The organism is Lederbergia panacisoli, from assembly GCF_024626525.1.
Classification (GTDB): Bacteria; Bacillota; Bacilli; order Bacillales; family Bacillaceae_C; genus Lederbergia; species Lederbergia panacisoli.
In genome coordinates, this window is the sequence record NZ_JANJGU010000008.1 from 115,343 (window position 1) to 158,724 (window position 43,382).

At 37.8% G+C, this 43,382-nt stretch carries 37 protein-coding genes, 1 other RNA gene and 1 pseudogene (1 of these 39 cut by a window edge); 34 read left to right on the forward strand and 5 right to left on the reverse strand.

The annotated features are described in order from the left end of the window. The 18 genes from NQ185_RS12495 to ssrA form a co-directional block, all read left to right on the forward strand. Positions 1-655: the 3' portion of a sugar-binding transcriptional regulator gene (locus NQ185_RS12495; protein ID WP_257582186.1), read on the forward strand. The gene continues 377 nt to the left of window position 1, outside the view; only the last 655 of its 1,032 coding nucleotides appear in the window; its start codon lies beyond the left edge, outside the window; its stop codon occupies positions 653-655. 91 nt (positions 656-746) lie between these two features. Next, positions 747-1,754: a type I glyceraldehyde-3-phosphate dehydrogenase gene (gap, locus tag NQ185_RS12500; protein WP_257582187.1), complete on the forward strand. Its 1,008-nt coding sequence runs from the start codon at positions 747-749 to the stop codon at positions 1,752-1,754. A gap of 319 nt (positions 1,755-2,073) precedes the next feature. Then, positions 2,074-3,258: a phosphoglycerate kinase gene (locus NQ185_RS12505; protein ID WP_257582188.1), complete on the forward strand. Its 1,185-nt coding sequence runs from the start codon at positions 2,074-2,076 to the stop codon at positions 3,256-3,258. Positions 3,259-3,284: 26 nt separating this feature from the next. Next, on the forward strand, positions 3,285-4,040 hold the full coding sequence (tpiA, locus tag NQ185_RS12510; protein ID WP_257582190.1) for a triose-phosphate isomerase: 756 nt from the start codon (positions 3,285-3,287) through the stop codon (positions 4,038-4,040). After that, a complete protein-coding gene (gene gpmI, locus NQ185_RS12515) occupies positions 4,040-5,578 on the forward strand; it encodes a 2,3-bisphosphoglycerate-independent phosphoglycerate mutase (RefSeq protein WP_257582192.1) in 1,539 nt (512 codons plus the stop codon). Before tpiA ends, gpmI begins: the two co-directional genes overlap by 1 nt. Positions 5,579-5,618: 40 nt before the next feature. Beyond that, entirely contained in the window at positions 5,619-6,908 is a 1,290-nt protein-coding gene (eno, locus tag NQ185_RS12520) for a phosphopyruvate hydratase (RefSeq protein ID WP_257582193.1), read from the forward strand. A 119-nt stretch (positions 6,909-7,027) separates the two neighbouring features. After that, a complete protein-coding gene (gene secG, locus NQ185_RS12525; RefSeq protein ID WP_257582194.1) occupies positions 7,028-7,264 on the forward strand; it encodes a preprotein translocase subunit SecG in 237 nt (78 codons plus the stop codon). A gap of 61 nt (positions 7,265-7,325) precedes the next feature. Then, on the forward strand, positions 7,326-7,556 hold the full coding sequence (locus NQ185_RS12530; protein WP_257582195.1) for a hypothetical protein: 231 nt from the start codon (positions 7,326-7,328) through the stop codon (positions 7,554-7,556). Between the two features lie 81 nt (positions 7,557-7,637). Then, entirely contained in the window at positions 7,638-8,384 is a 747-nt protein-coding gene (locus tag NQ185_RS12535; RefSeq protein WP_257582238.1) for an alpha/beta hydrolase, read from the forward strand. 21 nt (positions 8,385-8,405) lie between these two features. Beyond that, positions 8,406-10,742, forward strand: a complete 2,337-nt coding sequence (rnr, locus tag NQ185_RS12540) for a ribonuclease R (protein WP_257582196.1) — start codon at positions 8,406-8,408, stop codon at positions 10,740-10,742. 87 nt (positions 10,743-10,829) lie between these two features. Then, entirely contained in the window at positions 10,830-11,297 is a 468-nt protein-coding gene (gene smpB, locus NQ185_RS12545; protein ID WP_257582197.1) for an SsrA-binding protein SmpB, read from the forward strand. 496 nt (positions 11,298-11,793) lie between these two features. Further along, the gene (locus NQ185_RS12550; protein WP_257582239.1) at positions 11,794-12,714 is read left to right on the forward strand and encodes an ABC transporter permease; all 921 of its coding nucleotides are present in this window, start codon (positions 11,794-11,796) and stop codon (positions 12,712-12,714) included. 128 nt (positions 12,715-12,842) lie between these two features. After that, the gene (locus NQ185_RS12555; RefSeq protein ID WP_257582198.1) at positions 12,843-13,739 is read left to right on the forward strand and encodes a carbohydrate ABC transporter permease; all 897 of its coding nucleotides are present in this window, start codon (positions 12,843-12,845) and stop codon (positions 13,737-13,739) included. 62 nt (positions 13,740-13,801) lie between these two features. Then, positions 13,802-15,469 (forward strand): extracellular solute-binding protein, encoded by a 1,668-nt coding sequence (locus NQ185_RS12560; RefSeq protein WP_257582200.1) that lies wholly within the window; start codon positions 13,802-13,804, stop codon positions 15,467-15,469. 385 nt (positions 15,470-15,854) lie between these two features. Further along, on the forward strand, positions 15,855-17,519 hold the full coding sequence (locus tag NQ185_RS12565) for an extracellular solute-binding protein (RefSeq protein WP_257582201.1): 1,665 nt from the start codon (positions 15,855-15,857) through the stop codon (positions 17,517-17,519). A 382-nt stretch (positions 17,520-17,901) separates the two neighbouring features. After that, positions 17,902-19,557, forward strand: a complete 1,656-nt coding sequence (locus NQ185_RS12570) for an extracellular solute-binding protein (RefSeq protein WP_257582202.1) — start codon at positions 17,902-17,904, stop codon at positions 19,555-19,557. Between the two features lie 123 nt (positions 19,558-19,680). After that, a complete protein-coding gene (locus tag NQ185_RS12575) occupies positions 19,681-20,403 on the forward strand; it encodes a YesL family protein (protein WP_257582203.1) in 723 nt (240 codons plus the stop codon). Positions 20,404-20,526: 123 nt separating this feature from the next. Beyond that, positions 20,527-20,892, forward strand: a transfer-messenger RNA (tmRNA) gene (gene ssrA, locus NQ185_RS12580). A gap of 211 nt (positions 20,893-21,103) precedes the next feature. Here the strand turns inward: ssrA and NQ185_RS12585 are convergent. After that, on the reverse strand, positions 21,104-22,075 hold the full coding sequence (locus NQ185_RS12585) for a S8 family peptidase (protein ID WP_257582204.1): 972 nt from the start codon (positions 22,073-22,075) through the stop codon (positions 21,104-21,106). An 892-nt stretch (positions 22,076-22,967) separates the two neighbouring features. Between NQ185_RS12585 and NQ185_RS20355 the strand changes: the two are divergent. From NQ185_RS20355 to NQ185_RS12600, 4 genes and pseudogenes are all read left to right on the forward strand, one after another. Further along, positions 22,968-23,444: pseudogene (locus tag NQ185_RS20355) on the forward strand (helix-turn-helix domain-containing protein); the annotation flags it as partial. Between the two features lie 911 nt (positions 23,445-24,355). Beyond that, positions 24,356-25,696 carry an ABC transporter substrate-binding protein gene (locus NQ185_RS12590; protein WP_257582240.1) on the forward strand — a complete coding sequence of 447 codons (1,341 nt, stop codon included), beginning with the start codon at positions 24,356-24,358 and terminating at the stop codon, positions 25,694-25,696. A gap of 127 nt (positions 25,697-25,823) precedes the next feature. Beyond that, the gene (locus NQ185_RS12595) at positions 25,824-26,774 is read left to right on the forward strand and encodes a carbohydrate ABC transporter permease (protein ID WP_257582206.1); all 951 of its coding nucleotides are present in this window, start codon (positions 25,824-25,826) and stop codon (positions 26,772-26,774) included. Between the two features lie 16 nt (positions 26,775-26,790). Beyond that, positions 26,791-27,651: a carbohydrate ABC transporter permease gene (locus tag NQ185_RS12600; protein WP_257582207.1), complete on the forward strand. Its 861-nt coding sequence runs from the start codon at positions 26,791-26,793 to the stop codon at positions 27,649-27,651. 66 nt (positions 27,652-27,717) lie between these two features. Here the strand turns inward: NQ185_RS12600 and NQ185_RS12605 are convergent, their stop codons facing one another. Continuing rightward, positions 27,718-28,692, reverse strand: a complete 975-nt coding sequence (locus NQ185_RS12605; protein WP_257582209.1) for an MFS transporter — start codon at positions 28,690-28,692, stop codon at positions 27,718-27,720. Further along, complete coding sequence (locus NQ185_RS12610; protein ID WP_257582210.1) at positions 28,622-28,924, reverse strand: MFS transporter; 303 nt, start codon at positions 28,922-28,924, stop codon at positions 28,622-28,624. The genes NQ185_RS12605 and NQ185_RS12610 overlap by 71 nt, the downstream gene beginning before the upstream one ends. Before the next feature lie 174 nt (positions 28,925-29,098). Here NQ185_RS12610 and NQ185_RS12615 point away from each other — a divergent pair, with 174 nt between their 5' ends. The 4 genes from NQ185_RS12615 to NQ185_RS12630 all read left to right on the forward strand — a co-directional run bounded on the left by NQ185_RS12615 (position 29,099) and on the right by NQ185_RS12630 (position 34,020). Next, complete coding sequence (locus NQ185_RS12615) at positions 29,099-30,202, forward strand: Gfo/Idh/MocA family protein (protein WP_257582211.1); 1,104 nt, start codon at positions 29,099-29,101, stop codon at positions 30,200-30,202. Positions 30,203-30,342: 140 nt separating this feature from the next. After that, positions 30,343-31,512: an MFS transporter gene (locus NQ185_RS12620; protein WP_257582212.1), complete on the forward strand. Its 1,170-nt coding sequence runs from the start codon at positions 30,343-30,345 to the stop codon at positions 31,510-31,512. 55 nt (positions 31,513-31,567) lie between these two features. Beyond that, positions 31,568-32,911, forward strand: a complete 1,344-nt coding sequence (locus tag NQ185_RS12625; protein ID WP_257582214.1) for an MATE family efflux transporter — start codon at positions 31,568-31,570, stop codon at positions 32,909-32,911. 92 nt (positions 32,912-33,003) lie between these two features. Continuing rightward, the gene (locus tag NQ185_RS12630; protein ID WP_257582215.1) at positions 33,004-34,020 is read left to right on the forward strand and encodes a Gfo/Idh/MocA family protein; all 1,017 of its coding nucleotides are present in this window, start codon (positions 33,004-33,006) and stop codon (positions 34,018-34,020) included. A gap of 344 nt (positions 34,021-34,364) precedes the next feature. Here NQ185_RS12630 and NQ185_RS12635 read toward each other — a convergent pair whose 3' ends face one another. Continuing rightward, complete coding sequence (locus NQ185_RS12635; RefSeq protein ID WP_257582216.1) at positions 34,365-35,258, reverse strand: AraC family transcriptional regulator; 894 nt, start codon at positions 35,256-35,258, stop codon at positions 34,365-34,367. A gap of 145 nt (positions 35,259-35,403) precedes the next feature. Here NQ185_RS12635 and NQ185_RS12640 point away from each other — a divergent pair, with 145 nt between their 5' ends. Continuing rightward, a complete protein-coding gene (locus NQ185_RS12640; protein ID WP_257582217.1) occupies positions 35,404-36,702 on the forward strand; it encodes an alpha-glucosidase/alpha-galactosidase in 1,299 nt (432 codons plus the stop codon). Between the two features lie 254 nt (positions 36,703-36,956). Here the strand turns inward: NQ185_RS12640 and NQ185_RS12645 are convergent, their stop codons facing one another. Beyond that, entirely contained in the window at positions 36,957-37,598 is a 642-nt protein-coding gene (locus tag NQ185_RS12645; protein ID WP_257582218.1) for a YesL family protein, read from the reverse strand. Positions 37,599-37,819: 221 nt separating this feature from the next. On the opposite strand from NQ185_RS12645, the gene NQ185_RS12650 reads away from it, so the two are divergent. From NQ185_RS12650 to NQ185_RS12680, 7 genes are all read left to right on the forward strand, one after another. Next, positions 37,820-38,809, forward strand: coding sequence for a LacI family DNA-binding transcriptional regulator (locus NQ185_RS12650; protein WP_257582223.1), 990 nt, complete (start codon positions 37,820-37,822; stop codon positions 38,807-38,809). Positions 38,810-38,835: 26 nt separating this feature from the next. Continuing rightward, on the forward strand, positions 38,836-40,134 hold the full coding sequence (locus NQ185_RS12655) for an ABC transporter substrate-binding protein (protein ID WP_257582225.1): 1,299 nt from the start codon (positions 38,836-38,838) through the stop codon (positions 40,132-40,134). Positions 40,135-40,206: 72 nt separating this feature from the next. Further along, positions 40,207-41,076 (forward strand): carbohydrate ABC transporter permease, encoded by an 870-nt coding sequence (locus NQ185_RS12660; RefSeq protein ID WP_257582226.1) that lies wholly within the window; start codon positions 40,207-40,209, stop codon positions 41,074-41,076. Beyond that, the gene (locus NQ185_RS12665) at positions 41,066-41,947 is read left to right on the forward strand and encodes a carbohydrate ABC transporter permease (protein ID WP_257582227.1); all 882 of its coding nucleotides are present in this window, start codon (positions 41,066-41,068) and stop codon (positions 41,945-41,947) included. Before NQ185_RS12660 ends, NQ185_RS12665 begins: the two co-directional genes overlap by 11 nt. A gap of 173 nt (positions 41,948-42,120) precedes the next feature. Next, complete coding sequence (locus NQ185_RS12670; protein ID WP_257582228.1) at positions 42,121-42,591, forward strand: CarD family transcriptional regulator; 471 nt, start codon at positions 42,121-42,123, stop codon at positions 42,589-42,591. 139 nt (positions 42,592-42,730) lie between these two features. Beyond that, positions 42,731-42,883 carry a hypothetical protein gene (locus NQ185_RS12675; protein WP_257582229.1) on the forward strand — a complete coding sequence of 51 codons (153 nt, stop codon included), beginning with the start codon at positions 42,731-42,733 and terminating at the stop codon, positions 42,881-42,883. A 3-nt stretch (positions 42,884-42,886) separates the two neighbouring features. Continuing rightward, on the forward strand, positions 42,887-43,382 hold a 496-nt coding region (locus NQ185_RS12680; protein ID WP_257582230.1), incomplete at its 3' end, for a nuclease-related domain-containing protein.

A 43,382-nucleotide genomic window follows, 5' to 3' on the forward strand; every position in this document is an offset into this window, starting at 1 on the left:
GATCGGTAAAGCAGCAGCGGATGCATTAAGCAAACATCTTCGGAAGGGAAACATTATTGCTGTAACAGGTGGAACTACAATGGCTTGTACCGCTGAAATGCTCTCTAGTGATATGGGAGATGGAAAGAATCTTTTTTTCGTACCCGCTCGTGGAGGGATTGGAGAAGATGTGAAAAACCAAGCCAATGTCATTTGTGCGACGATGGCGGAAAAGACAGGTGGTTCACATCGAGTTTTATATGTTCCCGATGAAGTAGGTCTTGAAGTGTATCATTCATTGCTTAAAGAACCAGCGATCATAGAAGTTTTAAACATGATTAAATCGGCAAATATTGTTCTTCACGGGATTGGCGATGCCTTGACTATGGCTGGCAGGAGAAGGACCAATAAAGCTGCCATGAAAAAAATAATAGAAGAAAATGCAGTTGGTGAAGCATTTGGCTATTATTTTAATGAAAATGGGGAAATAGTACATAAAGTACCCACTATTGGCATGCAAATTTCCGACTTGCACGATAAGCCGTTTGTGATTGCCGCAGCTGGCGGGAAATCGAAAGCAAAAGCAATTAAGGCCTATTTGAAAGGTGCACCGAAAACAACGGTTCTTATAACTGACGAAGGTGCAGCACTAGAGGTTTTAAAAGGGCATTCGTAGATTGCCGTTGGCATGAAAATTGTCAGCAGCTTTCTTGATGGACCCATTTAAATATAAAATTATTGCATGAAATTAAAGGAGGATATTTATCATGACAGTAAAAGTTGGTATTAATGGTTTCGGAAGAATTGGGAGAAACGTATTCCGCGCAGCACTCAATAATCCAGAAGTGGAAATCGTAGCGGTCAATGACTTGACAGATGCGAACATGCTTGCCCATTTATTACAGTACGACACAGTTCACGGAAAACTGGAAGAAAAAGTATCCGTTGATGGTGACACAATTGTTGTAGGCGAACAACGTATTAAAGTTTTGGCAGAGCGTGACCCTGCTCAACTTGGCTGGGGAGACCTTGGAGTTGATATCGTTGTTGAGTCAACTGGTCGTTTTACAGATCGCGATAACGCTGCAAAACATCTTGAAGCAGGAGCTAAAAAAGTTATCATTTCCGCACCTGCGAGCGGTGAAGATTTAACGATTGTTATGGGTGTTAATGAAGACAAATATGATGCTGCAAATCATCATGTACTTTCAAATGCATCATGTACAACTAACTGTCTTGCTCCATTTGCAAAAGTGTTAAATGACAAATTTGGCATTGTACGCGGTATGATGACGACTGTACATGCTTATACAAATGATCAACAAATTCTTGATCTTCCACATAAAGATTATCGTCGTGCACGTGCGGCAGCTGAAAATATCATCCCTACATCAACAGGAGCGGCTAAAGCTGTAGCACTTGTACTTCCTGAGTTAAAAGGTAAACTTAACGGTATGGCAATGCGTGTTCCTACACCAAACGTATCCGTTGTTGACCTTGTTGCAGAACTTGAAAAATCAGTAACAGCTGAAGAAGTAAACACAGCTCTTAAAGAAGCAGCTGAAGGCGAATTAAAAGGTATCTTGGCATACACTGAAGAGCCACTTGTATCTACAGATTATAATGGCGATACTCATTCTTCTACAATTGATGCATTATCAACAATGGTAATGGAAGGCAATATGGTTAAGGTTCTTTCATGGTATGACAATGAAACTGGATATTCTAACCGTGTTGTTGACCTTGCAGCTTACATTGCAAAGCAAGGACTGTAAGAATCACTCGAATAATTGGATAATTAGCGATACGAGAATTATAATGAACAATGGGGAGCGGGATCCAATCCCCTCTCTTTTTTCAAATTTATGTCTAGCTGCAGCGCCTATCGACTAGCAAACTTCTTGTCCTTTTCCCTACGATAAGGAAGCCAGACTCGTTCCTCGTCGTGTTTCCTTTATCGCAAGTCTTGGGCCGAAAGAAGACCGTCGACTAAAATCGCCACTTCCTGTGGCAACGTCGACGGACCCGCATCCTGCGGGCCTGTACGTCGATAAGCAGGCGCTTCCGCTTTTCTAATTAAGGGAGGTTAGCGCGATGGAGAAAAAATCAATTAAAGATATTGATGTAAAAGGAAAACGTGTATTTTGTCGTGTGGATTTTAACGTTCCGATGAATGAAGGAAAAGTAACGGATGATACGCGTATTAAAGCGGCGTTGCCTACTATTCAATTTTTGTCGGAGCAAGGCGCTATCGTTATTTTGGCGAGTCACCTTGGAAGGCCAAAAGGTGAAGTGAAAGAAGAATTAAGGCTTACACCTGTTGCGGAACGTTTAAGTGAATTATTGAATAAAGAAGTTGCGAAGGCTGATGAAGCTTTTGGAGAAAATGTAAAACAACAAATTTCAAACCTGCAAGAAGGGGACATCATTTTACTTGAAAATGTACGTTTCTATCCGGGTGAAGAAAAAAATGATCCGGAACTTGCAAAATCATTTGCAGAATTGGCTGATGTGTATGTTAACGATGCATTTGGTGCTGCACATCGAGCACATGCTTCAACAGAAGGAATTGCAAAGTTTCTTCCATCAGCTGCTGGATTTTTAATGGATAAGGAATTAGAAGTGCTTGGAAAAGCTCTTTCAAATCCAGAACGCCCATTTACTGCAATCATCGGTGGAGCAAAAGTAAAAGATAAAATTGGTGTTATCGAACACTTACTTGATAAAGTAGATAATCTTATTATTGGCGGTGGGCTTGCTTATACGTTTATTAAGTCGCAAGGCCATGAGGTAGGAAAGTCATTATTAGAAGAAGATAAAATAGATCTCGCACGTTCTTTTATCGAAAAGGCAAAAGAAAAAGGCGTTAACTTTTACATGCCAATGGATGTAGTTGTAGCGGATGATTTTTCAGTAAATGCGAATACGCAAATCGTTTCTGTAGAGGAAATCCCTTCAGATTGGGAAGCATTGGATATCGGACCGAAAACTCGGGAACTTTATCAAAAAGTGATCCAAGAATCTAAGCTTGTCATTTGGAATGGACCGATGGGTGTGTTTGAGTTGGAGCCATTTGCAAATGGAACGAAAGCAATCGCACAAGCACTTGCTGAGGCGAAAGATACATACTCTGTCATTGGCGGCGGTGACTCAGCAGCTGCAGTCGAGCAATTTGGTCTTGCTGATCAAATGAGCCATATTTCTACTGGCGGCGGAGCTTCTCTTGAATTTATGGAAGGTAAAATATTGCCTGGTGTCGCCGCACTGAATGATAAATAAGTCGGTTTTTGAAAGGATGAAGAAAAATGAGAAAACCAATCATTGCCGGAAATTGGAAAATGAATAAGACGCTACAGGAGTCTTTAGATTTTGCTAATGAAGTAAAAGATAAAGTACCTGCAAAGGATCAAGTGGATTCAGTTATTTGTTCACCTGCATTATTCCTTGGCCAATTAGTAGATGTTCTTAAAGGTACAGATGTTGGAGTAGGGGCGCAAAATATGCACTTTGAAAAAAATGGTGCCTTTACAGGGGAAATTAGCCCGGTCGCTCTAAAAGATCTAGGTGTTTCTTACGTGATTCTTGGCCATTCAGAGAGAAGAGAAATGTTTGCTGAAACAGACGAAACGGTTAATCAAAAAACTCATGCTGCTTTTAACAACCAGCTGATCCCGATTGTCTGTGTAGGTGAAACATTGGAGCAAAGAGAAAACAATGAAACAAAAGTGCTTGTTGAAAAGCAAGTGGAGAAGGCATTACAAGGATTGTCTGAAAATCAAGTAAAAGAAACAGTGATTGCTTATGAACCAATTTGGGCAATTGGAACAGGCAAATCATCCACCGCAGAAGATGCAAATGAAGTTTGTGCTCATATTCGCAAAGTGGTAGAGAAAAACTTTTCAAAATCTGCTGCTGATGCTGTTAGGATTCAGTATGGCGGCAGTGTAAAACCCGAGAATATTAAAGAATATATGAATCAACCAGATATCGACGGTGCTCTAGTAGGCGGTGCAAGTCTGGAGTCCAGCTCATTTCTCCAGTTACTGGAGGCGGCTATTTAATGAGTAAAAAAGCACCCGTGGCACTCATCATCCTAGACGGATTTGGTTGTCGCAAAGAAACAATGGGAAATGCGGTTGCCCAAGCAAAAAAGCCTAATTTCGATCGTTATTGGAATACGTATCCACATAACCAGCTTACAGCATGTGGTGAAGCGGTGGGACTACCTGAAGGACAAATGGGAAATTCCGAGGTTGGCCATTTGAATATAGGGGCAGGACGTATTGTTTATCAAAGTTTGACGCGTGTTAATGTCGCCATACGCAACGGCGAATTTGAAAAAAATGATACATTCCAGCATGCAATTGAACATGTTAAGAAAAACGGAAAGAAATTACATCTTTTCGGACTGCTTTCGGATGGTGGAGTTCACAGCCATATTAATCATTTATTCGCTCTGCTAAAACTTGCCGCTGACGAAGGCATAAAAGATGTTTATATCCATGCAGTTTTAGACGGTCGGGATGTTGGTCCGCAAACTGCTGAAAAATATATAAAAGAAACACAGGAAAAGATGAAAGAATACGGTGTGGGCCAGTTTGCCACCATTTCCGGTCGTTTCTATTCAATGGATAGAGATAAACGCTGGGATCGCGTTGAAAAAGCCTATCGTGCCATGTCATACGGTGATGGTCCTGTTTATTCTGATCCACTAGAAATGGTGAAAGATTCGTATGATCATGGAATTTTTGATGAATTCGTTATTCCTTCCGTGATGATCGATGAGGATGGAAAACCGATTGCAACGGTCGATGATGAAGATGAAGTTATCTTTTATAATTTTAGACCGGATCGTGCGATTCAAATTTCAAATGTATTTACGAACGATGAATTTCTGGCTTTCGATAGAGGAGAAGGTCGTCCTAAGCATCTCTACTTTGTGTGTATGACTCATTTTTCTGAAACAGTCGACGGATACGTTGCATTTAAAACGGTCAATCTTGATCAAACGATCGGACAAGTCATTTCTGAAAATGGTTTATCACAGCTTAGAATTGCTGAAACTGAAAAATATCCACATGTCACATTTTTTATGAGTGGTGGAAGAGAAGAAACATTCCCAGGTGAACAACGAATTTTAATTAATTCACCGAAAGTCGCAACGTATGACTTAAAACCAGAAATGAGTGCTTATGAAGTTACCGACGCTCTATGTGAACAAATTGAAGATGACCGGTTCGATGCTATCATTTTAAATTTTGCAAACCCTGATATGGTTGGTCATTCCGGTATGCTTGAACCGACAATCCAAGCAATTGAAGCGGTTGATGGATGTCTTGGCAGGGTCGTCGATTTGATTCTTGCTAAAGGTGGCACTGCCATCATTACAGCGGACCATGGTAATTCAGATGAAGTTGTCACTCTTGAAGGCACACCGATGACAGCTCATACGACGAATCCTGTTCCGGTTATCATCACAAAAAATGATGTAAAAGTAAGAGATGGTGGGATTCTCGCAGATCTTGCACCAACAATGCTCGATTTATTGAATTTAGAAAAACCAAAAGAAATGACAGGTTCGACACTTATTGAGGAATAATAGTAGTTGTCTAAAAATTATAAACAAGGAGAGATTATTCATGCCATTCATTACTCAAGTATATGCACGCGAAGTACTGGACTCCCGCGGTAATCCAACAATTGAGGTTGAAGTTTACACAGAATCAGGAGCATTCGGTCGTGCTTTAGTTCCAAGCGGTGCTTCAACAGGTGAATATGAAGCTGTAGAACTTCGTGACGGAGATAAAGGTCGTTACCTTGGTAAAGGTGTAGAAAAGGCCGTAAATAACGTCAATGATATTATCGCTGAAGCAATTATTGGTTTTGATGTAACGGATCAAGTAGGTATCGATAAAACAATGATCGAACTTGATGGAACAGATAATAAAGGAAAACTAGGTGCGAATGCCATTCTAGGTGTATCAATGGCAGCAGCTCGTGCAGCAGCAGATTTATTAGGTATTGAATTGTATCAATATTTAGGTGGATTCAATGCGAAGCAGCTTCCTGTACCAATGATGAACATTGTAAACGGCGGCGAACACGCGGACAATAACGTGGATATTCAAGAATTCATGATTATGCCTGTAGGAGCTCCTACTTTTAAAGAAGCATTACGTATGGGTGCGGAAATTTTCCACAGCCTTAGATCAGTATTAAAAGATAAAGGCCTTAATACAGCTGTTGGGGATGAAGGTGGATTTGCTCCAAACTTGAAATCCAATGAAGAAGCTCTTGAAACAATCATGGAAGCTATTGAAAAAGCAGGATACAAACCAGGTGAAGAAGTGAAATTAGCGATGGACGTAGCATCTTCTGAACTTTACAGCAAAGAGGATGGAAAATACCACTTAAGCGGCGAAGGAATCGTTAGAAGTTCTGAAGAAATGGTTGACTGGTATGAGGAGCTTGTTGGCAAATATCCAATCGTTTCCATTGAAGATGGACTTGATGAAAATGACTGGGCTGGCCATAAGCTATTAACTGAGCGCATTGGTAAAAAAGTTCAACTTGTCGGCGACGATCTTTTTGTAACAAATACAGAAAAACTTTCTCGCGGAATTGAAGAAGGAGTAGGAAACTCCATTCTAATTAAAGTAAACCAAATCGGTACGCTGACTGAAACATTTGATGCGATCGAAATGGCGAAGCGCGCGGGCTACACAGCTGTCATCTCCCACCGTTCTGGTGAAACAGAAGATAGCACAATTGCAGATATTGCTGTTGCTACTAATGCAGGGCAAATTAAAACAGGTGCGCCTTCACGTACAGACCGTGTTGCAAAATACAATCAGCTTCTTCGCATTGAGGATCAGCTAGAAGATCGAGCACAATATTTAGGTGCAAAAACGTTTTACAATATTAAGTAATATTTGAAGGTGGCCAGTACTTTAAGTACTGGCTCTTTTTTTGTACTTGTACAACAGTATATATTTGTGATACATTTAATGTATCTTCTTATGTTCGTATCAGGGGGTGTACTTTTAAAATGCTTCATACATTAGCTATCACATTATTAATTATTGTTTCTATTGCACTTATTGCCGTTGTCTTATTACAATCAGGAAAAAGCGCAGGACTATCCGGAGCCATTTCCGGCGGAGCGGAGCAGTTATTTGGAAAGCAAAAGGCACGAGGAATGGATCTTGTTCTCCACCGAATTACGGTTATATTGTCCGTATTGTTTTTCCTATTAACGATTGCCGTTACATTTTTTCAAGTATAAAAGAATTCGACCTGGTCTAAGCAGAGGCCAGGTTTTTCTTTTTTTCATAGGGGATTCGGGAATGAAAAGTGCCGTAGTTGATCCTTCGTTCTCGCAAAGTGCAATTACGAGAACGAAAAGTGTAGATCCTGTGCCTTCGTTCTCGCAAAGTGCAAATGTGAGAACGAAAAGTATAGATCCTGTGCCTTCGTTCTCGCAAAGTGCAATTACGAGAACGAAAAGTGTAGATTCCGGGCCTTCATCCCTTCAACAAACTAAATGCGAAAAATTGCAGGTATCATCCAACAATTAAAATCATATTTCTGGATTGTTCCCCGGTACTTTGTTAAAAATAACTTATATTGACTAACAGAATAGCAGGTGTTTTTACATGATGAAAATTAAACCTCCGCAGCCTTTTACATTTGAAGCGGGAAAAAGGGCAGTTCTTTTACTGCATGGATTTACGGGGAATAGCGCTGATGTTAGACAACTCGGCCGCTTTCTTGAAAAAAACGGATATACAAGCCATGCTCCACAATATAAAGGTCATGGAGTTCCACCCGAAGAGCTCATTTCTACTGGACCAGACGATTGGTGGAAGGACGTATTAGCTGGATATCATTTTTTAAAAGATAAAGGATATGAAGAAATCGCGGTGGCCGGTCTATCATTAGGTGGGGTTTTTTCTCTGAAACTAGGTTACACTGTACCAGTAAAGGGAATAATTCCAATGTGTGCACCAATGTATATTAAAAGTGAAGAAGTCATGTATAAGGGAATTTTAGATTATGCAAAGGAATATAAACAATTCGAAGGAAAGTCGGAAGAACAAATTTCACTAGAAATGAAGGAATTCAAAAAAAACCCGATGAAAACGTTAATAGCGCTCCAACAATTAATCGCAGGAGTTCGCGATAACGTTGACATGACATATGCCCCGCTCTTCGTTGTTCAAGCGCGCAACGATAAAATGATAAATGAAAACAGTGCGAATATTATTTATGAACAAGCCGAATCTGTACATAAGAACATAAAATGGTATGAACACTCGGGACATGTGATCACACTTGGTCCTGAAAAAGAAATGCTGCATGAAGATATTTTACATTTTCTTGATGGGCTTGACTGGTCTGAATAGGTGAACAAGGAGGACAGAAGAATGGAAGAACTGGATTTCAATAAAATTTTATCGTATATGAAAGAAGAAGCGTATAAACCCCTTACAGTACAAGAATTAGAAGAAGCTTTTGGAATTAAAGATGCGAGTGAATTTAAAAATCTCGTAAAAGCCCTTGTGCAAATGGAGGAAAAGGGACTCGTTGTAAGAACAAGAAGTAATCGATATGGTCTACCCGAGAAAATGAATCTTGTACGTGGGACACTCTCAGGGCATGCTAAAGGATTCGCGTTTCTTATACCGGACGAAGCAGGGCTTGATGATGTATTTATTCCACCACATGAAAAAAATGGTGCTATGCATGGAGATAGTGTTTTAGTAAGGGTCACCAATGAAACATCGGGGTCTAGACGTGAAGGTGTTGTCATTCGCATCCTAAAGCGCGGTTCTGAGGAAATCGTTGGTACATACATTGAAAGCCGTCATTTTGGTTTTGTTATTCCAGATGATAAGAAAATTGCCGATGATGTTTTTATCCCTAAAAATGCCAATATGGGTGCAATAGAAGGGCATAAAGTGGTTGTTAAAATTACTGCATTTCCTGAAGATCGAAAAAATGCTGAAGGCGAAATCATTCAAATTTTAGGTCATAAAAATGATCCAGGAGTCGATATATTATCCATCATTCATCAACACGGGCTTCCGCTTGCGTTTCCTGATGAAGTGTTGGAACAAGCTAATAGTATCCCTGATACGGTAGATGAAAGTGAAATACCGAAGCGGCGAGATTTACGTGGCGAAGTCATTGTAACGATTGACGGTGCCGATGCAAAAGATTTGGACGATGCTGTGACACTATCTAAATTGGAAAATGGAAACTACAAACTTGGTGTCCATATTGCAGATGTCAGCCATTATGTAAAAGAAGGCTCTCCTATTGATCAAGAAGCCTTTGAACGGGGGACAAGTGTTTATTTAGTCGATCGGGTCATTCCCATGATCCCTCATCGTTTATCTAATGGCATATGTTCACTTAATCCAAAAGTCGACCGCTTTACACTATCCTGCGAGATGGAATTGAACAAACATGGAGAAGTCGTTAATCATGAAATTTTCCAAAGCGTCATTAAAACAACGGAGCGAATGACATACTCGGACGTTAATCATATTTTGATTGATAAAGATGAGGAACTTAGGTCAAAATATGAGCCTCTCGTTCCAATGTTCGAACTTATGGAAGAATTACAAGGAGTTCTACAAAATAAAAGAATGAAACGCGGCGCGATTGACTTTGATTTTAAAGAAGCGAAAGTCATTGTGGATAACGAAGGAAAACCAACTGATGTAGTGATTAGAGAACGATCCATTGGGGAAAGAATCATCGAAGAATTTATGCTCGTTGCAAATGAAACGATTGCTGAGCATTTTCACTGGCTTGATGTTCCTTTTATTTATCGTATTCATGAAGACCCGAAAGAGGAGAAGCTGCAACGTTTTTTCGAATTTATTACGAACTTCGGATTAATTGTTAGAGGAACGGCGAATTCTGTCCATCCAAGAGCTTTGCAAGAAATTATTGAATCAGTACAAGGCAAGCCCGAAGAAATGGTCATCTCGACCGTTATGTTGCGTTCGATGCAACAAGCAAAATACAATCCTGAAAGTATAGGGCACTTTGGGTTGTCAACAAAATTCTATACTCATTTTACATCCCCAATACGTAGATATCCGGATTTAATTGTACACAGATTAATCCGAACGTATTTAATCGAGGGGAAATTAGATGAAGCTACTCGGGCAAAATGGCATGCACATCTTTCCGAGATTGCAGACCATTCTTCAAAACGTGAACGACGTGCTGTTGATGCCGAACGCGATACAGATGAAATGAAAAAAGCAGAATTTATGGAAGACAAAATCGGTGAAGAGTTCGATGGAATAATCAGCTCTGTAACTAATTTTGGCATATTCGTTGAACTTCCCAACACAATTGAGGGGCTTGTTCATGTTAGTTATATGACAGATGATTACTATCGGTATGATGAACGTCATTTGGCGATGATTGGCGAGCGGACCGGAAATGTTTTTAGAATTGGTGATGAGATTACTGTTCGTGTCATTAAAGTGAATAAAGATGAACATGATATTGATTTTGAAATTGTCGGGATGAAAAGTAACCGCCGCCGTTCTGATGAAACGCCACAAACAAAAATTGTCAATCTTAAATCCGGTAAAAAAGCTAAAACACCTTCTACTGGTCCTCAAGGTTCGGTTGAAAGTGAGGAATGGTCTACAAGACCGCCAAGAAAGAAAAAGAAAAAATCATATGACAATGCACCTGCTAAAAATCGTAAAAAGCGCAGTAGATCAAAACGGTGAAATGAAAAGGTTGGAGGTCCCGCTTCTAACCTTTTTCAATTTATTGTATAATATAAAGCAGTTCGGTTAGCCAAGGAGGAAAGATTAATGCCAAAAGGGGAAGGAAAGTTAATAGCCCAAAACAAAAGGGCTAATCACGACTATTTTATTGAAGATACGTATGAAGCGGGGATGGTCCTTCAAGGAACTGAAATCAAATCAATTCGCGCAGGCAAGGTAAATATAAGAGACTCTTTTGCAAGGATCCAAAATGGAGAGTTATTTTTACATAATGCACATATTAGTCCTTATGAACAAGGAAATCGTTACAATCATGACCCACTTCGAACAAGGAAGTTATTATTACACCGTAAAGAAATAAATAAACTTATTGGTGAATCAAAAGAGCAGGGATACTCAATCATCCCCTTAAAGATATATTTAAAAAATGGTGTTGCTAAAATATTGATAGGGCTTGGAAAAGGGAAAAAGAAGTATGATAAGCGCGAGGATTTAAAACAAAAAGAGGCGAAACGTGACATAGAGAGAGCTTTCCGAGAGCAGCAGAAAGTGTAAAATATTAAGGTCTTTAGTTTTGAAATAAACTAAAGACCTTATTTTTTTATTATAAAAACAAGGGTGTATCGAAATAAGTCTAAAGTCCTCGTTTCTTTTCGACTACAAGATATTACAAATTTTTAAAAATATATTGACTAATTGTTATACCAAGTTTAAACTGATAATAACAAATACCAGTTTTTTTCATTGTTTATAAAAATAAACAGGAGAATACTGTTGCTTACCATGGTAGAGTCTTTCATAATAAGATTGAAAGGGATTTCAAATCTAAACTATGAATCTAGTGAAATAGGAAAAAGGGCACAATCATAATGGAAGCGCTAAAATTTCCGAATTATCTAAGGAGGGATTTTCGACAAACTTTTCAACCTTTTTATTTACTAAATAAAGTAAGCGTTATTAAATTAGAGTTTTCTAAAAAAGGTAAAAACATCAAGATATAATCGGGGGAGACGATATGGAAAAGGCAGTTGTAAATAAAGATATCGTAATCATGCCAAAAAAGAAATCGCTTTTCTTAAGAATAGCACGTCAGTGGGAACTCCAATTAATGGTTATCCCTGCCATTATCTTCATTTTCATCTTTAGCTACATTCCGATGTACGGAATTATAATGGCGTTTAAGGATTACAACATTTTCAAAGGAATCGCGGAAAGTCCATGGGCTGGCTGGAAACATTTTAATATGTTTTTTACCGCTCCTGAGTTTACACAAGTCATGAGAAATACGCTTGTGATCAGTTTCCTTAAATTCTTCATTGGATTTCCAGCGCCAATCATTTTGGCTCTAATGCTGAATGAAGTAAGGAATATGTTCTTTAAACGCATTGTCCAAACAGTGAGTTATTTACCTCACTTCATATCTTGGGTTATCGTGTCAGGTTTCGTCATGTCACTATTGTCTACAGATAATGGAAGTTTGAACATCGCTTTGGAAAAGATTGGTGCGATTGATGAACCGATTAGTTACCTAAGCATTCCACAATATTTTTGGACGATTTTAGTTACGACGAATGTATGGAAAGATATCGGTTTTGGTTCAATCGTTTATTTGGCCGCCATTGCGGGTGTCGATACACAGCTTTATGAAGCAGCAGCACTGGATGGTGCAAATAGATTCAAACAAATTTACTTGATTACGATTCCTTCCATCTTGCCGGTCATTTTAATTTTCATGATTTTGGCAATCGGAAACTTATTGAATGCTGGTTTTGAGGATATTCTCCTTTTAGGCTCTAACCCTGTTGTAAGGGATGTAGCGGATGTCTTGGATACGTACGTATACCGTCGAGGTATTCAGCACTCACTATTTTCTTATGCAACCGCTGTCGGTTTATTTAAAGCCATTATCAGTGTAGGCTTGCTCACATTGGCAAACTTCTTGTCAAGAAGAGCAGGGTCGAGTCTATGGTAAAAAGAAAAGCGGAAGCGTCTGTTCATCGACGTACAAACTTCAGGTACTTTGACTTATCGTAGAGAGTAGGACAAGAAGTTTGCTAGTCGATAGACGCTGGAGCTAGCCAAAAAAGGGGAGGATACCACATGTTAAAAATGACAACGGGCGATCGCGTCATGTCGATCACCATTTACATCGTGCTTACAATCTTAGCTTTTGTCACCTTTTATCCGTTCTGGAACGCATTGGTCATCTCGTTTAACAGCGGAATCGATACGATGAAAGGTGGAATCACCTTTTGGCCAAGGGTTTTCTCCTTGGACAACTATGAGATCGTTTTCCAAGATTCGCGTATTTTGAATGGATTTTTCATCTCCATTCTCCGTACCGTGATTGGAACGGCGACAGCCGTCATGTTTACTGCAATCTTTGCGTATGGGATGTCGAGGAAAGAATTAATTGGTCGTGACTACTATATGATTTTCTGTGTCATCACAATGTTTTTCAGTGGCGGTTTGATCCCTACCTTCTTATTGATTAGAGGATTGGGACTATTCAATACATTTTGGGTCATGATCATTCCAGGCTTAGTCAGTGTATGGAATATGATTATCTTCCGGACTTTCTTCCAAGGCTTGCCTGCAGGACTGGAAGAATCCGCAAAAATTGATGGATGTGGATACTGGGGAACATTCTTCCGAATCGTCCTTCCGCTATCCGGTCCGGTTATCGCAACATTATCGTTATTTACAGCTGTGTATCACTGGAATGATTGGTTTTCTCCGAGTATCTATATCTCAGATCAAAAACTACTTCCAATCCAAACGATGCTACAGCAAATCCTTAGCTCCAACATTATGACTGAGCAAATGGCGCAAGCGGATTCAACCGCTGCAGCTCATATGCAGAAAATGAAATCAGTCTCAACAAAATCCCTATCAATGGCGACAATGATGGTCGCAACGATACCGATCATCTGTGTATACCCATTCGTTCAAAAGTATTTCGTTAAAGGGGTATTGGTTGGTTCTTTGAAAGGATAATCAACTTGGTTTAAGGCGCAAGCTTTAAATATATATTAAAAAATATTTAAGGGGGAAAAGAAATGAGAAACAAGATTAAGTTTTTATCTTTATCTCTAGTTGCTCTGCTTATGGCGTTCGCTGTATTGTCTGGCTGTTCTAAAGACAGTGCCGGCGGCGATAGCAAAAGCGGCGACAATGGCGGATCAAAAGATTCCGGCAACACTAGTGAAAGCGGCTTTGTTCTTGGTGAGGATGAGCTAGAGTACACAATGTATGGTCACTATGACTGGTACACTATGCCACCTTGGGGTGAAGATTTAGCAACTAAATGGATTAAAGAAAACAAAAAAGTTAATGTAGTACCTGTCAGTTCTGGTGGTAATGCTGCACAAAAATTCAACACAATGATTGTTGGTAACGACCTTCCAGATGTAATGTGGTTGGATCGTAATGCAGACTTAGACAGACTTCGTGAAGCAGATATGCTCGTTCCGCTTGATGAGTATATTGAGAAGTATCCAAACATCAAGGAATGGGTTGGAGAGTCTACTCTTAACATGCTTCGTGCTGAAGATGGACATGTTTACGCAATTCCTAACTGGTATACAACACAACCAAATGGTAACTCTGGTTATGTAGTAAATGAGAAAATTTACAAAGAACTTGGTTCACCTAAACTAGAAACAACAGATGATCTATATGCTTATTTGAAACAAGTAAAAGAAAAATATCCAGATGTTGTTCCATTTGAAGCAGGACAAGGTGGCGGACTAGACGTTCTATACTCTGCATTTGCAGAAGAACATCCAAACCTTTTCATGAGTAACCACTTTGTACCAAATGGTGATAAACTATCTTCTATCTTTACGGATCCTGTATTTAGAGAAGCTATGGTTTATATGAACAAGCTTTACAGTGAAAGATTAATTTCACAAGATACATTGACACAAACTGCTGAACAAGTAAAAGAAAAAGTTGTTACGGGTAAAATTGCTATATTCGCAGATAGCTCTCCTACAGAACATGGAAGCCTTGCCCATACAGAATTACAATCACAAGATCCAGACGCGGGCATGAAAATGATCTGGCCAATCCATAAAGAAGGATTGAATAAAGAAAAAATTACTCCAGGAACATGGAGTCAGCTTGGCTGGAACGTAAGTGTTATTACGAAAGCAGCTAAAAACCCAGAAGCCATCTTCGCTTTCCTTGATTGGATGGTAGGTCCAGAAGGTCAACGTACTATTTTCTGGGGACCAGAAGGCCTATATTGGGATGGAACACAAGCTGTTGAAGGTATTGCGGAAGCACCTGTATTTACTGATAAGTATTTAACAGATGTTGAAAATCTTTCTAAATTAATGAATACAACAAATAGCTTCCAATGGGTTGGTAACACAGTTTATATCGATAAATCCAAAACAGCATTTGAAATGACATTGCCAGAAGAACAACAAAACTGGGATACAAGATATCAAATGAGTATCACTTGGAAGACTCAAATGAACTCAACTGAATTCCAAAATCTATCTCCGCTTCCTGAAACAGAAGAAGGAATGGCAGAACAACGTGTGAATGAAATTTATGATGAAGCAAGAGCGAAAGCACTTCATGCGAAGAGTGAAGAGGAAGTTCTAAAAATCCTCGATCAAGCTGAAAAAGATGCTCAAGCTGTAGGATATGACAAGATGCTAGAATACAAAACTCAAAAATGGCAAGATAATAAAGCTAAAATGGCTGGTAATTAATAGCCGATTGAGTTTAGGACCACTTCAGAAATATATATACTGAAGTGGTCTTTTTAGTATTTTATAAATTCGACATCTATTATATAGATTGCTTTTATCAATTATATATTCAACAATATTCTACAATTCTATTAAAATTATATTGACTACTTGTTACATCAAGCTTAAAATGATAATAACAACATCTAAGTTTGTATACGTTTTCAAAAAATCTTTTGAAAAGGATTACAAGATTAAAAACTAAGGAAAACATATGTACAAACGCGACCAGATGTTGATTTTCTTTTTTTTGATAAGTAAGCGCTTCACTTAGGGGAGGCAGTTTCATTCGGTTTAAGGCGCAAGCTTTAAATATACATTAAAGGATAATCAAGGGGGAAAAAGAATGGGAAATAAGATGAAGTTCTTTACTTTATCTCTAGTCGCTCTACTAATGGTCTTTTCCGTATTGTCCGGCTGTTCTAAAGACAGTGCCGGCGATGGAAATAGCAATGAAAACGGCGGATCAAAAGATTCCGGCAACACTAGTGAAAGCGGCTTTGTCCTCGGTGAAGATGAGCTAGAGTACACAATGTACGGTCACTATGACTGGTACACTATGCCACCTTGGGGTGAAGACGCAGCAACAAAAGCGATTAAAGAAAATAAAAAAGTTAATGTAGTACCTGTCAGTTCTGGTGGTAATGCTGCACAAAAATTCAATACAATGATCGTTGGTAATGACCTTCCTGACGTCATTTGGTTGGATCGTAACGCCGACTTAGACAGACTTCGTGAAGCTGATATGCTCGTTCCACTTGATGAATATATTGAGAAATATCCAAACATTAAGGAATGGGTTGGAGAATCCACGCTTAACATGCTTCGTGCTCCAGATGGACATGTTTATAGTATTCCTAACTGGTATACAACACAACCAAATGGTAATACAGGTTATGTTGTAAATGAGAAAATCTATAAAGAACTTGGTTCACCAAAATTAGAAACAACAGATGATCTTTATGCATATTTGAAACAAGTAAAAGAAAAATATCCAGATGTTGTTCCATTTGAAGCAGGACAAGGTGGCGGACTAGACGTTCTATTCTCTGCATTTGGAGAAGAACATCCAAACCTATTCATGAGCAATCATTTTGTTCCAAATGGTGATAAACTAACTTCAATCTTTGTAGATCCTGTATTTAGAGAATCAATGGTTTATATGAATAAACTTTACAGTGAAAGATTGATTTCACAAGATACTTTGACTCAAACTGCTGAACAAGTAAAAGAAAAAATTGTTACAGGTAAATTTGCGGTATTTGCAGATAGCTCGCCTACTGAATCTGCAGCCTTGGCTCATACTCAATTAAGAGCAGAAGATCCGGATGCAAGTTTAAAAATGATCTGGCCAATCCATAAAGAAGGATTGAATAAAGAAAATATCACTCCGGGAACATGGAATCAGCTTGGCTGGAACGTAAGTGTTATTACGAAAGCGGCTAAAAATCCTGAAGCAATCTTTGCTTTCCTTGACTGGATGGTAGGTCCAGAAGGTCAACGTAGTATTTTCTGGGGTCCAGAAGGCCTATACTGGGATGGAACACAAGCTGTTGACGGTATTGCAGAAGCACCTGTATTTACTGATAAATATTTATCAGATGTTGAAAACCTAGCTAAATTGATGAATACAACAAACAGCTTCCAATGGGTTGGTAATACTGTTTATATCGATAAATCGAAAACAGCATTTGAAATGACGTTGCCAGAAGAACAACAAAACTGGGAAACTAGATATCAAATGACTATTACTTGGCCAACACAGGCAAATGGTACCGAGTTCTCCAACCTTTCTCCACTTCCTGAAACAGAAGAAGGTATGGCAGAACAACGTGTGAATGAAATTTATGATGAAGCAAGAGCAAAAGCACTTCATGCGAAGAGCGAAGAAGAAGTTCTAAAAATCCTCGACCAAGCTGAAAAAGATGCACAAGCTGTAGGATATGACAAAATGCTAGAATTCAAAACTCAAAAATGGCAAGATAATAAAGCTAAAATGGCTGGTAATTAATAGCCGATTGAGTTTAGGACCACTTCAGAAATATATACTGAAGTGGTCTTTTTAGTATTTTATAAATTCGACATCTATTATATATATTGCTTTTATCAATTATATATTCAACAATATTCTACAATTCTATTTAAAATTATATTGACTACTTGTTATACCAAGCTTAAAATGATAATAACAACATCTAAATTTGTACACGTTTTCAACAAATCCTTTGAAAAGGATTACATGATTAAAAACTAAGGAAAGCATATGTACAAACGCGACCAGATGTTGATTTTCTTTTTTGATAAGTAAGCGCTTCACTTAGGGGAGGCAGTTTCATTCGGTTTAAGGCGCAAGCTTTAAATATACATCAAAGGATAATCAAGGGGGAAAAAGAATGGGAAATAAGATGAAGTTCTTTACTTTATCTCTAGTCGCTCTACTAATGGTCTTTTCCGTATTGTCCGGCTGTTCTAAAGACAGTGCCGGCAATGGCAATGATAACGGCGGATCTAAAGATTCCGATAGTAAGAGCGAAGGCTTCGTTCTTGGTGAGGACGAGCTAGAATATACAATGTACGGTCATTATGACTGGTACACAATGCCAACTTGGGGCGAAGATATCGCTTCAAAATGGATTAAAGAAAACAAAAAAGTTAATGTGAAATCTGTCAGCTCTGGTGGTAATGCTGCACAAAAGTTCAATACGATGATCGTTAGTAATGAACTTCCCGATGTTATCTGGATGGATCGCGGGCCAGATGTAGATAAACTTCGTGAAGCCGGAATGCTTGTACCTCTTGACGAGTACATTGAAAAATATCCAAACCTTAAGGAATGGGCGGGCGAATCTACACTTAACATGCTTCGCGCTGAAGATGGACATATTTATCAATTTCCTAACTGGTATACATCGCAGCCAAATGGTAACTCTGGTTACGTTGTAAATGAAAAAATGTATAAAGAACTAGGTTCTCCAAAGTTAGAAACAACGGAAGATCTTTATGCTTATTTGAAACAAATCAAAGAAAAGTATCCTGATATTGTTCCGTATGAGCCAGGCCAAGGAGATGGACTTGATATCCTTTACTCTGCTTTTGGTGAAGACCATACGACAGCCTATGTAGGAATGCGTGCTGTTCCACAAGGAGACAAGCTAACTTCAATTTTTACAGATCCTGTTTATCGTGAGTCTATGCAATATGTGAGCAAGCTTTTCCGTGAAAAACTTATTTCACAAGATGCTCTAACGCAAACTGCGGATCAAGTAAAAGAAAAAGTAATGACTGGTAAATTTGCTGTTTATGCAGGAAGCAGCCCAACTGTTAACTCTAACTTGGCAGACTCTCTTTTAAGAGAGCAAGATCCAGATGCAGGTCTTAAAATGGTATGGCCATTCCATAAAGAAGGCTTAGATAAAGAAAAAATCTGGACTGGAAGCTGGTCACAACTTGGCTGGAACGTAAGTGTCATCACCAAAGCAGCAAAAAATCCTGAAGCTATCTTTGCTTTCCTTGACTGGTATACTGGACCAGAAGGTCAACGTCATATTTTCTGGGGACCTGAAGGCTTGTATTGGGAAGGAACACACGCTGTTGATGGAATCGATGAAGCACCTGTATTCACAGATAAATTTGTTACTGATGTAACTGAGCGAGATAAATTAATGCAAACAACTGATCCACTTCAATGGGCTGGAAATACAGTATACATTGATAAATCCAAATCCGCATTTGAGATGACGCTGCCAGAAGAGCAACAAAACTGGGCTACAAGATATCAATCTCAAATCACTTGGAAAACACAATATAATACAACGGAGTTTGTAAATCTTTCTCCAATGCCGGATTCTGAAGAAGGGTTAATTGAACAACGAGTTAACGATATTTATGACGAGGCTAGAGCGAAATCAATTCACGCAAAAAGCGATGAGGAAGTCATAAAAATTCTTGACGAAGCAGAAAAAGATGCTCAAGCAGTTGGATACGACAAATTGTTGGAATTCAAAACTCAAAAATGGCAAGAAAATAAAGCGAAAATGGCTGGTAATTAATAGCCGGTAAAAAAGGCCCGCTTCAAACTGTATAGAGTGTCGAATATTTGACACTCTATATACGTGCTGAGGCAGGGCCCTTATGTTATTCTAAGAAAAGAAATATTGTTCAAGGGGGACATCATGGGATACACAGGTTTTTCAAGGATACTTCTCGTTTTTTCGGAATGGATTATGAAATTTGCTGTCACGAATATTGTTTGGTTAGTATTTAATTTGCCGATTGTTTATTTTGTGCTAATTTTATTATACGCAGACACGTTTGAAAAATTTCAATTAATTGTTATTACAATTGCAGTTTTAGCACCTTTTTTCTTTTTTCCTGCAACGACGGCGATGTTTGGAGTAGTTAGAGATTGGATTTTGGGAAAAAGTGCTATGCCGCTTATAAGTTCATATTGGAAATATTATAAAGAAAACTATATAAAAAGCTTGTTGGGCGGCTTCATTATTGTTCCAATATGGTCAGCATGGCTTTATAATTATTTAACGTCGGGTGTTGAAATTGGTTCAATTTCATTTTATTTTTATGTAGCAGTTACAATTTTCCTTTTTACTTTTTCTGTTCATTTCTTTTCCGACACGGTTCATTTCCAAGCAAAATTAAAGGACTCGTTTATAAAATCAATATTGTTGGCGATTGGAAATCCTCATTACACAATTTTGATAGCATTATTAAGTGGAATGTTCATATTTCTGTTGATCAAATATATTCCTGTTTTTATTCCATTTTGCATGGGTTCAATCATTGCTTATTTATCATTTTATGGATATTATCGGATTTTTTTAAAGATGCAGTCCTTAGTGGAAAAACTGGAAGGTACAGGAGAAAATACAGAACAATAACAGATGAATGGTATGTAATACCAAAGAGAATACCTTGAAATTTTGCGAACGTATGTTATAATAATCAATGTAACACCTCAGATGTTTTGCTAGGTCTTAACCGAAAAAACATCTTCTTATCATGGGGACGTTACGGATTCGACAGGGATAGTTCGAGCTTAGGTTGCGAGTCGAGGGGATCGTCCTCGTAAAAACGTCAAAGCCAATAATAACTGGCAAAGAAAACAACAACTTCGCTTTCGCTGCTTAATAACAGTCGATAGCGGTTCCTCCCTCCATCGCCCATGTGGTAGGGTAAGGGACTCACTCTAAGTGGGATACGCCGGAAGTCCTCCGCCTGGGGACCATGGAAGAGATCAATCAGGCTAGCGTTTCGGATGCCAGTCGATAGGCGGAAGAAGACGCGAAATAACAATATATCGACTACACTCGTAGACTCTTAAGTGGCGATGTTCTTGGACGAGGGTTCGACTCCCTCCGTCTCCACCAAATACATATTTGGTGGTTTTTTATTTTGAAAAACATTTAGTAACGTCATCATTTTGTTCCATTCTAATGAAGGATTTCACCACATTGTTTTTATATGGGAACTTGTGGCTTATGCTCAGATAGCTATATATAATATTAATTTTTTAAAAAGCCGGTCAATTCCTTAGAAATAAGGAATTAACCGGCTTTTATCTTTAGGAAAATAACTTCTTTAAACACTCATCTCGTAAAAGACTTTATTCAAAAATTCTTGATCAAAGACATTAGCCAAATGCTCCAGAACTGTTAAATACACCAGCCCATTACCTTCAAGCTTTGGAGAGTTCCCCAAAGGCACGGTCCTTTTAATTAATTGGGCATAGAGCTCAGGCTCTGTTAGCTCCCGTCCAAAATAGTTGTTCGCCAGATTCTTTATGAGGGCAAGTGCTCCTGAAACATGGGGAGCTGCCATGGAAGTCCCACTTAAAGTGGCATATTTCCCGTTTAAATACGTAGATAGAATAGCTTCACCTAGAGCAACTAAATCGATTTCATTATTGGAATTGGTAAAATTGGAAGAGCGCCGCTCAAGATTCACTGCACCCACGCTAATGACTTCGTTATAGCTAGCTGGAAAGGAGAATTCATCTGTTGAATCGTCATCGTCTCCTTCATTTCCTGCTGCACAAACTACGAGAATATTATTAGTGACAGCCTTTTTGACTGCTCCATAAAGTTCAGGGATATCATTTGGTCCACCAAGCGACATGGAGATAATATCTACCTTTTGTTCAATGGCATGATTAATCCCATTGATAATCCATTCATACTTTCCTGAGCCATTTTTATTCAATACCTTTAGGATCAGTAAGTTTGCCTCAGGAGCGACACCGATTACACCATTATCATTCTGCTTAGCAGCAATTGTTCCGGCAACATGAGTTCCATGCCCATTGTAATCTTTGAAGATATCGGGATTGCCGCCATCATCATCCGTAAAATTCCGCCCGCCTATAGCCTGACCTTGTAAATTGGGATGTGTGATGTCACAACCCGTATCCAAGACAGCAACCGTAACACCTTTTCCCTTAGTATCGTTCCAAATCTTAGGTGCCTGTATCAATTCTACACCTTTAGGAACTTCGTTTACCATTTCTGCTAGTTCAATCACTTGGTACGGAATTAATCGAACATAATGCTCCATTTTTTTCCTCCTTAAGAGATTAACTTGCAGTAAATTCCTGTTGTTATCTATATTCTACTAATTCAAATACTTTTTTAATAGTTCCATTTCGAGGATAATTAAATAGACTTTCAAGAAAAAGGTAATCTTAAAGTATGTTCACCGCTTTTCCTCTTACTCCAATGTAAGAAGTAAGCGGAAATACATTATGTAGACAAAAATGTAATTCCCTATCTACAGTATCGAAGACCCAACTGAATAAATTTTATATATGACAATCATCCTATTTGGAAGAAAACCCCAGACTCATTATCAGAATAGTGATATAATTGAAAAACAATAGAATAGGTTTCTCAAGGGTGGTCAGCATACCTCTATAGAAAGGGGGAGTGCTTGTGTCGGTCTTTGAAGCGTTGATTTTTGCGTGTACCTTTGCAGGCTTACTCGTGGCAATGCTACAAACTGGACCAAAAAAATAACCCACCCTTGAGCCTCCAAGCATAAGGGGTGAGTTAATTTCCTTCTCATAGCCGATTGCCCTAGGAGGGAACCTTCTATTGGATGGACCGCGTTGTGCTTTTAGGTAAGCGTAGTGTTCCACACCAGCGGTCTTTTTAAAATATGCTTGTATATACTTTTATAATACCCAAAATTATGTAAAGTGACTATTGAAAATGGAAATACTTTATCGATTTATCCTTTTTGGCAAGCCGATTTAAAAGTTAAAATAGGATAAGAATCTGAAAATATATTGTAATATATTTATTTCTTTGGATGAATATTTTTTCTTATAGAAATAGAGTCATAGGTGATAAGCATGGATAGGGGCTTTTAAATGCTGTTGAAAAATCGATTGAATATATGAAAATCATTTGGGAGAAGAAACTACTTCCGAGGAGTCGCTGCTAAATTTGGCTACAGCACGTACCATTTTTTAAGGGCTTTTAAGGAAGCAACGGGGGTAACGCCAAGGCATTTCTTATCAGCGTTAAGAATTGAGGGGAGCAAGGAAATTTTATCGAAACCATCAAACTTGATTCTGAAATCTTTGTTAAACGTTGGATATAAAAGTATTGGCTCTTTTAGCTCAAGGTTTAACCAATTTGTAGGACAATTTCCGCAACATTTTAAAAGCAAATCTGATTTTTTATATCAATATATTACTATATACAAAGATAGGAATAGTAATCCTGTCCAATCAACATCATCTCCATCCATAACTTGTTATATAAAGGCGCCTCCTACATTTAAAGGCTTGGTTTTTGTAGGGCTGTTTCCACGCCCAATCCCGACCAAAGGCCGATTATGGGAGGCGTTTTACATAATGGAGGTATATATACTTTTTCACAAGTTCCTGAAGGGAGCAAGGAAGGAACACTTTTGCTGCTAAAGGAGCAAGGTATACAGCTTCAGCAAAAGATCTTTTGGCTTGTATAGGGTGTGCGGTTGGCTTGGGAGAAGCGTTGGTCTATCTCGAATACGGGATAGTGTGTAAACAGGAGTATAGATTTTAAGATTTGCTATTGGAGGTCTTGAAAATTGGTATTTGAAATAACACTTCAAGTTCGTGTAAGCGAAATTGAAAAAGGGCTAATATGGTAGCAAACGTTATTAAATAGAGAGCCTAATTTCATTCCTCATGAAGGATTGCGGAATGGGAAGTTATTCCTAGATGTTGGCTGCAGGTAGGTGAAAGAACTTCCAGCAGAAGGCAGCGGCCCATCTGATTAGGTGTTCCAGACATAGATAAAGAGAGAGACAGGCTAATAAATGAATTAAAGATCGTGTTAAATTCATCATAACCTTTCAAGTTGATATATATCTGTTACTTTTCGCCTATTGCTTTTGGAATGCTAAAAATGGCATAATTCCTTCAACAATTTCATATTTTTCCCTTAAAGACCATTAATGATAAATTGCTACTTCACAATAACCACTTTATTAATCACAAAACTTCTAATCTCAAAAACTATTCCACTAAAAACATTTTATACAAAGTAACTGAAGTAAAATGACAATATTCATTGATTTTTACAACATGATTTTCATAATTAAAAAAATAATCTTCCATTTCTAGAAAACATATGATAATATTTATGAAAAATAGTTTGAATCTTTAATTGATTAAAAAATGTAATCGCTTTCGTGGGTATTTTGTCATTGGGGTTTTCTGTACCCAGGAAGAAAGTAATGGTTTTGGAAATTAAGGAGGTGGTTTTGCTCAAAATCCTTCGGCATATTCAAAAAATTGTTGTAACAAAAAGGAACACATTAAAAAAGGGGGTAATTGGATTGAAGAAAGTGTCAAGTATCTACAAGGTATTCATGATGATTTTTATTTTAGTTATTTCAGCTGCATTGACTGGTTGTGGAGGTTCAGATTCCGCAGGAGGCAAAAAAGGCGGCAAAAAAGTAGAAATTACTTGGCTTGTTAGAACAGATGCCAATATGATTGAATGGGAAAAACAAACAATCAAAGATTTTGAAGCAAAGCACCCAGACATTAAAGTTAATTTGGAAACGATTCCGCAAGATGAGATTGACCAACGTTTAACGACTATGATCTCAAGTGGAAATGTACCAGATGTATGGTCCTCTAACTGGGCTAACTCAGGATTTGCAACATATCGTGGCATGGATGCATTATTAGATCTAACTACTTATGTAGAAAATGATGCACAGCAACTAAGTGGAATTCCTGAACACTTAATGGATATTTATAAGATTGATGGGAAAATATATGGAATTCCAATGTTAGGTATTGGAAGCTACTTATTCTATAACAAAGATTTGTTTGATGAAGCAGGATTAGAATACCCGCCAACTGATTGGAATGATACTTCTTGGAATTGGGATAAAGCTCTTGATTACGCTAAAAAGTTAACAAAGGATACTGGTAGTAGTGCCGATAAGGTTTACGGATTGCTAGATAATAACTCACCTGCACGTAAAGCTTGGACATTTGGCGGAGAATTCTGGAAGCCTGAAGCATATACAACAGGTGTCATGGGCGAACCAGCCATTCTTGATAATCCTAAAAATGCTGAAGCTCTACAATTTTTTACTGATTTAATCAATAAACATAAGGTTTCACCTAACCCATCTGCACTTGACGCAGTTTCACAACTTGGTGATCCATTTATGACAGGTAAAGTGGCTATGGTTGTGAACGGCGGTTGGGGATTCTGGGCGTATAAGCCGGCTGAATTTAACTGGGGAGTTGCACCAATTCCATATGCTGATGGACGTGTTGCAACTCTATACGTAGATCCATGGAATATTAGTGCGAAAAGTAAACATCCTGACGAGTCTTGGGAATTTGTAAAATTCCTAGCTGATCCAAATGGTGCGGCAAAATCATTCATGGAAGCAACATCAGCTACTCCGGCCGATGCAACTTTAATGGAAGATTGGTATCAACAAATGTCCGACATCACTGGTATGTCAGTTGAGGATATCAAAGAAGTTAATGATGGTGCATTTGTTGACGGTAAAGAAGCAGATAACCACTTGATCACTAAGTTCTCTATTATTGGAACGACAATTGATCAAACGATGACAGCTGTCTACGAAGGTAAAAAGACTGTGCAAGAAGGTTTAGAGGAAATTGATAAAAACCTCCGTTCATTAAGTTTAGATTAATAGTTTAACAACCTAGTATAAGTTGAGGGTGTCCTGTAACAGGCGGCACCCCTCTAGCACTATTCTGTGTTAGTAGGATGACGGTTACAGTTGATACCCTTTTAACAAAAAACGGAGGGAATATATAATGGAACAAAAAGCAGGTTTTTCTACTAATCAAAATGTTATCATTCCGAGAAAACGTAAACTTTCTGCGGAGGCAAAGAAAGAAGAGAGGGCTTTTTGGATATTTATTTCTCCTTGGATTATCGGATTTTTATTTTTTACAGGTGGTCCAATTATCGCCTCGCTCGTATTAAGTTTTACTTCATATAACGTAATTGATGCTCCAAAATTAATTGGATTTGAAAACTTTGCAAAACTTTTTGATGATAAGCTATTTTATAAATCATTGACTGTCACCGCCTATTATGTTGTGCTGGCAGTGCCTTTCAGTATAGTAATTGGACTTGCAATGGCGGTATTACTTAATCAAAAAGTAAAAGGTCAAGCATTTTTTAGAACAATGTTTTACGCTCCGTCGATTGTATCCGGAGTTTCTGTAGCCTTCTTATGGTCTTGGCTATTAAACCCTGATTTTGGAATTGTGAACGGTTTGCTTAATGATTTATTTGGCATTGATGGTCCTGGTTGGTTTACTAGTACTAAAATGGTTATTCCTTCGATGGTACTTATGCAACTGACTGCCGTTGGTGGAACGATGGTTATATTTCTTGCGAGCTTGCAATCATTGCCTGCTGAATTGTACGAGGCAGCGGCAATAGATGGAGCCAATAAAGTAAAACAATTTTTCAAAATTACGGTTCCGCTCATATCACCAGTTATTTTATTTAATACAATTATGGGGATTATTGGATCTTTCCAAGTATTTACACAAGCCTATATCATTACAAGGGGTGGCCCCGATTGGATGTCTTATTTTTACGTACTCTATTTATTTGATACTGCTTTTGGCCAATTCAGGATGGGATATGCATCCGCCCAGGCATGGATATTATTCCTCATCATATTCACATTCACCATGCTTTCGTTATTGGCTTCTAAAAAACTAGTACATTACGAATATGATTCAAAATAAATAGGGGGCGTTCTTGATGCAATTAGCTAGTAGAAACAAGACATTTAAGTACGGGGAAATTAGTTTAACAGGTAAAGTCTTCGTTTATTTACTATTATTATTAGGATTATGCTTATTCGGATTTCCAATTTTTTGGATGATTTCCACTTCGCTTAAAACATTAGGACAGGTTCATCAACAAACATTATTACCTAAATCGCTAGAATGGGTAAACTTTAAAGAAGTATTTACTACACATCCAATGGGAATGTATTTATGGAATACATCATGGTATACATTTTTAAGTATGTTTGGAGCGGCATTCTCTTCATCATTAGTAGCGTATGCATTTGCGAGATTACGTGCACGGGGCAGCACTGTTTTATTTGCACTTATTTTAAGTACAATGATGATACCGTCTCAAGTAACGATGATTCCACAATACTTAATCTTTAGTAAGATTGGTTGGGTAGATTCTTATTTACCGTTAATCGTTCCATCTTTTGGAGCAAGTGCATTTTTAATTTTCCTATTGAGACAGTTTTACTTGGGAATTTCTAAAGAAATGGATGAAGCGGTCAAAATAGATGGAGGTGGATACTTCACTATTTATTTCCGTATAATTTTACCACTGTCCATTCCAGCTATTGCAACAGCGGGCATTATGGAATTTATGTATCGTTGGAATGACTTAATGGGTCCACTAATTTATTTAAGCAGCCAATTGAAATATCCACTGTCACTAGGTCTAGCGAGTTTTCGAGGAGCCTATGCAACAACCCCGTGGAATTTATTGATGGCGGCTTCCTTTGTTGCAGTCATTCCACCGCTAACATTGTTTTTCTTTGCACAGAAATACTTTATCCAAGGTATTGTTATTTCTGGTACAAAAGGATAATTTAAAGGTATTAAAAGAAAAGAAGCGGAAGATCGATCGCCTCCGCTTCTTTTCTTTTGTGTCAAATTATGCTTTTAAAAGTTTATTTTTTCGTGAAAAAGGTTTCACTAAATATAAGAGGATTCCGATGTTAATTAGTAATGAGAATACCATGATAAGGAATGGAAGTCTCGGATCCATTTTGTATGCCAATCCCGCTATGATACCTGCCGGAGAGATGAATAATAAAAGAAACACTTGCAAAATGGAGTACATATTTGCTCGATTTGCATCTTCGATAGAATTAGCAACTGCTGATTCCAAATAGGGATTAGCAATTAAGACACCTGCAGCAGATAGAATTAGACTAATGATGATTGGCGTCAAGCTGCTTCCTTTTGTTATGACTAAAATTGCGTTGGCAATAATTGATAATGAAAATCCTGTCATCATATAATAATAATTTCGCTCCTCTTTAAATTTAGGAATGACAAAAAAGAGGAGGAAGAGCATACAAACGGATGAGATGGCTGGAAATATTGAAATAGTCGACTCGGATACCGATAATGCTTCAACTAAATATACATATAAGTATGTGTTTTGCATGACCATTTGGAAATTGAAAAAAATATAAACAGCAAAAATTAGGAGCAATCCCTTATTTTTAATAATTTTTTTCATAATACTTCCATATTCTATAAATGTTTCTTTTAAAGGGATGTTTTTTGATTCTTTCTGTTTTAACAAACCTATATCGGTTTCATGAGTCATAAAGTGGCGGGAAATGATCATGATAAGCATAGATGTACCTGCAATCGCATACATTATCCGAACAGCAGGCACTAACGTCATTTTACTTACTAATAACCCGCCAAGTGGGGCAAATAATCCACCTACTACACCAATAACTTGCAAAATAGTGAATACAATTGAGCGATCTTTTGGTTTCGTATCTTCCACTAAAAGACAAGTCCAGGCTGTTTGAGGAATTTTAAGAAACGCGTTTAAAATAGCGGCAAATATGAAGAACCATATATTTTGGGAAATTGCTAATAAGATCATATATTAATAGTGCTTTCTTTCTCCCTAAACGATCCGTTAAAAATCCACTAATAAAAGATGTGAAAATTTGTACAATTAAGCCCAGGCTTGCAATCATTCCGACTTGGGTTTTTCCTACACCCAAGGCCAGCATGTACACAGATACATATGGCAAATACATACTGTAAGGCAGTATAAATAATGGTTCAACAACCAAACAGGCGCGAGCGTTTCCAGTAATTCTTTTGAACATACATGTATCCTCATTTCAGTTGTCATCTTTGTGAAGTATCTCATAAACCTAGTATAGGAGTATTTTAATAAATAGTATAGATAGGAAATTATATTTTTTACTCGCTAAAATAATGAAAGTTTAATATGTTTTGTTTATACTATTATCAAATAGAAAGAGACTAAGGAGGAAAATATGAAAAGTGTAAAAGTAGGAATTATTGGTTGTGGAAATATAAGTAGCATTTACTGTCAAGCAGGTGAAAAATTCGATGTATTCGATATTATAGCTGTGGCAGATTTGGACTTTGAGCGTGCAAAAGCAAGAGCAAAAGAGTACCAGGTTCCGAACGCATACACAGTTGAGGAAATATTGGCTGATCCGGAAGTCGAAATTATCATTAATTTAACGATTCCGAAAGCACATGCGGAAGTGTGCATTGCAGCGCTTGAAGCAGGAAAACATGTGTATGTTGAAAAACCATTGGCAGTTACACGTGAGGATGGAAAAAGAATTCTGGAGATTGCCAAGGAGAAAGGTCTTATAGTTGGAGGAGCGCCTGATACCTTCTTAGGCGGCGGGATCCAAACATGTCGGAAATTAATTGACGACGGAGAAATAGGTGAAGTAGTCGGAGCTACTGGGTTCATGATGAGTCCCGGTCATGAAAGCTGGCATCCAGACCCTGAATTTTACTATCAACTTGGCGGTGGTCCAATGTTCGATATGGGACCATATTACATAACAGCTTTTATCAATTTATTAGGACCTATTCGTCGTGTAACAGGATCAACAAGAATAAGCTTTCCGGAAAGGACGATTACGAGCCAGCCCAAAACTGGACAAAAAATACAAGTAGAAGTACCTACGCATATTACGGGAATACTAGATTTTGAGAATGGTGCAATTGCAACCCTTATTACGAGTTTTGATGTTGCAGGGTCAAAGCTTCCAAATATTGAGGTGTATGGGTCGAAGGGAACAATTCTCGTTCCAGATCCTAATACATTCGGCGGTCCGGTATTTCTTCGTAAACATGGAAGCAGGGAATGGGAAGAAATTCCTTTGACTCATGGTTATATTGACAATAGTAGAGGTGTTGGTGTAGCAGATATGGCTTATGCACTTCGAAGTGGAAGAGCTCATCGGGCAAATGGGGATTTAGCATATCATGTATTAGATGTCATGCACGGAATCCATGATGCATCAAGGAGCGGTTCACATTATGAGCTAGAAAGCACATGTGAACAGCCGAAACCATTGCCAGTAGGGCTGCAAGAATTCACTTTGGATGAGTAACAGTAACTGAAATAAGGAAGCGATCCAAATTTGCGGCCGCTTTCTTCTTTTTTCATTGTTAAGGAAAGCAATAGTTGCTTTATATCCAAATTGTTGCCCAGCTGCAGCCTTGCGCTTTTCTAATGAATAGGAGCACAATTATGAAATCAAAAAATAAAGTATTATTTTATTTCGTTACGATGATGTATTGGTTTTCCATGTATACGTATGTGCCAATCCTTTCTCCATATGTGGAACATTTGGGAGGATCAATTTTTATGATTGGCCTTGTTGTTGGAAGCTATGGGTTTACCCAACTACTCGTCCGCATCCCACTGGGAATTTGGTCAGACGCAATCGGAAAACGCAAATTGTTTATTATTGCGGGAATTGCTTGTGCTGTGTTGAGCAGTATAGGGCTTGCTATGACGACAAATGTGTGGGCCATTTTTGGTTTTCGCTCACTTGCGGGTGTAGCTGCTGCAAGCTGGGTCGCTTTCACTGTATTATTTGCTAGTTATTTTGAACCGGATGAAGCACCAAAAGCAATGGGGCTCATCAGTTTTTATACAAGCATTGGACAAATGGCGGCTACGACTTTAGGTGGGTTTTTAGCTGAATATATTAGTTGGACTGCTCCTTTTTATGCTGGCGCCTTTGTAGGTCTGCTTGGATTACTATTAGCATTAAAAATTGTAGAAATGCCTGCTGAAGATAGAAAGCCAGTTGAGATTAAAGAACTCGTCAAAATGGGTGGGGAAAAATTATTATTATTTGTTTCCTTAATGGCGATCATCGTTCAATGTATTACTTTTACAACTATGTTTGGTTTTACTCCGCTTCACGCGGTCAGCTTAGGGGCATCGAATGGAGATTTAAGTATTTTAACGCTTTTATCGACATTGCCGAATGCGATAGCAGGATATATGAGCGGTACCTTTTTTGTCAGGAAATTTGGGGAAAAACGAACGATTTTAATCGGCTTTCTAGCTGCTGGTCTATGTACAGTATTATTGCCTTTTACAAATAGTTTACTTTTATTGATTATTACTCAAGCTTTTAATGGATTCGCGCAAGGCTTGATGTTTCCAGTTTTAATGGGATTGGCCATTCAGTCAGTTTCAGAAGAGCGCAGGGCATCTGCTATGGGCTTTTTCCAAGCAATCTACTCTTTAGGTATGTTTGGCGGTCCTTTTATTGCAGGGTGGATTGGGGAGCTGGCTAGTCTAGCAACAGGATTTATCATAATCGGATGTCTCAGTTTTGCTGGTGCGTTTGTAACCCTGAAATGGATGCCGAGTAAATATTTTAAAGAAAAAGTGGTAGAATAATATTTGAAATGTTTTTTGCAGTCCTTGAAAAATAATAAGATTGAAGGAATCACATATGACTACACAAACATCAACTGAAGGAAAAAAAGTCGCTTTTCGGACGTTGCTTTACTTTTTTATACCTTTAGGTATTTCCGCAAGTCTTGTTACCATTTCACATGTCATTATCAATAGTACACTTGCTCGTGCGTCTAATCCGGCAGTTGTCATTGCTAGTTATTCTGTCGCCATGAGTCTATTTGCCATTTTTGAGCGATGTGCGGTTATTTTGCGGCAAACGTGCGCAACCCTTGTTCGAGATAGGAATTCTTTTAAACTCGTATCTCAGTTAACCATTTTCATATTATCTTCCATTATGATTCTGAGTTTAGTCATTGGCTATTCACCGATTGGTGAACTATTTTTTTCACGTGTTATGGGTGTAAAAGATCATATGCTCGCTCCAACTTTATCAGTCTATAAGGTTCTAATGTTTGTGACAATATTTTCAGGTATTCGCTGCCTCTATCAAGGAGTTATCATTTCTAATTTACGTACGAAATGGTTAACGATTGGAATGACAATCCGTTTATTAGTGATGGCGGGACTTTCATGGATTATTATACAGAATGATTGGGTCAATCACGGTTATATTGGAGCTTATATATTTTTAGCCGGAATGGTTATTGAGGCACTTGTTAGTTTTATTGAAGGGCGGCAGCTTGTCAAAAAAATGCCTGCCAAAAAAGAGGATCACCATATTGTTAATCATAGTCAAGTAAGAAAGTTCTATCTGCCCTTATTAATGGCTTCTTTAATAGCGGTTATTATTTCACCTGCTACGAATGCAGTGTTAGGATCGAGCGGCAAAGCGGAAATTGCGATAGCTTCTTATGCAGTTGCATTTTCTGTTCTAAATTTATTACTAAGTTTTTCAACTTATTTCCATCAAATCGTCATTAACTTCTATGATCAAGATACAAAAATGGTCATCCGCTTTTCATTTATTTTTAGTTTTATACCCAGCCTCTTACTGATCGGGATAGCATACTCCCCTTTAGGTGTTTGGGGATTACAACATATAATGGGTGTTTCAGGTGAACTTCTTGAACATAGTTTAGTAGCGTTAAAGTTTTTCATTATTTTTGCTCTATGTTTTCCATGGCTTGATTTTATAAATGGTGTATTGATGTTAAAAGGACAAACGAAAGTATTGCAATTTTCCCAGGCAGGAAATGTTCTCATGACAATCGCAGTGTTATTCTTCCTGCTTTTCGTGATGCCAAACGGTGGAGGATTAATTGGATCATTGGCACAATCGGTTGGTGTTATGACGGAAACTATTATTGCGTATATTTTTATGAGGAAATTTTTACATCAACCTATCTTAGGTATGAGAAGAAAAAAGTTGAGTCATTGATAACAATATTGCAGGTGGTAGAAAACTATAATAATATAAATAAAAATAAATTGTTGTGGTGAGATTTCTTAATTTTGAAAGGGGTTAATGTAATGGCTGATTTTAAAATTGTAGTTGCGGGCTGCGGAGGCATGTCCCATCAATGGATTGAATATGCACTCACACGTAAAGATGCAGAAATTGTAGCGCTCGTTGATTTATTTGAGGATGCCGCAAAAAATACGGCAAAGAAGTATTCATTGGATTGTAGTACATATACAGATATTAGCCTAGCTATTAAGGAAACAGGTGCCAATTTAGTTTTTGATGTTACAATCCCTGCCAGTCATAAAAACATTACAGTAACCGCCTTATCATTAGGTTGTGATGTTTTTGGCGAAAAACCAATGGGAGAGTCTATGCAAGATGCGATTGAAATGCAAAATGCAGCACAAGAGTCGGGGAAAAGTTATGTTGTTATGCAAAATCGCCGCTTTAATAAGCAAATAAGGGCATTCCGGGATTTAGTACAATCGGGTGAGATTGGCAATCAAGGTTTTATTAGCGCTGATTTTTTCCTTGGTCCACATTTTGGAGGATTTCGTGATGAAATGGATAGCCCGTTAATCCTCGATATGGCGATCCATACGTTTGACCAAGCAAGATTTATTTCAGGAGCGAATCCTGTTTCAGTTTATTGCCACGAATTTAATCCAGAAGGTTCTTGGTATAAAGGGAATGCTTCTGCTATTTGTATTTTTGAAATGGATAACGGGGCTGTCTTCAATTACCGTGGATCTTGGAGTGCGAAAGGTGCACCGACCTCATGGGAAGCCTCTTGGCGTGTAGTGGGAAGTAAAGGAACAGCAATGTGGGACGGAACGCATTCACCGTATGCCGAAACCACAATCCAATCGGACGAACACAAATTTTTACATGATTATGAAAAAGTGGAAGCAGTCCTTTCTTATGATGGACAAGATGGCCACTTCGGCTGCTTGGACGAAATGTTTTTTTCTTTGATAGAGGGCCGAAAAGCTGAAACAGATTGCACAGACAATATTCATAGCGTTTCCATGGTATATAAAGCAATTGAAAGTGCACGGACGGGGAAAAAAGTATTTTTCTAGTAACTTTTCATATTTAAATGCCCTGCAGGCGTGATATTGGACAGAATTTCGAACTGTGCGCCGAGGTTATCCATCAAAGTGCTTTAACGGACCGATTTACGAAGTCAGTACAGGGTTTGTCCATCAAAGCGGTTATGATGGACAGATTGATGAAAATCGCTCAGGATTTGTCCATCAAAGCAGTTGTGATGGACAGATTGATAAAAATCGCACAAGGTTTGTCCATCAAAGCGATTATGATGTACAGATTATGAAAACTTCACAATCTGTCCAATATAACAGAGTCCCGATATCTTAGAATCATTCCAGAAAAGCTTTCCGTAAATACTGAATGATTATCCATTTTAATCTATTACAATATGATTAACAGGCACTGCATACTTACTTTGGCGAAACTGCCCTGGTGGCATGCCGAATCTTTTATGAAAGACTTTACTAAAGTAATTTCCATTTGAATAGCCGACCTGACTGGAAATTTCTTCGATTGATAGATTGGAGTGACGTAGTAATTCGATTGCTTTGTCCATTCTAATTTTCGTTAAATATTTGAGAGGGGTCATGCTGATCGTTGTATGGAACAGTCTTGTAAAATGGTATTTTGAAAGACCAGAGGCTTCAACCATATCATCTAAGCCTATTGGATTGTGATAATGCTTTTGCGCGAATAATACCGCTTTCGATATGGATTCTGGCCATTGTTCAATTGGTGATCCTATATTTTGAACAAATCGATTTAATTCCATCAAAAAAGAATATCCAAATGCAGATGCCTGAAAAGCGTCTGTTATTTTTTTGGCGACTGCCGCTTCGAAAATATTTAGCAATAATTTAATCGGTTCTGATTCTGGCGAAAACGTGATGATATGTCCAATATTTTCGTTGATAAAGTCAAATATTTTTTTTGCCTCATTCCCATATAACGTAATGTGAATAAATTCCCAATGCTTACTGGTAGAAGGGAAGAAATAACGATGATTACTTGGAATTTGCACTAAAAAAGCTTGACCGGAAGATAAAGAGTATGTTTTTTCGCCAACTTGAATCATACCTTGCCCGGAAAGAGTATATTGAAAAACACATTTTCCGACTTCGCTTCTTTTTAACCCATCCCAGTCATAAGATGGTGAAGTTACTTCGTCCCATCCAATCGAGTGAATGCCTACAATCTTTTTTTGATGATCGCCTTTAAAGCGAAAACCGAAAGATTCGTAGTTTTTGTCATGATGATTAATGAGCAATATTTTACCCTTCTTTCATAAGTTTTTACCATTGTAAGTGAGTAATATTACTTTTATGATTAATATATCAAGCATTGTAACATGTTTCTATAGAAAAACAATATAGCAATATGTTACACAACATAAGAAAATGGAGGTTTTTAAAATGTCGAAAATTACTTTTCTAGGCGCTGGAAGCTCAGTTTTTGCAAAGAATGTACTAGGCGACTGTATGCTCGTTCCAAGTATTCAAGGATTTGAATTTGCGTTATATGATATTGATCATGAGAGATTAAAAGACTCAGAAAATATGCTGAATAACATGAAAGAGACTGCAAAATCGACTGTAACTGTAAAGGCTTACACCGATCGCAAAGAAGCTTTACGCGGCGCTAAGTATGTCATCAATGCCATTCAAGTAGGTGGATATGACCCTTGTACGATTACAGACTTCGAAATTCCTAAAAAATATGGCTTGCGCCAAACAATTGCAGATACTTTAGGAATTGGTGGGCTCTTTAGAAACTTAAGAACAATTCCAGTAATGTTGGATTTTGCAAAAGATATGCAAGAAGTTTGTCCAGATGCATGGTTCTTAAACTATACAAATCCAATGGCTGTTTTAACAGGAACGATGATTCGCTATGGCGGAATTAAAACAGTTGGACTTTGTCACAGTGTTCAAATATGCGCTGACCACTTACTTAAATCACTTGATATGCCAACAGATAACTTGCATTGGAAAATTGCAGGAATCAACCATATGGCTTGGTTATTGGAAATTGAGCGTAATGGCGAGGACTTATATCCAGAAATTAAAAGACGAGCTGAGGAAAAACAAAAAACAAAGCATGATGATATGGTTCGCTTTGAATTAATGAGGAAGTTTGGTTACTATGTAACAGAATCATCCGAGCATAATGCTGAGTACCATCCGTATTTTATTAAGAGCCGTTATCCAGAACTAATCGACCAGCTAAATATTCCACTTGACGAGTATCCACGTCGCTGTGTGAACCAAATCGAAGGCTGGAAAAAAATGCGTAACGATCTAGTGAATAATAAAAACTTAGAGCATACTCGTTCCCATGAATATGGTTCTTATATCATTGATGCAATGGAAACAAACATTCCATTTAAAATTGGCGGAAACGTATTAAACACTGGCTTAATCACTAATCTACCAGAAAAAGCAGTTGTGGAAGTACCATGTCTTGTAGATAGCAGTGGTGTTACTCCAACTTATGTTGGTGAATTGCCAGAACAATTAGCAGCATTGAATCGTACAAACATCAATACTCAACTCCTTACAATTGAGGCAGCAATTACAAAGAAAAAAGAGCATATTTACCATGCTGCAATGCTAGATCCGCATACAGCGGCTGAATTATCATTGGATGATATTGTTGCACTTTGTGATGACCTTATTGAAGCACACGGTGACTGGCTGCCAAAGTTTAACTAAATTGAAAAAGGCTTGCCTAATACTGGCAAGCCTTTTACTGTCTAGCTCTAGCGCCTATCGACTAGCAAACTTCCTGTCCTTCTCCTGCGATAAGAAAGCCAGATTCGCATTGCAGGCTCATCGTGTTTCCTTTATCTTAGTCGAAGGTCAAAGAAGGAACGTCAACTAAAACCGCCACGTCCTGTGGCGACATCGACGGACCCACATCCTGTGGGCATGTACGTCGATGAGCAAAGCGCTTACGCTTTTCTTCATTAACTAACTTCTTGAACTTCCTGGGTTTCTTGATTCAATTGGACCAATGCTTCAATCTTATTAAACGAACGATGGCATAATGTATAGATTAAATAGAAACCGATGCTCCAAATGATAATTGTCGTGATAGGGATAAAGTAACTAATTAAAGCTGTTAATAGAAAAATAATCCCACAAACTACTGTAACCCAGAGCTGGCTGATCGAAAATAAGAAAGAATTTTTTATAAGGATTGTAAAACGAGTTTTGTAATGAACCATTACCGGGAATAGGAAGACGGTTGTCATCAAGAAAAACAAACAAATGAACGATAACGCAGAAACCATAACCACCTTTACTGTTCCAGACATTTGCCAAGTGATCATAAAGTTAAAATAAAACATGAGGGCGAATGCAAACCATACAAGCCCCAATAGAAAGCTCTGCAAGAAATTTTCTTTGAAAAGGGAAAAGAAAGGTTTGAACACTCCTGAATCTTTCTTCTGAACCCATTGCCTTACGACACCAAACATTGCGGCTGTGGCGGGGAATATCGTAATGATCGGTATGCACATAATAAACCAAAGTAAATTTAAGAAAAAAAAGTTCGTAAACTTTTCCAAAAATCGATAGAAACCGCCATCAATACTAAAAATATTCATTTTTCACACCCTTGTCTTATAGTCTATGTTATTCAAAAATAACATGATTAATTTATAAAGGCAATGTATTGAAAAAAGAAAAAATAGAATTTTTTTTAATTGCTAAATTCTATTTAACTATTGATTATTTCAAACGACTAGATTATTATGAAAATTGTAACCGTTATCTGAAATCGATTTCATGTTTGATATTTCAGATTTATTTCGCAGGGAGGAGGAATATGCCGACAATTTCCGACGTAGCTCGATTGGCTGGTCTATCGAGAGCGACTGTATCTAGAGTAATTAATAATCATCCCTACGTGTCTGAAGCCAAAAAAGAATCAGTTTTGAAAGCAATGCGGGATTTGGGGTACATACCAAATTCTGCCGCACAGAATTTACGGAAACAGAAAACAAATATTATAGCCGTCTTGGTTCCAAAACTGACAAATCCATTTTTTGCTTATTTAGTTGAGAGTTTAGAAGAAAAAGCTGCTGAAAACGGTCTACAAATTTTAATCTGTAATACGAAGTATGACAAACAAAGAGAGTTAGTTTTTTTAAGGTATTTAAAGTCAAAGCAAGTAGACGGCATTATTATGGCATCCATCGAAAATAGCTGGGAAGTAATTGAAGCCATCACCATGAGTGGGCCGATCGTGCTCTGCAATGAGTATAGTCCGGCAGCGAATGTCCCTTCCATTCGCTTAAACCAAGTGGAAGGGGGATATATGGGAACCTCTTATTTGCTTAAACAAGGGTATAGAAAAATCGGTTATTGTTGGGGGGGAATCCTCAATGGACTAGCCCACGATCGTTTTTTTGGCTTTGAAAAAGCAATGACAGAATATGGTTTTCCAATTAATCGCAACTGGCTATTTGAAAATGCCCTCGGTATTGAAGACGGAAAAAGAATTATGAATGAAATAACTAGAATGGAAGACAAACCCAATGCTCTTTTTACCGGAAGTGATGAAGTGGCTGCTGGAATTATATCCGAAGCGAAGAATTTAGGATTTAAAGTTCCGGATGATATTGCTGTGGTTGGATTCGATGACCAACCAATTTCGGAGGTAATAGAACCTACGCTCACAACCATTCATCAACCAATTGAAGAAATTGGAGCAAAAACAATGGAAGTAATGATCAATTTACTAACAAATGAACAATTCACTTCTAAAAAAATTTATGAACTTCCATTAAAGCTAGTTGTAAGAGAATCGTGCTAAATAAAAATAACTAGGGGGATTTCTGAATGAAAAAGAAATGGACTATATGGAAAGCAATTCCTATGTTTCTTATCTTATTGCTAGTTGTAAGTGGCTGTGGAGGAAGCAAATCCGGTGGCGGATCTGATAAAAAAGTTGAATTGTCAATGGCTGCATGGGGTAACCCTGCCGAAATCAAAGTGTACCAAAAAGGCGTTGATGCTTATATGAAGGATCATCCAAACGTCAAGATCAAATTAGTCCCTGTCCCAGGTGATAACTACGAGGAAAAGTTATTAACAGAGTTATCCGGTGGTAAATCACATGACATTTTCTACGTTGGTGCAGAAACAATGCCTAAGCTTGTAGAAACTGGAAAAATTGTTGAACTTACTGAATTCCTTGAAACATCTGCTAGTTATGTTAGTGCTTCAGAATTTGCCGATGGTCTCTGGGGTGCTGCACGAAAAGATGGAAAAATATACGGAGTTTCCGTAGATAATAATCCTCTTGTCATGCACTACAATAAGAAAGTTCTTGCTGATGCTGGTATCGATAAAACTCCACAAGATCTATATGAAGCTGGTGAGTGGAATTGGCAAGCATTCCAAGATATGACTGCGAAAATTAATGCAGCAGGCAATAAAGGCTTTGTAGCGGATGGTTGGACCGCACATTTATTCTCATGGGTTTGGTCTAATGGCGGCCAATTATACGATGAAGAAGGAAACTTCGTTCTTGCCGATAATCCACAAGCACAAGAAGCCGTTAAATACCTTGAAACAAATATTAAAAACGGTAACTTTACTTATGCTGGTTCCCTACCAAAAGGACAAGGTGCCGACGCAATGTTCATGTCAAACCAAGTTGGATTTGTTGCAGCAGGTCGTTGGTTAACTCCAATGTTCAGCGAAAATAAAGCATTAGAATTTGACTATATTCCATGGCCGACAAATACTGGAAACAAAATGGAACCAGCTGCAATTGCAATCGCTTATATGTCAGTTGCTAAAGATTCTAAAAATGTTGAAGAAGCAATGAAGTTTATGTCTTATTACACGTCTGCAGAAGGTCAAAAAGCTCGTCTTCAAGGAAATGGTAACGCTGTTCCTTCTGTTAGCGGCGTTGATGAATTAATCACTGATGACGCAGTTCCAGAACATGCAGAGTATTTAGTTGATGCCCGTGAAATTGGTATCGTTGAAGCTCAGCAAGTTCAATATCCAGGATTAGAGCAAGTAGTGCGTGATGTTATGGAATTAATGTATCTAGGCAAACAAGACGCAGATAAAACAATTTCTGAGTTGGATAGTAAAGTGAAAGCGAAGATCGCTGAGCATAAGTAATTTACATCGAGATGAAAATTGAAAGAAAGGGAGTAATCCCCCTTTCTTTCAATACTTTGAAAGGGTGAGTTCATGAGAAAGAATAATACTTTTTGGGGTTATCTCTTTTTAACACCGCAATTAATCGGTCTTCTTGCATTTTCACTAATTCCCCTTGGCTTTGCACTTGTTTTGAGTTTTATGCACTGGGATGGTTTTGGAGAAAAAACTTTTGTGGGTCTAGGTAATTTTATTGGTCAATTTAAAGACCCGATTTTTTGGAAAGCTTTATGGAATACTACACTATATACAATTCTTTATATTCCAATTGGTGTTTCTCTATCACTTTTGCTAGCTATTGCGTTAAATAAAATTAAAGGTAAAGAATTGTATCGTATTTTCTTTTTTATGCCTGTCGTTACAAGCTCCGTTTCGATCGGTGTTATATGGATGTGGATTTTAAACGGTGACTTCGGAATTTTAAATCAATTTCTTGGATATATTGGAATTCAAGGACCTCAATGGCTGACAGACACGAGTCTCGTTATGATTTCTATCGCGATACTTAGTATATGGTGGCAAGTAGGCTACAATATGGTCATTTTTCTTGCGGGCTTACAAGGGGTTTCAAATAGCTATTATGAAGCTGCGGAAATCGATGGAGCCTCCAAGTTTCAAAAGTTTAGACATATTACGTTGCCGCTTATTTCACCAACTACCTTTTTCGTTTCAATCATGTCTATTATTGGATCGTTTCAAGTTTTTGACCAAGCCTTTGTTATGACAGGTGGAGGTCCGGCAAAAGCGAGCTATACTCTTGTATTCCATGTATATGAAACCGGATTTAGACAATTTCAATGGGGGGAAAGCTCCGCTGTGGCAATGATTTTATTTGTCATCATCTTAATCTTTACTCTCATTCAATTTAGGGTTTCAAAAAGGTGGGTTCATTATGAGGGGTAGCACAGTTGAAGTAAATAAAGGTCCAGTAGTCGTACGTAAAAAGAAGTTTACATTTAAGTTTTCAACGCTTTTGCTGCATTTAGCTATTATTGCTGGTTCTTTAATAATGGTTTTCCCATTCTTATGGACGGTCAGCAGTTCATTAAAAGATATATCTCAAATCTTTATTGTTCCTCCGGAATTTATTCCGAAACCATTTGTTTGGTCGAATTATCCTGCATCGCTCCAAGCAATGCCATTCGGACTAGCCTATTGGAATAGTTTTTATATTACTATTTTAGTAGTGTTATTGCAGTTATTTACTGGTTCCATGGCAGCTTACGCATTTGCTAAAATTCGCTTTCCGGGCTCGAATTTGTTGTTCGTCTTATTTTTAGCAACAATGATGATTCCTAAGCAAGTTACGATGATTCCAACTTTTATGATCATGGATTATATCGGTTGGTTGGATACACATTTGCCATTAATTGTTCCAGGTGCTTTGTTTAATGCATTTGCTGTATTTTTATTGAGACAATTCATAATGGGAATACCGAATGAATTGGAAGAAGCGGCAGTCATGGATGGTGCAAATCCACTCAGAATTTATTGGAGTGTTATCCTTCCTTTAATTAGGCCAGCGCTTGCTGCGGTAGGTATCTTCATATTTATGGGATCCTGGAATAATTTCTTGGAACCATTGATCTATTTAACAACACCAGAACTGTACACAGTTCCTTTATTATTAAATTATTTTAAAGGTCTATATGTGACCGACTGGGCGCTCATGATGGCAGGCTCAACAATCTCCATTATCCCTGTTTTGCTCATTTATATCATCGCACAAAAACAAATTATCGAAGGGGTAGCCTTGACTGGAATTAAAGGGTGACTACTTCATACTGAGAACCTTGGTACAACGCCAAGGTTCTTTTTCTGTAAAAAAGGAGTAGTTTCGATAGTAAAAGGTATTGACGTATATGTCCAATAGGTGTTATTATAAAATATTTGACTAAAAATTTATTAGTGATATACTTAATATATAGAAAATTTAGGAGTGATAAATTGTTTTTTCAAATTGGTGATAAAGTATTGTATCCAATGCATGGAGCAGGTATCATCGAAGCAATTGAAGAAAAAGAAATACTAGGTGAATACCGACAGTATTATATAATATCTATTCCTATTAGTAATATGAATGTTATGATTCCTATCAATTCCGTAGAAAAAGCTGGAGTACGACTAGTAACTGATAGCAAGACGATGAAGAGTATAATATTTGATTTTCATAATGAAGAGCCGACTTGTAGTCTTCCTTGGAAGGAAAGATACAAACAAAATATAGAGAAATTAAAGACAGGCGATACACTTGACGGAGCGGAAGTAATTCGAGATCTTTTGCATCTTCAAAAAGAAAAACCACTTAATTCGAGTGAAAAACAAATGCTAAATGATGCTTCGAAAATATTAATAAGTGAACTGAGCATCATTAAAGACATAAGCGAGACACAGGCTGCAGATTTATTAGTTATATAATATGAAAAAGGATTCTCATCATTAGAGAGTCCTTTTTCTGTTATATAACTTATTTAATAAATCCTTATATTCCAAGTTACCTTGTAAAAAGTTAGAACATTTCATACAATTAAGATAATTACTTGATAAGGAGATGGAAATGAATATTAAACTGCGAGTTGAAAGTAAAGAGCTTTTAGTGTATAGGATTTTAGACATCAGGAAGGGGTTATCAATTGATGATGCGGCACACTTAGCTAGACTTGAAAAAGGCTATAAAGGAGAGGTAATATTTGATGGTAGAATAGATTGATTATTGAAACAATGGCTAGTTCTTAATGATATGCAACTTGAAAGTAATCATTCCGACTTCCAAATTGATTCACTTGTTATAGCCCAAAAACCGATATTATTGTTCGAGATTAAGAATTACGAAGGAGATTATTATATTGAAGATGAACAATGGTATTACATGAATGGAGATAAAATCCAAAATCCATTGTCCCAGCTTGAAAGAAGTGAAGTTCTTTTTCGACGTCTGCTTCGTGACCAAGGATACAACATCCCCATCGAATCTTATTTAATCTTCATAAATCCCGAATTCCACTTATATAACGCCCCACGAAATCTACCGATAATATTCCCAAATCAACAAAACCGATTTTTTGAAAAGCTAAGTAAAATACCTTCAAATATAAACGATCACCATAAGAAGGTAGCACATAAACTCATTTCCCTACACAACGAAAAACCACATTTTATGAAAATACCAGTATATAGTTTTGAGGAAATTAGGAAAGGGTTTATATGTG

Coding starts and splice junctions, on each gene's coding strand:
- gap (WP_257582187.1), top strand. CDS start 747: ATGACAGTAAAAGTTGGTATTAATGGTTTCGGAAGAATTGGGAGAAAC.
- NQ185_RS12505 (WP_257582188.1), top strand. CDS start 2,074: ATGGAGAAAAAATCAATTAAAGATATTGATGTAAAAGGAAAACGTGTA.
- tpiA (WP_257582190.1), top strand. CDS start 3,285: ATGAGAAAACCAATCATTGCCGGAAATTGGAAAATGAATAAGACGCTA.
- gpmI (WP_257582192.1), top strand. CDS start 4,040: ATGAGTAAAAAAGCACCCGTGGCACTCATCATCCTAGACGGATTTGGT.
- eno (WP_257582193.1), top strand. CDS start 5,619: ATGCCATTCATTACTCAAGTATATGCACGCGAAGTACTGGACTCCCGC.
- secG (WP_257582194.1), top strand. CDS start 7,028: ATGCTTCATACATTAGCTATCACATTATTAATTATTGTTTCTATTGCA.
- NQ185_RS12530 (WP_257582195.1), top strand. CDS start 7,326: ATGAAAAGTGCCGTAGTTGATCCTTCGTTCTCGCAAAGTGCAATTACG.
- NQ185_RS12535 (WP_257582238.1), top strand. CDS start 7,638: ATGAAAATTAAACCTCCGCAGCCTTTTACATTTGAAGCGGGAAAAAGG.
- rnr (WP_257582196.1), top strand. CDS start 8,406: ATGGAAGAACTGGATTTCAATAAAATTTTATCGTATATGAAAGAAGAA.
- smpB (WP_257582197.1), top strand. CDS start 10,830: ATGCCAAAAGGGGAAGGAAAGTTAATAGCCCAAAACAAAAGGGCTAAT.
- NQ185_RS12550 (WP_257582239.1), top strand. CDS start 11,794: ATGCCAAAAAAGAAATCGCTTTTCTTAAGAATAGCACGTCAGTGGGAA.
- NQ185_RS12555 (WP_257582198.1), top strand. CDS start 12,843: ATGTTAAAAATGACAACGGGCGATCGCGTCATGTCGATCACCATTTAC.
- NQ185_RS12560 (WP_257582200.1), top strand. CDS start 13,802: ATGAGAAACAAGATTAAGTTTTTATCTTTATCTCTAGTTGCTCTGCTT.
- NQ185_RS12565 (WP_257582201.1), top strand. CDS start 15,855: ATGGGAAATAAGATGAAGTTCTTTACTTTATCTCTAGTCGCTCTACTA.
- NQ185_RS12570 (WP_257582202.1), top strand. CDS start 17,902: ATGGGAAATAAGATGAAGTTCTTTACTTTATCTCTAGTCGCTCTACTA.
- NQ185_RS12575 (WP_257582203.1), top strand. CDS start 19,681: ATGGGATACACAGGTTTTTCAAGGATACTTCTCGTTTTTTCGGAATGG.
- NQ185_RS12585 (WP_257582204.1), bottom strand. CDS start 22,075: ATGGAGCATTATGTTCGATTAATTCCGTACCAAGTGATTGAACTAGCA.
- NQ185_RS12595 (WP_257582206.1), top strand. CDS start 25,824: ATGGAACAAAAAGCAGGTTTTTCTACTAATCAAAATGTTATCATTCCG.
- NQ185_RS12600 (WP_257582207.1), top strand. CDS start 26,791: ATGCAATTAGCTAGTAGAAACAAGACATTTAAGTACGGGGAAATTAGT.
- NQ185_RS12605 (WP_257582209.1), bottom strand. CDS start 28,692: ATGATCTTATTAGCAATTTCCCAAAATATATGGTTCTTCATATTTGCC.
- NQ185_RS12610 (WP_257582210.1), bottom strand. CDS start 28,924: ATGTTCAAAAGAATTACTGGAAACGCTCGCGCCTGTTTGGTTGTTGAA.
- NQ185_RS12615 (WP_257582211.1), top strand. CDS start 29,099: ATGAAAAGTGTAAAAGTAGGAATTATTGGTTGTGGAAATATAAGTAGC.
- NQ185_RS12620 (WP_257582212.1), top strand. CDS start 30,343: ATGAAATCAAAAAATAAAGTATTATTTTATTTCGTTACGATGATGTAT.
- NQ185_RS12625 (WP_257582214.1), top strand. CDS start 31,568: ATGACTACACAAACATCAACTGAAGGAAAAAAAGTCGCTTTTCGGACG.
- NQ185_RS12630 (WP_257582215.1), top strand. CDS start 33,004: ATGGCTGATTTTAAAATTGTAGTTGCGGGCTGCGGAGGCATGTCCCAT.
- NQ185_RS12640 (WP_257582217.1), top strand. CDS start 35,404: ATGTCGAAAATTACTTTTCTAGGCGCTGGAAGCTCAGTTTTTGCAAAG.
- NQ185_RS12645 (WP_257582218.1), bottom strand. CDS start 37,598: ATGAATATTTTTAGTATTGATGGCGGTTTCTATCGATTTTTGGAAAAG.
- NQ185_RS12650 (WP_257582223.1), top strand. CDS start 37,820: ATGCCGACAATTTCCGACGTAGCTCGATTGGCTGGTCTATCGAGAGCG.
- NQ185_RS12655 (WP_257582225.1), top strand. CDS start 38,836: ATGAAAAAGAAATGGACTATATGGAAAGCAATTCCTATGTTTCTTATC.
- NQ185_RS12660 (WP_257582226.1), top strand. CDS start 40,207: ATGAGAAAGAATAATACTTTTTGGGGTTATCTCTTTTTAACACCGCAA.
- NQ185_RS12665 (WP_257582227.1), top strand. CDS start 41,066: ATGAGGGGTAGCACAGTTGAAGTAAATAAAGGTCCAGTAGTCGTACGT.
- NQ185_RS12675 (WP_257582229.1), top strand. CDS start 42,731: ATGAATATTAAACTGCGAGTTGAAAGTAAAGAGCTTTTAGTGTATAGG.